Annotated in this window: 46 protein-coding genes, 1 tRNA gene and 1 pseudogene (1 of these 48 running past the window's edge); 26 read left to right on the forward strand and 22 right to left on the reverse strand. The window is 73.0% G+C overall.

Translation table 11 applies throughout. The annotated features are described in order from the left end of the window. On the reverse strand, window positions 1–1,751 hold a 1,751-nt coding region (locus ACYVPE_RS12855), incomplete at its 3' end, for a PEP/pyruvate-binding domain-containing protein (protein WP_461033654.1). A gap of 173 nt (window positions 1,752–1,924) precedes the next feature. Between ACYVPE_RS12855 and recD2 the strand changes: the two genes are divergently transcribed. The 3 genes from recD2 (at window position 1,925) to ACYVPE_RS12870 (ending at window position 6,829) form a co-directional block, all read left to right on the forward strand. After that, a complete protein-coding gene (gene recD2 / locus ACYVPE_RS12860; protein ID WP_461033655.1) occupies window positions 1,925–4,165 on the forward strand; it encodes an SF1B family DNA helicase RecD2 in 2,241 nt (746 codons plus the stop codon). A gap of 140 nt (window positions 4,166–4,305) precedes the next feature. Next, on the forward strand, window positions 4,306–5,628 hold the full coding sequence (locus ACYVPE_RS12865) for a citrate synthase (protein ID WP_461033656.1): 1,323 nt from the start codon (window positions 4,306–4,308) through the stop codon (window positions 5,626–5,628). Window positions 5,629–6,262: 634 nt separating this feature from the next. Continuing rightward, window positions 6,263–6,829 (forward strand): DedA family protein, encoded by a 567-nt coding sequence (locus ACYVPE_RS12870; RefSeq protein ID WP_461033657.1) that lies wholly within the window; start codon window positions 6,263–6,265, stop codon window positions 6,827–6,829. Here ACYVPE_RS12870 and ACYVPE_RS12875 read toward each other — a convergent pair. The 6 genes from ACYVPE_RS12875 to iolC form a co-directional block, all read right to left on the reverse strand. Then, window positions 6,786–6,977 carry a MerR family transcriptional regulator gene (locus ACYVPE_RS12875; RefSeq protein WP_461033658.1) on the reverse strand — a complete coding sequence of 64 codons (192 nt, stop codon included), beginning with the start codon at window positions 6,975–6,977 and terminating at the stop codon, window positions 6,786–6,788. The two genes, ACYVPE_RS12870 and ACYVPE_RS12875, sit on opposite strands and share 44 nt — an antisense overlap. Window positions 6,978–7,129: 152 nt before the next feature. Continuing rightward, window positions 7,130–8,626: a CoA-acylating methylmalonate-semialdehyde dehydrogenase gene (locus tag ACYVPE_RS12880; RefSeq protein WP_461033659.1), complete on the reverse strand. Its 1,497-nt coding sequence runs from the start codon at window positions 8,624–8,626 to the stop codon at window positions 7,130–7,132. A 28-nt stretch (window positions 8,627–8,654) separates the two neighbouring features. Continuing rightward, a complete protein-coding gene (gene iolD / locus ACYVPE_RS12885) occupies window positions 8,655–10,535 on the reverse strand; it encodes a 3D-(3,5/4)-trihydroxycyclohexane-1,2-dione acylhydrolase (decyclizing) (RefSeq protein ID WP_461033660.1) in 1,881 nt (626 codons plus the stop codon). After that, window positions 10,532–11,575 (reverse strand): 5-deoxy-glucuronate isomerase, encoded by a 1,044-nt coding sequence (iolB, locus tag ACYVPE_RS12890; protein WP_461033661.1) that lies wholly within the window; start codon window positions 11,573–11,575, stop codon window positions 10,532–10,534. The genes iolD and iolB overlap by 4 nt, the downstream gene beginning before the upstream one ends. A gap of 50 nt (window positions 11,576–11,625) precedes the next feature. Then, entirely contained in the window at window positions 11,626–12,504 is an 879-nt protein-coding gene (locus ACYVPE_RS12895) for a Cgl0159 family (beta/alpha)8-fold protein (RefSeq protein WP_461033662.1), read from the reverse strand. Continuing rightward, complete coding sequence (gene iolC, locus ACYVPE_RS12900; protein WP_461033663.1) at window positions 12,501–13,565, reverse strand: 5-dehydro-2-deoxygluconokinase; 1,065 nt, start codon at window positions 13,563–13,565, stop codon at window positions 12,501–12,503. Before iolC ends, ACYVPE_RS12895 begins: the two co-directional genes overlap by 4 nt. A gap of 257 nt (window positions 13,566–13,822) precedes the next feature. On the opposite strand from iolC, the gene ACYVPE_RS12905 reads away from it, so the two are divergent. The 8 genes from ACYVPE_RS12905 to ACYVPE_RS12940 all read left to right on the forward strand — a co-directional run bounded on the left by ACYVPE_RS12905 (window position 13,823) and on the right by ACYVPE_RS12940 (window position 21,711). Then, window positions 13,823–14,824 carry a substrate-binding domain-containing protein gene (locus ACYVPE_RS12905; protein ID WP_461033664.1) on the forward strand — a complete coding sequence of 334 codons (1,002 nt, stop codon included), beginning with the start codon at window positions 13,823–13,825 and terminating at the stop codon, window positions 14,822–14,824. A 20-nt stretch (window positions 14,825–14,844) separates the two neighbouring features. After that, window positions 14,845–15,924, forward strand: coding sequence for an ABC transporter permease (locus ACYVPE_RS12910; protein ID WP_461033665.1), 1,080 nt, complete (start codon window positions 14,845–14,847; stop codon window positions 15,922–15,924). Continuing rightward, a complete protein-coding gene (locus ACYVPE_RS12915) occupies window positions 15,894–16,712 on the forward strand; it encodes an ATP-binding cassette domain-containing protein (RefSeq protein WP_461033666.1) in 819 nt (272 codons plus the stop codon). The genes ACYVPE_RS12910 and ACYVPE_RS12915 overlap by 31 nt, the downstream gene beginning before the upstream one ends. Beyond that, window positions 16,709–17,617: a sugar phosphate isomerase/epimerase family protein gene (locus tag ACYVPE_RS12920; RefSeq protein ID WP_461033667.1), complete on the forward strand. Its 909-nt coding sequence runs from the start codon at window positions 16,709–16,711 to the stop codon at window positions 17,615–17,617. Before ACYVPE_RS12915 ends, ACYVPE_RS12920 begins: the two co-directional genes overlap by 4 nt. 974 nt (window positions 17,618–18,591) lie before the next feature. After that, complete coding sequence (locus ACYVPE_RS12925) at window positions 18,592–19,614, forward strand: Gfo/Idh/MocA family protein (protein WP_461033668.1); 1,023 nt, start codon at window positions 18,592–18,594, stop codon at window positions 19,612–19,614. 41 nt (window positions 19,615–19,655) lie between these two features. Beyond that, window positions 19,656–20,393 carry a GntR family transcriptional regulator gene (locus tag ACYVPE_RS12930; protein WP_461033669.1) on the forward strand — a complete coding sequence of 246 codons (738 nt, stop codon included), beginning with the start codon at window positions 19,656–19,658 and terminating at the stop codon, window positions 20,391–20,393. Between the two features lie 115 nt (window positions 20,394–20,508). After that, window positions 20,509–20,583: transfer RNA gene (locus tag ACYVPE_RS12935), tRNA-Cys, on the forward strand. Between the two features lie 96 nt (window positions 20,584–20,679). Beyond that, on the forward strand, window positions 20,680–21,711 hold the full coding sequence (locus tag ACYVPE_RS12940) for a phage baseplate protein (RefSeq protein ID WP_461033670.1): 1,032 nt from the start codon (window positions 20,680–20,682) through the stop codon (window positions 21,709–21,711). 82 nt (window positions 21,712–21,793) lie between these two features. Here ACYVPE_RS12940 and ACYVPE_RS12945 read toward each other — a convergent pair whose 3' ends face one another. Continuing rightward, window positions 21,794–22,174 carry a MerR family transcriptional regulator gene (locus ACYVPE_RS12945; protein ID WP_461033725.1) on the reverse strand — a complete coding sequence of 127 codons (381 nt, stop codon included), beginning with the start codon at window positions 22,172–22,174 and terminating at the stop codon, window positions 21,794–21,796. A 58-nt stretch (window positions 22,175–22,232) separates the two neighbouring features. On the opposite strand from ACYVPE_RS12945, the gene ACYVPE_RS12950 reads away from it, so the two are divergent. Further along, window positions 22,233–23,336: an alkene reductase gene (locus tag ACYVPE_RS12950; RefSeq protein WP_461033671.1), complete on the forward strand. Its 1,104-nt coding sequence runs from the start codon at window positions 22,233–22,235 to the stop codon at window positions 23,334–23,336. Between the two features lie 73 nt (window positions 23,337–23,409). Continuing rightward, the gene (locus ACYVPE_RS12955) at window positions 23,410–24,189 is read left to right on the forward strand and encodes a phytanoyl-CoA dioxygenase family protein (protein ID WP_461033672.1); all 780 of its coding nucleotides are present in this window, start codon (window positions 23,410–23,412) and stop codon (window positions 24,187–24,189) included. Between the two features lie 13 nt (window positions 24,190–24,202). Here ACYVPE_RS12955 and ACYVPE_RS12960 read toward each other — a convergent pair. Beyond that, a pseudogene (locus ACYVPE_RS12960) lies at window positions 24,203–24,298 on the reverse strand (IS481 family transposase); the annotation flags it as partial. A 247-nt stretch (window positions 24,299–24,545) separates the two neighbouring features. Between ACYVPE_RS12960 and ACYVPE_RS12965 the strand changes: the two are divergent. Further along, window positions 24,546–27,290, forward strand: a complete 2,745-nt coding sequence (locus ACYVPE_RS12965) for an AfsR/SARP family transcriptional regulator (RefSeq protein ID WP_461033726.1) — start codon at window positions 24,546–24,548, stop codon at window positions 27,288–27,290. 104 nt (window positions 27,291–27,394) lie between these two features. Here the strand turns inward: ACYVPE_RS12965 and ACYVPE_RS12970 are convergent, their stop codons facing one another. The 6 genes from ACYVPE_RS12970 to ACYVPE_RS12995 all read right to left on the reverse strand — a co-directional run bounded on the left by ACYVPE_RS12970 (window position 27,395) and on the right by ACYVPE_RS12995 (window position 33,100). Further along, a complete protein-coding gene (locus ACYVPE_RS12970; protein ID WP_461033673.1) occupies window positions 27,395–28,600 on the reverse strand; it encodes an FAD-dependent monooxygenase in 1,206 nt (401 codons plus the stop codon). A 210-nt stretch (window positions 28,601–28,810) separates the two neighbouring features. Beyond that, window positions 28,811–29,455 (reverse strand): PadR family transcriptional regulator, encoded by a 645-nt coding sequence (locus tag ACYVPE_RS12975; RefSeq protein ID WP_461033674.1) that lies wholly within the window; start codon window positions 29,453–29,455, stop codon window positions 28,811–28,813. Between the two features lie 77 nt (window positions 29,456–29,532). After that, window positions 29,533–29,700 (reverse strand): hypothetical protein, encoded by a 168-nt coding sequence (locus ACYVPE_RS12980; RefSeq protein ID WP_461033675.1) that lies wholly within the window; start codon window positions 29,698–29,700, stop codon window positions 29,533–29,535. A gap of 96 nt (window positions 29,701–29,796) precedes the next feature. After that, window positions 29,797–30,108 carry a hypothetical protein gene (locus ACYVPE_RS12985; RefSeq protein ID WP_461033676.1) on the reverse strand — a complete coding sequence of 104 codons (312 nt, stop codon included), beginning with the start codon at window positions 30,106–30,108 and terminating at the stop codon, window positions 29,797–29,799. 61 nt (window positions 30,109–30,169) lie between these two features. Further along, window positions 30,170–30,445 (reverse strand): hypothetical protein, encoded by a 276-nt coding sequence (locus tag ACYVPE_RS12990; RefSeq protein WP_461033677.1) that lies wholly within the window; start codon window positions 30,443–30,445, stop codon window positions 30,170–30,172. A 1,416-nt stretch (window positions 30,446–31,861) separates the two neighbouring features. Next, window positions 31,862–33,100 (reverse strand): XRE family transcriptional regulator, encoded by a 1,239-nt coding sequence (locus tag ACYVPE_RS12995; RefSeq protein WP_461033678.1) that lies wholly within the window; start codon window positions 33,098–33,100, stop codon window positions 31,862–31,864. A 163-nt stretch (window positions 33,101–33,263) separates the two neighbouring features. On the opposite strand from ACYVPE_RS12995, the gene ACYVPE_RS13000 reads away from it, so the two are divergent. Together ACYVPE_RS13000 and ACYVPE_RS13005 are read left to right on the forward strand one after the other, a co-directional pair. Then, window positions 33,264–33,689 carry an ATP-binding protein gene (locus ACYVPE_RS13000; RefSeq protein WP_461033679.1) on the forward strand — a complete coding sequence of 142 codons (426 nt, stop codon included), beginning with the start codon at window positions 33,264–33,266 and terminating at the stop codon, window positions 33,687–33,689. 189 nt (window positions 33,690–33,878) lie between these two features. Next, window positions 33,879–34,355, forward strand: a complete 477-nt coding sequence (locus tag ACYVPE_RS13005) for a hypothetical protein (RefSeq protein ID WP_461033680.1) — start codon at window positions 33,879–33,881, stop codon at window positions 34,353–34,355. Here the strand turns inward: ACYVPE_RS13005 and ACYVPE_RS13010 are convergent. Next, complete coding sequence (locus ACYVPE_RS13010) at window positions 34,337–34,837, reverse strand: GNAT family N-acetyltransferase (RefSeq protein WP_461033681.1); 501 nt, start codon at window positions 34,835–34,837, stop codon at window positions 34,337–34,339. The genes ACYVPE_RS13005 and ACYVPE_RS13010 overlap by 19 nt on opposite strands. 68 nt (window positions 34,838–34,905) lie before the next feature. On the opposite strand from ACYVPE_RS13010, the gene ACYVPE_RS13015 reads away from it, so the two are divergent. Further along, window positions 34,906–36,057 carry an endonuclease/exonuclease/phosphatase family protein gene (locus ACYVPE_RS13015; protein ID WP_461033682.1) on the forward strand — a complete coding sequence of 384 codons (1,152 nt, stop codon included), beginning with the start codon at window positions 34,906–34,908 and terminating at the stop codon, window positions 36,055–36,057. On the opposite strand, the gene ACYVPE_RS13020 is transcribed toward ACYVPE_RS13015, so the two are convergent. After that, on the reverse strand, window positions 36,054–37,292 hold the full coding sequence (locus ACYVPE_RS13020; protein WP_461033683.1) for an amidohydrolase family protein: 1,239 nt from the start codon (window positions 37,290–37,292) through the stop codon (window positions 36,054–36,056). The genes ACYVPE_RS13015 and ACYVPE_RS13020 overlap by 4 nt on opposite strands. A gap of 214 nt (window positions 37,293–37,506) precedes the next feature. Here ACYVPE_RS13020 and ACYVPE_RS13025 point away from each other — a divergent pair, with 214 nt between their 5' ends. Further along, the gene (locus ACYVPE_RS13025; protein ID WP_461033684.1) at window positions 37,507–39,054 is read left to right on the forward strand and encodes a protein kinase domain-containing protein; all 1,548 of its coding nucleotides are present in this window, start codon (window positions 37,507–37,509) and stop codon (window positions 39,052–39,054) included. A gap of 46 nt (window positions 39,055–39,100) precedes the next feature. Here the strand turns inward: ACYVPE_RS13025 and ACYVPE_RS13030 are convergent, their stop codons facing one another. The 4 genes from ACYVPE_RS13030 to ACYVPE_RS13045 all read right to left on the reverse strand — a co-directional run bounded on the left by ACYVPE_RS13030 (window position 39,101) and on the right by ACYVPE_RS13045 (window position 43,209). Further along, the gene (locus tag ACYVPE_RS13030) at window positions 39,101–40,210 is read right to left on the reverse strand and encodes an acyltransferase family protein (RefSeq protein ID WP_461033685.1); all 1,110 of its coding nucleotides are present in this window, start codon (window positions 40,208–40,210) and stop codon (window positions 39,101–39,103) included. 149 nt (window positions 40,211–40,359) lie between these two features. Continuing rightward, a complete protein-coding gene (locus ACYVPE_RS13035) occupies window positions 40,360–41,016 on the reverse strand; it encodes a response regulator (RefSeq protein WP_461033686.1) in 657 nt (218 codons plus the stop codon). Beyond that, the gene (locus ACYVPE_RS13040; RefSeq protein ID WP_461033687.1) at window positions 41,013–42,353 is read right to left on the reverse strand and encodes a sensor histidine kinase; all 1,341 of its coding nucleotides are present in this window, start codon (window positions 42,351–42,353) and stop codon (window positions 41,013–41,015) included. Before ACYVPE_RS13040 ends, ACYVPE_RS13035 begins: the two co-directional genes overlap by 4 nt. Window positions 42,354–42,483: 130 nt before the next feature. Next, on the reverse strand, window positions 42,484–43,209 hold the full coding sequence (locus ACYVPE_RS13045; RefSeq protein ID WP_461033688.1) for a winged helix-turn-helix transcriptional regulator: 726 nt from the start codon (window positions 43,207–43,209) through the stop codon (window positions 42,484–42,486). A gap of 88 nt (window positions 43,210–43,297) precedes the next feature. Here ACYVPE_RS13045 and ACYVPE_RS13050 point away from each other — a divergent pair, with 88 nt between their 5' ends. The 5 genes from ACYVPE_RS13050 (at window position 43,298) to ACYVPE_RS13070 (ending at window position 48,762) form a co-directional block, all read left to right on the forward strand. Then, entirely contained in the window at window positions 43,298–44,509 is a 1,212-nt protein-coding gene (locus tag ACYVPE_RS13050; protein WP_461033689.1) for a pyridoxal phosphate-dependent aminotransferase, read from the forward strand. Window positions 44,510–44,593: 84 nt separating this feature from the next. Then, window positions 44,594–45,967, forward strand: coding sequence for an extracellular solute-binding protein (locus ACYVPE_RS13055; protein WP_461033690.1), 1,374 nt, complete (start codon window positions 44,594–44,596; stop codon window positions 45,965–45,967). After that, on the forward strand, window positions 45,957–46,838 hold the full coding sequence (locus ACYVPE_RS13060) for a carbohydrate ABC transporter permease (RefSeq protein WP_461033691.1): 882 nt from the start codon (window positions 45,957–45,959) through the stop codon (window positions 46,836–46,838). Before ACYVPE_RS13055 ends, ACYVPE_RS13060 begins: the two co-directional genes overlap by 11 nt. Then, on the forward strand, window positions 46,835–47,656 hold the full coding sequence (locus tag ACYVPE_RS13065) for a carbohydrate ABC transporter permease (protein ID WP_461033692.1): 822 nt from the start codon (window positions 46,835–46,837) through the stop codon (window positions 47,654–47,656). The genes ACYVPE_RS13060 and ACYVPE_RS13065 overlap by 4 nt, the downstream gene beginning before the upstream one ends. Then, window positions 47,656–48,762: an ABC transporter ATP-binding protein gene (locus ACYVPE_RS13070; RefSeq protein WP_461033693.1), complete on the forward strand. Its 1,107-nt coding sequence runs from the start codon at window positions 47,656–47,658 to the stop codon at window positions 48,760–48,762. Before ACYVPE_RS13065 ends, ACYVPE_RS13070 begins: the two co-directional genes overlap by 1 nt. Here the strand turns inward: ACYVPE_RS13070 and nhaA are convergent. Beyond that, window positions 48,719–49,939 (reverse strand): Na+/H+ antiporter NhaA, encoded by a 1,221-nt coding sequence (nhaA, locus tag ACYVPE_RS13075; protein ID WP_461033694.1) that lies wholly within the window; start codon window positions 49,937–49,939, stop codon window positions 48,719–48,721. The genes ACYVPE_RS13070 and nhaA overlap by 44 nt on opposite strands. 226 nt (window positions 49,940–50,165) lie before the next feature. Here nhaA and ACYVPE_RS13080 point away from each other — a divergent pair, with 226 nt between their 5' ends. From ACYVPE_RS13080 to ACYVPE_RS13090, 3 genes are all read left to right on the forward strand, one after another. After that, window positions 50,166–50,798: a hypothetical protein gene (locus ACYVPE_RS13080; RefSeq protein ID WP_461033695.1), complete on the forward strand. Its 633-nt coding sequence runs from the start codon at window positions 50,166–50,168 to the stop codon at window positions 50,796–50,798. Window positions 50,799–50,930: 132 nt separating this feature from the next. Next, the gene (locus ACYVPE_RS13085) at window positions 50,931–53,009 is read left to right on the forward strand and encodes a flotillin family protein (protein ID WP_461033696.1); all 2,079 of its coding nucleotides are present in this window, start codon (window positions 50,931–50,933) and stop codon (window positions 53,007–53,009) included. Between the two features lie 110 nt (window positions 53,010–53,119). Further along, window positions 53,120–57,671, forward strand: partial view of a DNA repair ATPase gene (locus tag ACYVPE_RS13090; RefSeq protein ID WP_461033697.1) — the 5' portion only. It continues 290 nt past the right edge of the window; the window shows 4,552 of its 4,842 coding nt (coding positions 1–4,552); it begins with the start codon at window positions 53,120–53,122; its stop codon lies off the right edge, out of view.

A 57,671-nucleotide genomic window follows, 5' to 3' on the forward strand; every position in this document is an offset into this window, starting at 1 on the left:
CCCCGCGGGGCCACCGCGCCGGCGTCACGCGCCGGCGCCGCCTGATCGGCCGCCGCCGACCTCTCGCGTTCCGCGCGAGTGGCGGCTGGCACGGTCGGCGGCCAGGCCCCGCTTCGCTGGGGCGCCGCAGGGCCACCGGCCGTGGCCGTGGCCGTGGGTGGTCGGTCGGCCGCCGTCGACGTCGCGTGCTCCGCGCCAGCGGGCACCGGTGGCTGGATTCTTCTGCCCGCCTCCCTGACGAGCCGGGTCTGGAACTCCTGGATCCAGAGGATGCGGAGGCGGAGGGACTCGCGGAGGCCGAGCGGGGGCGCGGGAAGGGCGGCGGCCGGCGTGCGTTCGGGGAGCCGCGGGGCGCGGTCGAGGCCGGGGGCGGTCAGGGCCAGCACCTCCGGGTGGGCCGCGGTGAGTTCGGCGTCGTCCAGGCCGCGGTCGCGGCCCTCGAGCAGCGCCGCGAGCGCCGCGCCGCCCGCCGTCCCCGCCCCCGGGCCGGCGGGCGGCAACAGGGCGCCGGCCAGGGCCTCCTGCGCGTGCAGCGCCACCAACGCCGCCCTGCTCCAGCGCAGCGCCGCCAGCAGCTCGGCCGAGCTGAGCCGGGCCGGGGCCGCGGCCTCGGCGAGCGCCCGGTCCACGTCCGTCCGCAGCGCGACCGCCAGCCGCGGCAGCGCGGCCCGCAGCCGGCCCACCCGCCAGGCGGGTGCCAGCCGCCTCGCGCCTGGCAGCGGGTTCAGCGGCGCCAACAGCCGGTGCCTGGGCGGTTCGAGCCCGAGGAGCCGCAGGTCGGCGACGGCCCGCCCGCCGACCGTCGTCACCGCCGGCACCTCCCGAAGCCGGCGCCGGCCGGCCGCGCCCGCCAGGTCGAGCGCCGTCGCGATCCCGTGCGCCATCGGGGTGACCCACAGGTCCTCCTCGAGCGGCAGCAGCGGCTCGGGCAGCGTCTCCGCGACCGGCCCAGGGCCGAGCAGCCGGGCACCACGTGGCGGGCGCGGCGCCATCGCCGTGATCGGCCGGGACTGGAAGAGCCAGAGCCGGCCGGTGAGTTCGTCGAAGCCGAACTCGATGTCCTGCGCCCCGCCGAACACCGCCCCGGCGCGCCTGGCCAGCCCGGTCAGCCGGCGCAGCTCGGCCGCCGTCAGCAGCCCGGGCCGCGCCGCCCGGCCCTCCCGCACCGGCCGGCCGCGGCGGGTGAGCCGGAGGTCGGTGCCCGCCGCCTCGCCGCTCACCAGCCGGTCGGGGCCGCCGCGCACCGCGCTCAGCAGCATCCGGTCGGCGCGCCCGGCCACCGGATCGGCGCCGAACAGCACCCCGCCGATCCGCGAGCGGACCATCGGCTGCACCAGCACCGCCATCGCGTCGGCCGACGACTCCCGCACGGTGCGCAGCGCGTCCCGGAAGGCCGCCCAGCCGCGCACGTCCAGCACCGAGGCGAACTGGCCGGCCATGGACGACCGTTCGGTGTCCTCGGCGGCCGAGGAGGAGCGGACCACCAGCGGCCTGGCGCCGTCCTCGCTCAACTCCCGCCAGGCGGACCGGGGATCGCGGCCGCCACGGACGGCGGCGCCAGGCGGCAGGACGACGAAGCCGGGCAGCACCGGCAGCCGCGCCCGGGCGGCGCGGGCCAGCGCCGCCGCCTTGGAGCCGGTGAGGTCGACCCGGCCGGCGCGCGGGTCGCCGAGCGGGAGGGTCAGGTCGGTGCCGGTGGTCGGTGACGTGTCGTGCGTGCCGTCGTCGATCCCGATGTCCTTGATGTCCATCGCTCACCCCAAGACGTTCCAAGACGTTCCGGGCCGTCGTCCCGCCGGAGGAGACGCCGGGAAAACGTCAGGCACCTGACAGCAAAACGGGATGTGTCGGAAAATCGTCCAACTCTGTTCGCCTGTGGACGACCGGCGACGCCGTGTCGGTGCCGACGACTAACGTCGGACCCATGTCGAACGGTGCGGTGGTGCTCGAAGCGGTCCTCGAGCGCATCACGTACGCCAACGAGGAGAACGGCTACACGGTGGCCCGGGTGGACACCGGCCGCGGCGGCGGCGAGCTGCTGACCGTCGTCGGCTCGCTGCTCGGCGCCCAGGTGGGCGAGTCGCTGCGGATGACCGGCCGGTGGGGCTCGCACCCCAGCTACGGCCGGCAGTTCACCGTGGAGAACTACACCACGGTGCTGCCGGCCACCGTGCAGGGCATCCGCCGCTACCTGGGCTCAGGACTGATCAAGGGCATCGGCCCGAAGACCGCCGAGCGCATCGTCGACCACTTCGGCACGGCCACCCTCGACGTCATCGAGGCCGACCCCCGCAAGCTGATCGCCGTCCCAGGGCTCGGCCCCAAGCGCACCGCGCTGATCGCCACCGCCTGGGAGGAACAGAAGGCCATCAAGGAGGTGATGGTCTTCCTGCAGAGCGTGGAGGTCTCCACCTCCATCGCCGTCCGCATCTACAAGAAGTACGGCGACGCCTCCATCTCCGTCGTGAAGAACCAGCCCTACCGGCTCGCGGCCGACGTGTGGGGCATCGGCTTCCTCACCGCCGACCGGATCGCCCGCGCCGTCGGCATCCCGCAGGACAGCCCCGAGCGGGTCAAGGCCGGCCTCTCCTACGCCCTTTCGCAGGCCACCGACCAGGGCCACTGCTTCCTGCCCGAGGAGCGGCTGATCTCCGACGCGGTGAAGCTGCTCCAAGTCGACACCGGGCTGGTCATCGAGTGCCTCGGCGAGCTCGCCGAGGACCCGGAGGGCCTGGTGCGGGAGCGGGTGCCGCACCCGGACGGCGAAGGCGAGGACGGCACGCTCACCGCCGTCTACCTGGTGCCGTTCCACCGCGCCGAGCTGTCGCTCGCCGGGCAGCTGCGCCGGCTGCTCGGCGCCGACGAGGACCGGCTCGCCGCCTTCCAGGACGTCGAGTGGGAGAAGGCGCTCTCCTGGCTCGCCGGCCGCACCGGCTCCGAGCTCGCGCCCGAGCAGGAGGAGGCGGTCAGGCTCGCGCTCACCAGCCGGGTGGCCGTGCTGACCGGCGGCCCCGGCTGCGGCAAGTCCTTCACCGTCAGGTCGGTGGTCGAGCTGGCCCGCGCCAAGCGCGCCAAGGTGCTGCTCGCCGCCCCCACCGGCCGGGCCGCCAAGCGGCTCGCGGAGCTCACCGGCGCCGAGGCGTCCACCGTGCACCGGCTGCTCGAGCTCAAGCCCGGCGGGGACGCGGCCTACGACCGCGACCGGCCGCTCGACGCCGACCTGGTGGTGGTCGACGAGGCGTCGATGCTCGACCTGCTGCTCGCCAACAAGCTGGTCAAGGCCGTGGCCCCTGGCGCCCACCTGCTGCTGGTGGGAGACGTGGACCAACTGCCCTCGGTCGGCGCCGGCGAGGTGCTGCGCGACCTGCTCGCGCCGGACAGCCCGGTGCCCGCCGTGCGGCTGACCCGGATCTTCCGGCAGGCCCAGCAGTCGGGCGTGGTCACCAACGCCCACCGGATCAACTCCGGCATCCCGCCCGTCACCACGGGCCTCGCCGACTTCTTCCTGTTCGTCGAGGAGGAGACCGAGGACGCCGGCCGGCTCGCCGTCGACGTGGCGGCCCGCCGGGTGCCGGCGAAGTTCGGCCTCGACCCGCGCCGCGACATCCAGGTGCTCACCCCGATGCACCGCGGCCCGGCCGGCGCCGGCGTGCTCAACGGGCTGCTCCAGCAGTCCATCACGCCGGCCAGGCCCGGGCTCGCCGAGAAGCGGTTCGGCGGCCGGGTGTTCCGCGTCGGCGACAAGGTCACCCAGATCAGGAACAACTACGACAAGGGCCGGAACGGCGTCTTCAACGGCACCGTCGGCGTGGTCACCGCGCTCGACGTGGACGAGCAGCGGCTGACCGTGCTCACCGACGAGGACGAGGAGGTCCCCTACGACTTCGCCGAGCTCGACGAGCTCTCCCACGCCTACGCCGTCACCATCCACCGCTCGCAGGGCAGCGAGTACCCCTGCGTGATCATCCCCGTCACGATGAGTGCCTGGATGATGTTGGAGCGGAACCTGCTGTATACGGCCGTCACCCGCGCCAAGAAGCTCGTGGTGCTCGTCGGCTCCCGGCGGGCGTTGGGCCAGGCGGTGCGCTCCGTCTCGGCCGGCAGCCGCTGCACGGCGCTGGACGCGCGGCTCGCGGGCAAAATTCTTCGTCCGGAGCGCCCGTAAATATCCGCATTCACGCGGCACGGCGTGCCAGAAAGTGGCCACTTGGCCGACCCCGAGTGCACATTCTGCGCCCAGATGGGGGACAGTAGGAGGGAGTCAGGGCACCTCGAAGAAGAGGCACAACGTCGGTGAGGGATGACGTGAGCGAAAACCGCAACAGCGACAGCGCAGGCAACGCGGACGACGCAGTATTCGTGCGGTACGGCACCGAGGAGTACCGCTACCCGTTGGTCGAGAGCACGGTGGGTGACCGTGGCTTCGACATCGGCAAGCTGCGCGCACAGACCGGTCTGGTGACCCTGGACTCCGGTTTCGGCAACACTTCCACGTGTAAATCGGAGATCACCTACCTGGACGGCGAGCAGGGCATCCTTCGCTACCGTGGGTATCCGATCGAGCAGATCGCGGAGCGCGGCTCCTTCCTCGAGACGTCCTACCTGCTCATCAACGGCGAGCTCCCCACGGTGGACGAGCTGGCCGCCTTCCGGGGCGAGATCACCCGGCACACCATGCTCCACGAGGACGTCAAGCGCTTCTTCGACGGCTTCCCGACCGACGCCCACCCGATGGCCATGCTGACCTCGGTGGTCAGCGCGCTCTCCACCTTCTACCAGGACAGCCACAACCCGTTCGACGAGCGGCAGCGCCACCTCTCCACCATCCGGCTGCTCGCCAAGCTCCCGACGATCGCCGCCTACGCCTACAAGAAGGCGATGGGCCAGCCGGTGGTCTACCCGCGCAACGACCTCGGCTACGTCGAGAACTTCCTGCGGATGACCTTCTCGGTGCCGGCCGAGGGCTACGACCTCGACCCGGTGGTGGTCAACGCCCTCGACAAGCTGCTGATCCTGCACGCCGACCACGAGCAGAACTGCTCCGCCTCCACCGTCCGCATGGTCGGCTCCTCGCAGGCCAACCTGTTCGTCTCCATCTCCGCCGGCATCAACGCGCTCTGGGGCCCCCTGCACGGCGGCGCCAACGCGGCGGTGCTGGAGATGCTGGAGGCCATCCAGGCCGACGGCGGCGACGTGGACGCCTTCATCCGCAAGGTGAAGAACAAGGAGCAGGGCGTCCGCCTGATGGGCTTCGGGCACCGCGTCTACAAGAGCTTCGACCCCCGCGCGAAGATCATCAAGGCGGCGGCGCACGACGTGCTCTCGGCGCTCGGCAAGTCCGACGAGCTGCTGGACATCGCCCTCAAGCTCGAGGAGCACGCGCTCAGCGACGACTACTTCGTCTCCCGCAACCTGTACCCGAACGTCGACTTCTACACCGGCCTGATCTACCGGGCCATGGGCTTCCCGACCAGCATGTTCACCGTGCTGTTCGCGCTCGGCCGGCTGCCGGGCTGGATCGCCCAGTGGCACGAGATGATCAACGACCCCACCACCCGGATCGGCCGCCCGCGGCAGGTCTACACGGGCGTGGCCGAGCGGGACTACCTGCCGGTCGAGCAGCGCTGACGAAGATGTGACGCAGGTCACATATCCGCTGGCGCAACCTTCCACGCCGTCGTCGGTCTAACCGGTCAGCGTTGGCGCGGATTCGGCTGGATCCACGCCGGCGGCCGTCCAGCCGGGGTCCCGTGGGGGGACGCTCTGTGCGGACGGCAGGAAGCGCCCCGCGCCGGGCCCTGTGGGGGGACCCGTCGGCGGGGCGCTTTTCATTTTTCCGCCATGCGGTGACGCGGCGCTTGGCTTGGGCCGGCGCGAGCGTCGCCAGGGCTCGGCGCGATGTCGAAGCCGAGCGCAGCGCCCCGGGGGTGAGGGTCGCCAGACCCTCGCCGCTTCGCGGCGGAGTCGGCGCGGCGTGCCGGCGCAGCAAAACGGCCACCGTCGCGCCCCGCGCGGCGGACCCGCAGGGGGCCGGGCCCCCGCCGCCCGGGGCGCGCCCCGGGAAGCGGGCCCGCACGAGGGCCGCCAGGCCCTCGGTGCCCTGTGAAAGCCCAGCGCAGCGGTTTGGTGGGCCCCTAGGGGGAACCCGGCAAGGACCCGGGAATGGGCGAGGTGGCCTTCCTTACCGCCGTCGACACGTGTCAGCGTTGGCTTACAGGTTGCGCGACGGGGCAGCCGCGGGAGTGGGGAAACGGGCATCGGCATGGACGGCGCACTCTGGATGTACGCGCTACTGGTTCTCACCAGCGCACCGCCCTACCTCCCGAACAGCGCGCTGATCGCGGCCGCGGGCGTCATGGTGCACGCCGGCGAACTCAGCCTTCCGGCCGTGCTGTTGACGGTGGCCCTCGGGGCGCTCGCGGGTGACGGGCTGATCTATCTGGCCGGTCGGCTCGGCCGGCCGCGGGTCGTTCGGTGGCTGGACCGCTCGCCCCGGCGCCAGGCCGCGTTGGCCTGGACCGGGGAACGGATGCACGCCCACGGGCTGCCGTTCGTCGTCGGCGTGCGGTTCCTGCCGAGCGGCCGGGTCATCGGCGGGCTCACCGCCGCGCTGGTCGACTTCCCGGCCCGCCGCTACCTGTTGGGGATGGGCGTCGCCCAGACCGTCTGGGCCTCCTACAGCGTCGCCCTCGGCTACTGGGGAGCCGCGGCCCTGGAAGGGCCGCTCCCCTCCGTGCTCATCGCCTGCGGGATCTCGTTGGCGGTGGCCGGCGTCGCCCGGCTGGTCAGCGGCGCCGGTTCCCGGGGCGCCGCCGCACCCACTCCCTGATGGTGTCCGGATACCAGTACGGCCGGCCGCGCTCCACCACGTCAGGCACGGGCAGCAGGCCGTGCTTGCGGTAGGACCGTACGGTGTCCGGCTGCACCTGGATGTGGGCGGCGATCTCCCTGTACGACCAGAGTCCGCGGTCCGCCATCTTCTCGCACCTCCCGATAACCAGTGGGCCTGTCCCCCCGAGAACGACGCGTGACGCCGTGGGGCCGGGCTTGTTGATCATCTGTGACGGGCAGGGCGCGTAACGGTGACGGCTGTCGCGGACCGCGGCCAAACCGACAGGTTGTGCGGGCGTCAGGTGTGGCTGGGGAAGCCGAGGTTCACGGCGCTCTCCGCCGGTTCTGGCCAGCGGGTGGTGATGACCTTGCCCCGCGTGTAGAACCGTACTCCGTCGTTGCCGTAGATGTGATGATCACCGAAGAGGGACTCCTTCCAGCCACCGAAGGAGTGGTAGCCGACCGGCACCGGGATCGGCACGTTCACCCCGACCATCCCGCTCTCCACCTCCAGCTGGAACCGCCTTGCCGTCCCGCCGTCCCGGGTGAAGACGGCCGAACCGTTGCCCCAGGGTGAGGAGTTGATCAGCTCGATCGCCTCCTCGTAGTCGGCGGCCCGCACCACGCACAGCACCGGGCCGAAGATCTCGTCCCGGTAGGCGTCCATCCCCGGCGACACCCGGTCGAGCAGCGAGACGCCGAGGAAGAAGCCGTCCTCGTGCCCCGGCACCGTGAACTCCGTGCCGTCCACCACCACTTCGGCGCCCTGCGCGGCCGCGCCCCGCACGTAGGACGCCACGTTCGCGCGGTGCTCCGCGGTGATCAGCGGCCCCATCTCGGAGGCCGGGTCGTCGCCGGGGCCGATCACCAGGGCCCGCGCCCGCTCGGCGATCGCGGCCACCAGCGCGTCCGCCGTCTCGTCGCCCACCGCGACCACCACCGACACTGCCATGCAGCGCTCACCGGCCGAGCCGTAGGCCGCGCTGACCGCCGCGTCGGCCGCCACGGCCAGGTCGGCGTCCGGCAGCACCAGCATGTGGTTCTTGGCGCCGCCGAGCGCCTGCACCCGCTTGCCGTGCTCCACCGCGCCGCGCTGGATCGCCCGCGCCACCGGCGTCGAGCCGACGAAGCTGACGGCCGCCACGTCCGGGTGCGCCAACAGCCGCTCCACCGCCTCCCGGTCGCCGTTGACGACGTTCAACACGCCGTCCGGGAACCCGGCTTCGGCCGCCAGCTCCGCCAACCGCAGCCCCGCCGACGGGTCCTTCTCGCTCGGCTTCAGCACGAACGTGTTGCCGCAGGCGACCGCCACCGGGAACATCCACAGCGGCACCATCGCCGGGAAGTTGAACGGCGTGATGCCCGCGACCACGCCGAGCGGCTGCCGGATCGACGCCACGTCGACGCCCGTCGACACCTGGGTCGACAGCTCGCCCTTCAGCTTCTCGGGGATGGTGCAGGCCAGTTCGACGATCTCCAGGCCGCGCGCCACCTCGCCCAGCGCGTCCGCGTGCACCTTGCCGTGCTCCGCGGTGATCAGCCCGGCCAGCTCGTCGCGGTGCGCCACCAGCAGTTCGCGGTAGCGGAACAGCAGGCCGGTGCGCCTGGCCAGCGAGGTCCCGCCCCACGACCGGTGCGCCGCGCGGGCCGCCGCCACCGCCGCGTCGACCTCGGCGGCCGAGGCCAGCGCCACCCGGCCCGCCTCGGCGCCGGTCGCCGGGTCGAAGACCGGGCCGAAGCGGCCCGAGGCGCCCGGCACTGGCTTGTTGCCGACGAAGTGTCCCATGGTCTTCACGGTGGTGCCCTTCCTCGTCACGACTGGCCTACAGGTGGTGGCGGCGGCCCGCGGCGCCGCGCTCGTACTCCTCGCGGGCCCGGCGCGCCGCCGGCCGGGTGGCGGTGGCGGCCACCGGCACGTCCCACCACGCCTGCGCGGGCGGCGCCGTGTCCCTCGGGTCGGTCTCGACGTACACGCAGACCGGCCCCGCCGCCTCCCGCGCCTCGGCGAGGGCCGCCCGCAGCTCCGCCTGGCTGCCGGCCCGCAGCACGGTGAGACCGAGCGAGGCGGCGTTGGCCGCCAGGTCGACCGGCAGCGGGTCGCCGGTGAAGCCGCCGTCGGCCGCCCGGAACCGGTAGGCGGTGCCGAAGCGTTCTGCGCCGGTCAGCTCCGAGAGGCCGCCGATCGACGCGTAGCCCTGGTTCTGCACCAGCACGAGCACCACGTGCAGGCCCTCCTGCACGGCCGTCACCAGCTCGGTCGGCCCCATCAGATAGGTGCCGTCGCCGACCAGCGCCCACACCACGCGGTCCGGCGCGGCCAGTTTGACGCCGATGGCGGCCGGGATCTCGTAGCCCATGCAGGAGTAGCCGTACTCCACGTGGTACTGGCGCCGCGACCTGGCCCGCCACAGCTTGTGCAGGTCGCCCGGCATCGAGCCGGCCGCGTTGATCACCACGTCCTCGTCCCCGACGACCGCGTCGAGCGCGCCGAGCACCTGGCTCTGCGTCGGCCGGTCGTCCTCCTTCTCGGGGGTGAACGCGGCCGAGACGACCGCCTCCCAGCGCTCCTTGGCCGCCCGGTAGCCGGCCGCGTACCCGTCGGAGACCCGGTGCCCGGCCAGCGCCTCGGTCAGCGCGCCGAGACCGGCCCTGGCGTCCGCGACCAGCGGGAGGCCGGCCAGCTTGTGGGCGTCGTACGGCGCGACGGTGAGGTTGACGAAGCGGACGGCGGGGTCGGCGAACAGCGTGCCGGAGGCCGTGGTGAAGTCCGAGTAGCGGGTGCCGACGCCGATCACCAGGTCGGCGGCGCGGGCCAGTTCGTTGGCGACGGCGGTGCCGGTGTGGCCGACGGCGCCCACGTCGCAGGGGTGGTCGTGGCGGAGCGAGCCCTTGCCCGCCTGGGTGGACGCCACCGGGATGCCGGTCGCCTCGACCAGGGTCCGCAGCGCCTCCTCCGCCACGCTGTGGTGCACCCCGCCGCCGGCCACGATCAGCGGCCGGCGGGCCGCCCTGATCGCCCGCGCCGCCTCGGCCAGCGCCTCCGCGTCGGGCGCCGGCCGCGGCACCCGCCACACGCGCTCGCGGAAGAACCCCTCAGGCCAGTCGTGGGCCTCCGCCTGCACGTCCTGCGGCAGGGCGAGGGTCACCGCGCCCGTCTCCACCGGGTCGGCGAGCACCCGCATCGCCTGGAGCGCGGCCGGCACCAGCGCCTCGGGACGGTGCACCCGGTCGAACCAGCGGGAGACCGGCCGCAGCGCGTCGTTCACCGACACGTCGCCGGCGCCCGGGTGTTCGAGCTGTTGGAGCACCGGGTCGGCCGGCCGGGTGGCGAAGGCGTCGCCCGGCAGCAGCAGCACGGGCAGCCGGTTGACGGTGGCCAGCGCGGCGCCCGTCACCAGGTTGGTGGCGCCAGGACCGATGGAGGTGGTGACGGCGTGCGCCGAGAGCCGGTCGCGCTGGCGCGCGTAGCCGACCGCGGCGTGCACCATCGCCTGCTCGTTCCGGCCCTGGAGGAAGGGGAGTTCGGCGCCCGGGCCCTGGCCGCTCTCCAGCAGCGCCTGCCCGACGCCGGCCACGTTGCCGTGCCCGAAGATCCCCCAGCAGGCGGCGACCAGCCGCTCCCGGCGGCCGTCCCGCTCGGTGTACTGCCTGGCCAGGAAGCGCACCAGCGCCTGGGCGACCGTGAGGTGGTGTGTGTTGCTCATGACCGCTCCGGTGATGGGGGCGTGGGCTGCTGGGGGGAGTCGGCGGCCGAAGGCGCCTCGCCGGGGGCCGAAGGCCCCGGCTGGCGCCTGGCCGGCCTGCCAGGCCGTGCCGTGGCGGCGGCCTCGGCGGCCTCCTGGGAGCGATAGCGCGGCAGCCTGGGGTCCGGCCGCTGGTCGGCCCAACTGCCCCTGATCCAGGCGTGGTCGGGATGGTCACGGATCAGCCAGGCGCGGTCGGGATCCGGCCCCGCCATCACGTTCAGGTAGTACATGTCGTGCCCGGGCGCGGCGATCGACGGGCCGTGCCAGCCGTCCGGGATGACCACCGCGTCTCCGGTGCGGACCTCGGCCAGCACGTCCGTGCCGGTGCCGTGCCCCGAGGGGGTGACCCGCTGGTAACCGACGCCGTCCGCCGCCGGGTTGGCCTCGGCCGCGGCGATCTCGAAGTAGTAGATCTCCTCCAGCCTCGACTCCTCGCCAGGACGCGACTCGTCGTGCTTGTGCGGCGGGTACGACGACCAGTTGCCGCCCGGCGTCAGCACCTCGACGGCGATCAGCCGGTCGGCCTCGAACACCCCGGCCGCGGCGAAGTTGTTGACCTGCCGGGTGCAGGATCCCGCGCCACGCAGCTCGACCGGCACCCGGTCGGCCGCGACGTGCCTGGCCGGCAGCCGCCGCTCGCAGCGGGCGCCGGTCAACGCGAACCGGCCCCCGGCGGCCGAGGAGATCGTCACCTCGGCGTCCCGCGGCACGTACGCGAAGTCCGTCAGGCCGGCGAAGACGCCGGCGCGGCCGCGGAGTTCGAAGCGCTCGCCGGCCACCTCCACCACGCAGCCGCCGGCCAGCGGCAGCACGATCCACTCGCTGTCGCCGGTGGCGAGGCGGTGCGTACCACCGGGCGCCAGCGGCAGCACGCGCAGCGAGGAGTAGCCCCAACCGGCCGACTCGGGGCTGATGTCCAGGGTGTAGGGGCCGGCGGCGGCGCTGCCGGCCGGCAGATGGTGGCGGCCGGACGCCGCGCCCGGGCTCGGGGGTGTCACCGTCGACGACCTCTCCTTCGGGGGATGGCTTGGGGCGGATGAGCGGGGGGTTAGAGCAGGCTGACGGCGGTGCGTACGGCGCCCGCCACGTCGCCGTCCGGCGGGTAGAGCAGCGAGCGGCCCACCACCAGGCCCCGCACGGTGGGCAGCCGCAGCGCCGAGCGCCACTTCTCGTAGAGGCCGTCCTGGTCGCCGGTCACCTCGCCGCCGAGCAGCACCGCGGGCAGCGTCGAGGTCTCCATCACCCGGGCCATCTCGTCCGGGTCCGCGGTGACCGGCACCTTCAGCCAGGTGTAGGCGGAGGTGCCGCCGAGGCCCGAGGCGATGGCGATGGCGGTGGTGACGGCCTCGGCGCTCAGGTCGTTGGTCGGCTTGCCGGCTATTCGGCGGCTGAGGAACGGCTCGACGAAGACCGGCAGTCGGCGGCGCGCCATCTCGTCGATCACCCGGGCGGTGGACTCCAGGGTGGTGAGCGAGCCCGGGTCCGTGTAGTCGACGCGCAGCAGCAGCTTGCCGGCGTCGAAGCCGAGCCGCTCGATGTCCTCGGGACGGTGCCCGGTGAACCGGTCGTCGAGCTCGAACGAGGCGCCGGCCAGCCCGCCGCGGTTCATCGAGCCGAGCACCACCTTCTCGTCGAGCGCGCCGAGCAGCAGCAGGTCGTCCAGGATGTCGGCGGTGGCCAGCACCCCGTCGACGCCCGGCTGGGCGAGTGCCAGCGTCAACCGCTCGAGCAACTCCACCCGGTTGGCCATGGCGAGCGGCCGGCCGCCGACCTTGAGCGCGCCGCGCGCCGGGTGGTCGGCGGCGATGATCATCAGCCGGCCCCGGTCCCCGAGGAGCGGACGCCGGGCCCGCCGCGCCGCCGCCTCGGCGATCGCCTCGGGGTGCCGGCTGCGCACGGTGGCCAGCTCGGAGATGCTGATGGTCACGGAAGGCTCTCCTTCGGTTCGGTCAGGGCTGCCGGTTCGGTCGGGGCTGCCGGTTCGGTGCTCGCTTCCGGCACGGTGCCGCCGCCCAACAGGGCGTCGACCTCGTGGGCGTAGGGCATGGCCGACGAGCAGGCCAGCCGGCCGGCGACCAGCGCGCCGGCGGCGTTGGCGAAGCGCGTCAGCCGGTCGGGGGCCCAGCCGGCCAGCAGCCCGTGGCAGAGCGCGCCGCCGAACGCGTCCCCGGCGCCGAGGCCGTTCACCACCTCGACGGGGTGCGGCGGCGCCTGCGCCTCCGTGCCGTCCCGGTGCACCGCGAGCACCCCGGCCGGCCCCTGTTTGACGACCGCCAGCTCCACGCCGGCCGCCAGCAGCGCCTCGGCGCAGGCGCGCGGCTCGCGGACCCCAGTGGCGACCTCGCACTCGTCCAGGTTGCCGACGGCGACGGTCGCGTGGGACAGCGCCTCGCGGTAGAGCCCGCGGACGGCCGACGAACCGTCCTTCCAGGCGGCGTCTTTCCAAAACGTCGGCCGCCAATCGAGGTCGAAGACGGTGGCCACCTGGTCGCCGTGGTGCTCGGCGCGGGCGGCGAGCGCCGCGAGCGTGGCGCCGCGGCTCGGCTCCTCGCAGAGACCGGTGCCGCTCATCCAGAAGATCCTGGCCGCCCGGACGGCGGCCAGGTCGAGCTCGTCGGCGTGGATCACCAGATCGGGCGCCTTGGGCAGCCGGTAGAAGTAGAGCGGGAAGTCGTCGGGCGGGAAGATCTCGCAGAAGGTGACGGGCGTCGGGTACTCGGGAACCGCCGTCACCCAGCGGTCGTCCACCCCGAACTCCCGCAGCGCCTGGTGGCAGTAGTCGCCGAACGGGTCGCGGCCGGTGCGGCTGATCACCGCGGCCGACCGGCCGAGGCGGGCGGCGGCCACGGCCACGTTGGTGGGCGAGCCGCCGAGGAATTTGCCGAACGAATCGACCCTGGCCAGTGGCACACCGGTCTGCAGCGGGTAGATATCGACCCCGATGCGCCCCATGGTGATGACGTCGAATGCTGTCCCGGCCGTCGTCATCCGCGCTCTCCCTCCGCCGTCCCTGGCGTGCGTCGTCGCCCTGTCGCGCCGCCCCCCAGCGTCGGCCCACTCGGGACCCGCTGTCAATGCTTTGTCTTTACATATGGACATCTCGATGACGTAAGGATGAAGCGTTGTCCTGACGAAGCATTGTCCTGACAAACTATTGACAGTCGGGCCCACCCGGCGGTTTGCTCCCCACTGCGACCCGCTCCCACCCCAACCCTCCACTCTCACACCGAAGTGAGGTAGGAACGATGAACCGGATCAGTCGCCCCCTCTTCGCGGCGGGCTGCGCCGCCGCCCTGCTGCTCGTCACCGCATGCTCCAGCGACTCCGGCGGCCGGCGGGCCCAGGAGGAGGCGGACGACCTGGCGGCTGGCCAGGCCGACACCCCCCGAATCAGGGTCGCCATGATCACCCACGGCGGCCGCGGCGACACCTTCTGGGACATCGTCCGCAAGGGAGCCGAGGACGCCGCCAGCAAGGACAACGCCGAGCTCATCTACTCCAGCGACCCCAGCGCCGCCGGCCAGGCCAGCCTCATCGACAACGCCGTCGACCAGGGCGTGGACGGCATCGCCCTCACCATGGCCAACCCCGAGGCGCTGGCCGACTCGATAGCCGCCGCCCAGGAGGCGGGCATCCCCGTCGTCGGCCTCAACTCCGGGCTGCCCGCCTGGCAGGACGCCGGCCTGCTCTCCTACTTCGGCCAGGACGAGGGCGTCGCCGGCCGCGCCTTCGGCGAACGGCTCAACGAACTCGGCGCCCAACACACCGTCTGCGTCATCCACGAACAGGGCAACATCTCCCAGGAGCAGCGCTGCGGCGGCCTCGACGAGACCTTCGAGGGCGAGAGCGAGATCCTCTACGTCGACGGCGCCGACCTGCCGGCCGTCCGCTCCACCATCGAGGCCAAGCTCCGCCAGGACGGCTCCATCGACTACGTCGCCGCCCTCGGCGCCCCCTACGCGCTGGCCGCCGTCGACTCCGTCTCCGGCGCCGGCAGCGACGCCAGCATCGCCACCTTCGACCTCAACACCGAACTCGTCACCGCCATCGAGGAAGGCGACATCGCGTTCGCCGTCGACCAACAGCCCTACCTCCAGGGCTACCTGGCCATCGACGCGCTCTGGCTCCACACCTCCAACGGCAACGTCAGCGGCGGCGGCACCGCCCCCGTCCTCACCGGACCGGCCTTCGTCGACGCGGAGAACGTCGCCACCGTCGCCGAGTACGCCGCCAACGGCACCAGGTGAGCGGGGAGTTGAGCCACGACATGCCCGCAGACACCGCAGACACCGCAGACACCACCGTCGAACCCACGGCCGCGCCCCGCCCCGCGGGCGACGGCCGCACCACCCGCCGCTCCCCGCTCCGCCGGCTGCTCGGCCGCCCCGAGATGGGCGCGCTGGTCGGCGCCGCCGCCGTCTACGTCCTCTTCTCCGTCGTCGCGCCCACCTTCCGGCAGCTCGACTCGCTCTCCACCGTCCTCTACCAGGCGTCCACCCTTGGCATCTTGGGCATCGCCGTCGCCCTGCTGATGATCGGCGGCGAGTTCGACCTGTCGGCCGGCGTCGCCGTCACCGCCTCCGCGCTCACCGCCAGCATGTTCGCGTTCCAACTCACCCTCAACGTCTGGGCCGGGGTGCTGGTCGCGCTCGTCCTCTCGCTGGCCGTCGGCGCCCTCAACGGCGTCCTGCTGGTCCGCACCGGACTGCCGAGCTTCCTCATCACCCTGGCCACCTTCCTGATGCTCCAGGGCCTCAACCTCGCCGTCACCAAGGCGATCACCGGCAACGTCGCCACCGACTCCATCCGCGACATGGACGGCTTCGAGCAGGCCCGCGACGTCTTCGCCGCCACCCTCACCATCGGCGACACCCAACTGCGGATCACCGTGCTGTGGTGGCTCGGCTTCGCCGCCCTCGCCACCTGGGTGCTGCTGCGCACCCGCTACGGAAACTGGGTGTTCGCGGTCGGCGGCAACGCGGAGAGCGCCCGCGCCGTCGGCGTGCCGGTGGCATTCGTCCGGATCAGCCTCTTCATGACCGTCGGCTTCGCCGCCTGGTTCGTCGGCATGCACCAGCTGTTCGCGTTCAACACCGTGCAGTCCAACGGCGGCATCGGCAACGAACTCCTCTACATCGCCGCCGCCGTCATCGGCGGCTGCCTGCTCACCGGCGGCTACGGCTCCATCGCCGGCCCGGCGATCGGCGCCTTCCTCTTCGGCATGGCCAACCAGGGCATCGTCTACGCCAACTGGGACCCCGACTGGTTCATGTTCTTCCTCGGCGCGATGCTGCTGCTCGCCGTGCTGCTCAACCTGTGGGTCCGACGCCAGGCCACCCGGAGGTGACACCCGTGGCTCCCCTCATCGAACTCCGCGCCGTCGGCAAGTCCTACGGCAACATCCACGCCCTCCGCGGCGTCGACCTCACCGTGGCGCCCGGCCGGGTCGGTTGCGTGCTCGGCGACAACGGCGCCGGCAAGTCCACCCTGATCAAGATCATCTCCGGGCTGCACCGGCACACCGCGGGCGAGTTCCTGATCGACGGCCAGCCGGTCCGGCTCTCCTCGCCCCGCGAAGCCCTGGACCGCGGCATCGCCACCGTCTACCAGGACCTCGCCACCGTCACCCTGATGCCGGTCTGGCGCAACTTCTTCCTCGGCTCGGAACTCACCCGTGGCCGCTGGCCTTTCCAGTCCCTCGACATCCCCCGGATGCGGCGGATCGCCGACACCGAACTCCGCGCCATGGGCATCGTGCTCGACGACCTCGACCAGCCGGTCGGCTCGCTCTCGGGCGGCCAGCGGCAGTCCGTCGCCATCGCCCGCGCCGTCCACTTCGGCGCCCGCGTCCTCATCCTCGACGAGCCGACCGCCGCGCTCGGCGTCAAACAGTCAGGCGTCGTGCTCCGCTACGTCGCCGCCGCCCGCGAACGCGGCCTCGGCGTCGTCTTCATCACCCACAACCCCCACCACGCCTACCTGGTCGGCGACCACTTCACCGTGCTGCGGCTCGGCGCGGTCGAACTGAGCGCCGACCGGTCCGCGGTCGACCTCGACCAGCTCACCCACCAGATGGCCGGCGGCGCCGAGTTGGACGAGCTCCGCCACGAACTGACAGGAGAAAGCGCACCATGAGCGCCGTGCAGGCACTGGACCGGATCAGGGTCGGCTCGGCCCCGGACTCCTGGGGAGTCTGGTTCGCCGACGACCCCCAGCAGACCCCCTGGCACCGCTTCCTCGACGAGGTCGCCGAGGCCGGCTACCCCTGGATCGAACTCGGCCCCTACGGCTACCTGCCCACCGACCCCGCCGTGCTGCGCGACGAACTCGCCCGCCGCGAGCTGCGGGTCTCCGCCGGCACCGTCTTCACGGCCCTGCACCGCGGGCCTGCCGTCTGGGACGAGACCTGGGCGCACGTGGCGAAGGTCGCCGCGCTCACCCGGGCGGTGGACGCCACCCACCTGGTCGTCATCCCCGAGTTCTGGCGCGATCCGGTCACCGGCGAACGCACCGAGGACCCGACGCTGACGGCCGGCCGGTTCGCCGACCTGACGGCCGGCCTCGAACGCCTCGGCCGCGCCGTACGCGACGAGTTCGGCCTCGGCATCGTCGTCCACCCGCACGCCGACACCCACATCGACACCGAGGAGAACGTCACCCGCCTCCTCGACGCCACGGACCCGGCGGTGGTCGACCTCTGCCTCGACACCGGCCACTACGCCTACTGCGGCGGCGACAGCGTCAAGCTCATCGAGACCTACGGCGAGCGCATCGGCTACCTCCACCTGAAGCAGGTGGACCCGGCGATCCTCGCCGACGTCGTCGCCAACGAGGTCCCCTTCGGGCCGGCGGTGCGGCGCGGCGTGATGTGCGAACCGCCGACCGGCGTCCCCGAACTCCCGCCGGTCCTGGCGGCGGCGCAGGCCCTCGGCACGGACCTGTTCGCCATCGTCGAACAGGACATGTACCCGTGTCCGCCCGACCAGCCGCTGCCGATCGCCGAGCGGACGCGGCGCTTCCTGTCTTCTTGCGGAGCGTAGCCTCGGCGCGGCCCGCAACCCGACGATCCCGGCCTCGGGCCCCCTCCCGGGGTGCCGTCCGGCGGGCGCGGTTCGGGGCTCCGCCCCGGTGCCCGGCAGGTTTGGGCGCGTTGGCGAGCAGCGCGACCCGGGGGTTCCGGGGCTCCGCCCCGGTCCCCGGGGCCGGGGACGCCGTCCGGCGGTCCTGGCTCGGTGCTTCGCCCCGGGCCCCGGTGCCCGGTGGGCTTTCGAGACCTGCGGCCCCGGCTTTCTGGGGCTCCGCCCCGGTGCCCCGGGGGCTTGGGTGCGTTGGCGCGCCCCGGTTCCCGGGGCCGGGGTGCTGCCCGGCGGTCCCGGCTCGGTGCTTCGCCTCGGGCCCCGGTGCTCGGTGGGCTTTCGGAGCCTGCGGCCCCGGGCCTTCTGGGGCTTCGCCCCGGTGCCTCCGGCTGAGGGCTCCGGCCCCCTGGCCGGGGGCGGGTTCGGGGCCCGTCGGGTCCGGACCCCGTGCCGCCGGGGCCGTCGTCCAGCGGCGGGGCGCCGGTTCGGCGCCTGGTGGCCCTTCGGGCCGAGGTGCTGCCCGGCGGTCGCGGGTCGGGGCTTCGCTCCGGCTCCAGGCCGGAGTCGCCCCGCTACGCGGGGTCCCCGGTCGGCGGTCTCGGCTGGGGGGCTCCTGCCCCCGAGCCGCAGGCCGGTTCGGGACCCGTCGGGCCTGGACCCCGTGCCCGCTTGGGCTTGTCGTCCAGCGGCCCGATGCCGGTCCGGTGTCCGGCGGGCCTTCCGGGGCCTGCGGCCCCGGGGGGCTTCGCCCCGGTCCCCGGACCCCGGCGCCGGAGGCGCCGTCCGGCGGTCCCGGGTCTTCCGGGGCTACGCCCCGGCCCGCTACGCCCCGAACCCGTTCCGCCCCGTGCCGCAACGCGGCCCGTAGGCCGCGGCGCGTACGTTCGGCACCGAGGGACCGTTTCATCTCCACACCGCGAAAAAGAAGAAGGGCGCAGATGACCAACCGCACCACCCCCCTCGGCGTCGCCGTCATCGGTACCGGGACGATGGGGGCCGATCATGTTCGCCGGCTCGACCAGGTGGTCAGCGGCGCCCGCGTCGCGGCCGTCGCCGATCCGGACGAGGGTCGCGCCAAGGGCCTGGCCGACACCATCGACGGCTGCACCGCGCAAACCGACACCACGGCCGCCCTCGACGCCCCCGGCGTCGAGGCCGTGCTGATCGCCTCGCCCGGGCCGGCCCACGAGGAGACGCTGCTCGCCGCGCTCGACCGTGGCCTGCCGGTGCTGTGCGAGAAGCCGATGACCCCCGACACCGCCGGCGCGCTCCGCGTGCTCGAGGCCGAGCAGCGGCACGGTGCGCGCCGCATCCAGGTCGGCTACATGCGCCGCTACGACACCGAGTACGCCCAGCTCAAGGACGTGTTGACGGCCGGCGAGATCGGTCGGCCGCTGCTCCTGCACTGCCGGCACCGCAACGTGTCCGTGCACTCCTACTTCACCGAGCCCATGCTCATCAACGACTCGGTGGCGCACGAGTTCGACGCCGCCCGCTGGCTGCTCGGCCAGGAGATCGTCGCCGTCGCCGTGCTGCGGCCCGCCCCCAGCCGGCTCGCCGCGCCCGGCATCGGCGACCCGCAGCTCGTCGTCTTCGAGACCGACGCCGGGGTTCTCGTCGACGTGGAGATCTTCGCCACCGCCGGCTTCGGCTACCAGGTGCAGGCCGAGGCCGTCTGCGAACGCGGCACCGCCCGCATCGGGGACGCGCACGGCATGCTCACCAACACCGCGGGACGCTGGGGCGGCGGCATCGCGCAGGACTATCTGGCCCGGTTCGTCGACGCCTACGACCGCGAGGTGCAGGCGTGGGTCGACGCCACCAGGCGCGGCGAGGCCACCGGGCCGAGCGCCTGGGACGGCTACGCCGTCGCCGCCGCCTGCGAGGCCGGCGTCGAGGCCCAACGCACCGGCCAGCGCGTCGCCGTCGACATGATCACCCGCCCGGCCTTCTACCGCTGAGGCCGTATATTCGGCACCCGAGGACCGAGGAGGGAACCGCGGTGGACCTGAGGTTCAGCATCGACCGCAACAGCCCCGTGCCGCTCTACTTCCAGCTGTCGCAGCAGTTGGAGGCGGCGATCGAGCAGGGGAAGCTGCTGCCCGGCACCCGCCTCGGCAACGAGATCGATCTGGCGGGCCGGCTCGGGCTCTCCAGGCCCACTGTCCGCCAGGCCATCCAGGCCCTGGTCGACAAGGGCCTGCTGGTCAGGCGCCGTGGCGTCGGCACCCAGGTGGTGCACAGCCAGGTGCGGCGGCCGCTGGAGCTGAGCAGCCTGTACGAGGACCTGGAGGCGGCCGGCCAGCGGCCGGCCACCCGGGTCCTCGACGTGGCCACCGTGCCGGCCCCGGCCGAGGTCGCGGCCGCGCTCGGCATCGCCGAGGGCGCCGAGACCCAGCGCATCGAACGCCTCCGCCTCACGCACGGCGAGCCGATCGCCCACATGCGCAACTACCTGCCCCGCGAGCTGTACGACTTCGGCCGCGACGACCTGGAGGCCACCGGCCTCTACCGGCTGATGCGGGCCGCCGGCACGGCGCTGCACAGCGCCCGCCAGTCCATCGGCGCCCGGGTGGCCACGGCCGCCGAGGCCGGGCTGTTGGCCGAGCCGCCAGGCGCGCCGCTGCTGAGCATGCAGCGCACCGCGTTCGACGACACCGGCCGCGCCGTCGAGTACGGCTCCCACCTCTACCGGGCCTCCCGCTACACCTTCGAACTCCAGCTGCTGATCAGGCCGTGAACCGGGCTTCCGTGAACGCCGCATGTACCCCCGTGCCAGTCCCGTTGCGGATCACCTGAACCCGTTGACCGGGCCACGGCCGAGCGGCGAGAGTCGTGCTCACGCGAAAGCGCCCGGCCGTGTGCCCGAGTGGTTCAGGGGCTCGCCTGCAAAGCGAGTGACGTGGGTTCGAATCCCGCCACGGCCTCCACACCCGTGATCGACGACAACGTCAGGCTCGGTCAACTTCGTTGGATCGACTGCTAGATTCGCCGCTCGAACGTGCTATCGATCGAGAGGTGACGGCGTGACGGAATCCTTAGCGAGTTCGGCCGATCAGGCGCACAGCCGAAGAGGTCTGCTCACCGGTGGCATCAAGCTGGCAGCGGGGGCGGCGGTGCTCGGCGGCACCTCGCTGCTCACGGTGAGTCCGGCGCACGCGGACGTGGACGACACGCCGAAGTTCAAGCTGGAGGGGAACGGCGGCAACCCGGTCTGGCGCCGGACGCTCCATCAACCCTACTGGGCGATGCAGTCGTTCGCCTACGACAGTGTCAACAGCCAGATCTACTTCGCTCAGCACAAGGTGGGCGGTGACAACGGCGATCTGTGGCTGAGCAAGACGGACCTGTCCGGCACTGTGCTGAGCACGATGGCCATCCACGGTTTCGGCCACGGCTCGTCGATGGGCGTGGAGTCCGCCGGTGTGGGCACCCCACCGTTCATCTGGATCGAAAGCCACTCGGTCAACGACGCCGGTACCCGGATCGCCCGCTTCCGCTGGAGCGACGGGGGGGAACTGGATTCGACGTCCCCCACCATCCAGAACCGAACCCCCACGGTCTCCACCTTCGCCCACAGCCCGCGGCCGGCGTTCGACTCGCACTACGGCCGGATGCTCTTCCGCTACCACTCGGGCAGCGGATCCCGCCCCTGGCGCCTCGCCCTGTTCTCCCAAGCCGATGCCGTGGCCGGGCGGTTGGGCGACGGCACCCGCCTGACCGAGCGGGCGATCCCGACCAACCAGGAGCTGGGCCTGACCGGCGACGACCTGTTCCAGGGCATCACCGCCTGCGGCCGCTACGCCTATCTCCTCTTCGGCGGCACCAACCGCACCTCCTACCTCGTCACCCTCGACATGAACGCCACCGCGGACAGCTACGTCGAGAAGTACCCCACCAGCGCCGGCCAGTCGCTCCCCGGCCGCGAGGCCCAGGGCATCGCCATCTGGCGGGTGAACGGAGCGCCCAGGCTCGCCTTCGGCTACTCGTCGAGGGACACCTCGACCTCCCCTGACTCCTTCGAGGCAAGCGTCTTCTACAAGAGCGAGTTCATCTGACCGACGGGGCGAACGTCCGGCATCCGGCGGGATGCCGGGCGTCCTGTCCTCGCGTGGCGGGTGGTGCGCCGGCGGGCGGTGGTCAGCCGGCCGGCGGGGGCGTCAGCCCGGCCGTGGCCGACTCGATCGCCTCGTCGAGGATGTCGCGGGAGAGGAGCAGGTCGCGGATCATGCCGTCGAGCCGGCGGCGTTCGTGGGTGAGGTCGGCGACCAGCTTCTCGTTGCCGATCGCCGAGAGGCCGCCGTCCGCGTCCCGCATGCACGGCAGCAGCCGGGCGATCACCTCGCTGCACAGGCCGGCCGCGTAGAGCGCCTGGATCCGGATCACCCGGTCCACCGCCCAGTCGCCGAACTCCCGGTGGCCGCCGGGCGTACGCTCGGCCCGCAGCAGGTCCTGCTGCTCGTAGTAGCGGAGCGACCGCTCGCTCACCCCGGTGCGACGCGCGAGTTCCCCGATCCGCATGACGACCTCCGGATCCGCACTTGAATCTGACATTGATGTCAGGTTCTACCGTACCGGCATGACGCGCTCCCCGGAATCCTCCCGCCTCTTCGAGCCCACCCGCCTCGGCCCGCTGACCCTGCCGAACCGCCTGGTCATGGCGCCGCTCACCCGCAACCGCGCCTCCGCGGACGGGGTGCCAGGCGAGCTGATGACCGCCCACTACGCCCAGCGCGCCGCCGCCGGGCTGATCATCGCCGAGGCCACCACCCCGAACGCCGTCGGGCAGACGTACCCCAACATCCCCGGGCTGCACACCGCGGCGCAGGTCGCCGGCTGGCGCGGGGTCACCGACGCGGTGCGCGCCGCCGGCGGCCGGATGTTCGTGCAGCTCCAGCACGGCGGCCGGGTCGGCCACCCGGCCACCAGCGGACTGGTGCCCGTCGCGCCCTCCCCGATCCCGCTGCCGGAGACCATCCACACCCCGACCGGCCGCCAACCGTCCGTCACGCCACGGGAGATGACCGTGGACGACATCCGCGCCCACGTCGCCGACTTCGTCGCCGCCGCGCGCAACGCCCGCGCCGCCGGCTTCGAGGGCGTCGAGGTGCACGCCGCCAACGGCCATCTGCTGCACCAGTTCCTGGCCACCAACACCAACCGCCGCGTCGACGGGTACGGCTCCACCGTCGCCGGCCGCGTCCGGTTCGTCGTGGAGGTGGTCGAGGCGGTCGCCGACGCCGTCGGCCAGGACCGGGTCGGGCTGCGGATCTCCCCGCGGAACCCCGTCAACGGCATCGTCGAGAGCGACACCGATGTCGTCTACCCGGCCCTGGCCGACGCCCTGGCCGGCCTCGACCTCGGCTATCTGCACCTGGTCCGCACCGACGCCGAAGACCCGCTGTTCGGGGACCTCCGCGGGCGCTGGCCCGGCGTCCTGATGGCCAACCCCGACCTCGGCCCTGGCGGCGGACTCCCCGCCGACGGCGGCCGCGCGGCCGGCGAACGACTCCTCGCGGCCGGCGCCGACGCCATCGCCCTCGGCCGGGCCTTCATCGCCAACCCCGACCTCGTCGAACGCCTGCGCCGCGGCGCCCCGTTGAACCCGCTCCGGGAGGGCCCGCTGATGTACGTCGGCGGCGCGACCGGCTACAACGACTACCCGGTGCTGGCGGCCGCGTGAGGCCGTGCGGTGGGCCGGGCGCCGGTGCGAAATCCGATTGTCGCCCGGTGCGGCGGCGGTGAGACTGGGCGCCGTGCTGACGCGAGCGGAGATCGACGAGTTCGAGGCGAACGGCTTCGTCCGGGTGGCCGGCGCCGTGCCGGCCGAGGTCGTCGACCGGTGCCGGGCCGAGCTGTGGGAGGCGACCGGCTGCGACCCGCACGACCCCACGACCTGGACGGAGCCGGTGATCCGGCTCGGCGGCTTCGCCACCCCGCCCTTCCGCGCCGCCGCCAACGCCCCCGTGCTGCACGAGGCGTTCGACCAGCTGGTCGGCCCGGGGAAGTGGCGGGCGCCCGGGGGCCTCGGCACCTTTCCTGTCCGCTTCCCCAGCGACGAGGAGCCGGGCGACGACGGCTGGCACGTGGAGGCCAGTTTCGCCGGCGAGGCGGGCGAGTACCGGCTCAACCTGCGCTCCCGCGGCCGCGCCCTGCTGATGCTGTTCCTCTTCTCCGACGTGGGCCCGGACGACGCCCCGACGCGGATCAGGGCGGGCTCGCACCGGGACGTGCCGCCGCTGCTGGCGGACGCGGGCGACGCCGGACGCGAGTGGTTCGACCTCTGCCGTGACGCGGTGGCCGCCAGCGAGCGCCGCCCCGAGGTCACCGCGACCGGCCGGAGCGGCGACGTGTTCCTCTGCCACCCGTTCCTGGTGCACGCGGCCCAGCCGCACCGCGGCACTGTGCCGCGGTTCATGGCCCAGCCCCCGCTCGACCCGACAGGACCGCTCGACCTCGACGCAGCCTCCCCGAGCCCGGTGGCCCGCCCCGTCGTCGAGGCCCTGGGACGGGCCCGTGGCGGCCATCCCGGCTAGGTGTATTGACCCGCAGCGTTGTGCCGTTGAAGCGTTCGACCTTGCCGTCGGTCTGTGGCAGGTAGGGGCGAGTGAGCTTACCGACCGCCCCCGACCTGGCGGCCCGCTGCAACCTCGACGACCTGCCGTCCGTCGCCGAGGCGCCCCCATGTGGCTCGCCGCCGCCCTCGGCGGCCAGTGGACTCGACCCATGTCGGCCCGGACGGAGAACTGATGTGGCGCTATTGTCCGTTGGCGGCCCTCGGCCCTCCACCGAGTGACGGGGTACCCTCTGGCGATCCCGGGAAGTTCTCCTATCCTTCTGTCTGCGGTCTCCCGAGTCGCTCGACCTGCCGTAAGGGGTCCTGGGGGTGAGGATGTCGGTCGAGTTCCGGATGCTCGGGGACGTCGGAGTGCGCTCCGGCGGCGTGGAGTTGAACGTGGGGCCCGCGCGCCAGCGGTGCGTGTTGGTGGCGTTGCTGGTCGAACCGAACCGGCCGCAGCACGTGGACGTGCTCGTGGAGCGGGTCTGGGGTGGCCGGCCGCCTCGGCAGGCCCGCAACTCCCTGTACGCCTACCTCGCTCGGCTGCGGCAGGCGTTCACGGACGTGCCGGGCGTCGAGATCAGGCGAACGCCGGCCGGCTACCTGTTGCCCGTCGACGAGGACGCGGTGGACCTGCACAGCTTCCGACACCTGGTGCGAGGGGCGCGCGGACAGGACGACCGAACGGCCCTGGAGCGCGTGGAGCGGGCGCTGGGGCTGTGGCGCGGCCCGGCGCTTGGCGGACTCGACGGGTTATGGGTCGAGTCCGTGCAGCGGACGTTGGAGCAGGAGCGCTGGCAGGCCCTGCTGCGCCGCAACGACCTCGCGTTGCGCCTCGGGCACCACGCCGATCTGGTGGCGGAGTTGTCCGCGATGGCGGAGCGGAACCCGCTCGACGAGCGGCTGGCCGGCCACCTCATGCTCGCGTTGTTTCGATCGGGTCGGCAGGCCGACGCGCTGCGCCACTACCAGGACGTGCGGCACCGGCTGGCCGACGAACTGGGCACCGACCCCGGTCCGCGACTGCGCACCCTGCACCAGCGGATCCTGGTGGGGGAACAGGCGGAGCACCACACGACCACGCTCCGCCCCCGCCAACTTCCGGCCGAATCCCGGTTGTTCTGTGGCCGGTTGGACCAACTCGCCCAGCTCGACAAGGCGCTGGCTTCCGACGGCGCGTCGGCGGCGGTGGCGGTCGTCGGGGCCGCGGGCGTCGGCAAGACGACGCTGGCGCTGCACTGGGCGCACCGCGTGGCCGACCGGTTCCCCGAGGGGCAGTTGTACGCCGACCTCCGCGGCTTCGACCCGGCCGGGCCTCAGGTGTCCCCGTCGGTCGTGGTGGGGCGCTTCCTGGAGGCGTTGGGCGTTCCATCGGAGTCCGTCTCGGCCGACGCCGAAAGCCGCTTGGCACAGTATCGGAGCGCGGTGGCGGGCCGGCGGCTGCTGGTCGTCCTGGACAACGTCAGGGACACCGACCACGTTCTCCCGCTGCTGCCCGGCAGCGACACGTGCACCGTGCTCGTCACCAGCCGCGACCGCCTGACCGGACTGGCCGCCACGTACGGGATACCGACGGTGGAGCTGGACGTGATGTCCGAGACCGAGGCGCGCGACCTGCTGGCCGGCCACCTGTCCAGGCGGCGGGTGAACGACGAGTCGGAGGCCGCCGGGGCGCTGCTGCGGTGGTGCGCTGGCCTGCCGTTGGCGGTGGGGGTCATCGGGGCACGCGCCGCGGCCCGCCTGGACTTCCCGCTTGACGTGCTGGTCGAGGAGTTGCGCACGGCCGAGGGGCTCGACGTCGACGACCGCGGGCCGAGCTCCCATCTGCACGCGGTGTTCACCGCCTCGTACCGGACCCTGCCGGCCCCGGCCGCGCGGGCGTTCGCGTTGCTCGGCGCCGCGCCAGGACCGGACATCTCGCTGCCGGCGGCGGCCGAGCTCCTCGACCTGCCCGTGCCGCGGGCCAGGCGCCTGCTGGCGCATCTGGAGACCGTCCATCTGCTGCGTCAACCCACGCCCGGCCGTTACCAGATGCACCATCTGGTCCGGGTGTACGCCGGCGAGCGCGCGCACGGCGATCTGGCCGACGAACGGGAGCCGGCGTTGCGCCGGGTCATCGGGTACTACGTGCGGACGGGGCGTGCCGCGGAGAGCGTGCTGTATCCATACGAGGACCCGCCAGCGCTCGGCGAACCGGCGCGCCCCACCGACGCCGTCTCCGACGAGGCGCGGGCGTTGGGTTGGTTGGCGTCGGAGTATCCGTGTCTGATCGCGAGCCAGGAGGCCGCGCTGCGGCTGGGCTGGGACTCCGCCGTGTGGCAGTTGGCCTGGGCCCTGGACACGTTCCTGCGCCGGCAGGGTCCCCTCGACGATCAACTGGCCGTGTGGCGTGCGGCGATGGTCGCGGCCGACCGGGTGGGGGACCCCGACGTGCGCGCCCTGGCGTCGTGGCGGCTCGGCGCGGCGCTCGCGCGCGCGTCGGACCTCGACGCGGCGGCCGACCACCTCGACCTCGCCCTGGAGCTGAGCCGCGCCTCCGGCGACGCGCCCGGGCAGGCCAACGCGCACCAGGCCCTTGCCTGGTCGCACGAGCAACGCGGCGACGACGCCTCGGCCCTGCGGCACGCCACGAGCGCGTTGACGATTCTGCGGGCCCTCGGCGTGCCGATGCGCGAGGCGCACGCACTCAACCAGGCCGGGTGGTACGCCGCCAAGTGCCACGACCTTCCGCTGGCCCGCGCGCACTGTGCGGCGGCGCTCGACCTGGCGCGCCGCCACGGCGACCGCGACGCCGAGGCGCGCACGCTTGACAGCCTCGGCTATATCGCCCACCTGGCCGGTGACCACGACGAGGCCATGGCCCACTACGAGCAGGCGCTCGCCGGCTTCCACGAGGTGGGCGCGTTCTACGACTACGCCGACACCCTGGAACGCCTAGGCGAAGGACACGCCGTCGCTGGCCGCCGCGACCGGGCCGGCGCGGCCTGGCGGCGGGTGTTGGCCCTCTTCCTCGACCAGCGTCGCGACACCGACGCCGACCGCGTGGCCGCCCGCCTCGACGCCGTGCGCGGCGACTGATCCCACCGCGCCGACCCGGTCGACCGGCGGCGACCTCCTGGAACCGGCCGACCACCCAAAGTCCTCTCGTCATCTGGCTCCGCACACGAACACCCGGACAAGCCCTAGCCGACCCTGGCGGCCGACTCCTCCCAGTCGATGCGGTAGCGGTGCGTCGGGCCGAGGTTACGCTCCGGGTTCATCGCGAACCTCACGAGAACCCGCATCAGCAGCGGCATCACCACCCGAGCCAACGGGCCGGGCGCCTTCGCCTGGTTGATCCGCCGCGCCTCGGCGGCGATCTTCTCGACCCGCGGTCGACGGCTGCGCTCGTAGGCGGCGAACGCGGCGGCCGGGTTCGGCAGGTCCCGGAGGCAGCGGGCCAGTTCGATGCCGCTCTCCATGGCCAGCGACGCGCCCTGCCCCGAGCTGTTGGACGGCGCGTGCACCGCGTCGCCCACCAGGACCAGCCGGCCGCGGTACCAGTGCGGCACGCTCGGCATGATGTGGGTCGCGCCGGTGATGTGGAGCCGGTCGGCGTCGATGTGCCGGACCAGGTCGCCGGCCGGGTCGTCGCCGCCGTAGGTCTCGCGCAGCACCCGCAGCCACTCCTCGGCCGGCACGGCGCGGGCCTCCGTCAGCCGCAGCGGCTCGGCGTGCGGCAGGTTCGCCGCCCAACGGGTACGGCCGTCAAGGGTCTTCCAGTAGAGGTAGAAGGCGCGCCGGCCGAAGGCGAAGTGCATGACGCCCGCTTCGCCCGGCACCTGCCGGTCCACCAGGACCTCGAAGCCGAGGACCCCGGTGTACTCGGGGCCGGGCGCCGCCGGGTCGATCAGCCCGCGGACGGTGGAGTGGACGCCGTCGGCGCCGACGAGGATGTCGCCGGTGGCCGTCGTGCCGTCGGCGAACCGCGCCGTGACGCCGTCCGCGCTCTCCTCCATGCCGACCAGCCGCTTACCGCGCTCGACGCGGACGCCGTGGGCGGCGGCGGTCTCGTCGAGCACGCGGTGCAGGTCGTCGCGGAGGATCTGCCGCTGCGCCGGCAGGTCCTCGAGCTGGGGAAACCGGACCATGCGGCGGCCGAACGACATGGCCGTCCACGGGATCGGCTCGGAAACCGCCTCCACCGCTTCCCTGGCGCCGACCAGCTCCAGCGCGGCCAGCCCGTTCGGCGCCATCGAGAGGGTGCCGCCGATGCCTTCCGTCGGGTGCGGGTACGCCTCGTAGACGGTCGCGTCGATGCCCGCCCTGCGCAGCGCCAGCGCCGTCACGGGGCCGGCGACTCCGCCACCGACGACCAGCGCGGTCCTTGCTTTCTCCACTTTCTCCATGAATTTCCCCCTGTCGGGTTCGGGCCAGGCGCCGCCGGGTCGCGGCGCCGACCGGTTGATCCGCGCCGGAGGCGCGGTGAACCGTCCCCGCGGGGGAGTCCGACTATCGTTGCGCGTGTCCATCTCGCGGCCGGATTCGCCTCGCGCGGGTCCCGGTTCGGGATCGAAGGGCCCGGCGGCGGTGCTGCAACACCCCGCCGGGCCCGTTGGTCATTCCTCGTGCCCCCGTTCCGCCAACTCGGCCAGTGCGGGGGACATCTCGCCGGTGGCCTTCCAGCGCCGCCACTCGGCGAGGCCGGGAAAGGCGCCCGAGGCGAACTCGTCGAGGAGCGAGCGCACCCACGCCGCCTCCGCCTCCAGGGCCGCGAGCTCGTACTCGTCCTCGATCAGGAACAGCCGTGGCACGGCCAGGACATCGCGGGCCAGCGACTCGCGGCGGGCGGCGCACTCCCGCTCCAGCAGCCCCAGCCGCCGCCGCAACAGGTCGGCGGCCTCCTCGGGGCCGAGCGCCGCGAGCACCGAGAGGCCGGCCCTGAACCGCCGCGGCTCCGGCTGCGGCGTCGAGACCAGCTCCCGCACCCAGTCGACCATCTCCGCCTGCCCGGCCTCGGTGATCCGGTAGACCGTCCGCTCCGGACGGGCCCCCTCGCGGGTGGTGCCCACGACCTCGACGAACCCGTGCTTGGCCAGGTTCCGGATGACCGTGTAGAGGGAGCCCAGCTTGATCTCCATGTCGGCCTCCTTGCCCCGGGCCCTGAGCAGCGACATCACCTCGTACGGGTGCATCGGCCGCTGCGCGAGGGCGGAGAGCACCGCGAGCGCGAGCAGATTGCCCACCTTGCGCCGTTTGGCCACGGAGTCTCCACTCGTAGGCAAGTACTTGCAGACGAGTATATGCCCGCCAGGTCACGTGCCGCCCCTCACGACTTCCTTCACGACTTCCTCAGCCGGGCGAGCAGCGGCGGCGAGCGGTAGGCGCCCTGCTGTCCTGTGACCCAGGAGTCGAGGTCCGGCGGGTGGAGCCGTCGGGTCCCCAGCGCGAAGATCGAGCCGATCGCCGGGGCGGGCACCGAGAGACCGGCCAGGAACAGGCCGGGCATACCCCCGCGCCCGCGCGATCACGGACGCGTTCCCCGGCGAGACGGTCAGCAGCAGGATCGCGCCCGCGGCCACGCTGAGCAGGCCGGACAGCGCCATCACCGGCAGCCAGCGGGTCCGTAGCAGTCGCCTGACCAGCAGCGCGGCGACCGCGATGCCGACGACCTGCGCGGTGAGCAGCCCGCCGACCCAGACCGGCTGTACTGCGGCACCGCCAGCAGATACGCCTCGGTCAACTCGATCAGCGTCATGAACGTCGCGCCGGCGACCATGGCGGCGGCGATGCCGGTGACGGGCAGGGTGTCGCTGATCGGGCGGACCGGCATCAGCGGCTCCCGACGCCAGTACTGGCCGCCGACCAGCACGACACCGGTCAGTACCCCAATCGTCAGCGTCAGCCAGAACCACACCCTGGAGAACCCGCCCCTGGTCAGCCACGCGACGCCGAAGAACGCCCGATGCCGGGCGCGATCAGCGCCAGCGCGGCGGCCACCACGAAGCCGGCCTCGCACACGAAGTACACCCGGCGCCGCGGACGCGCTGGATGAGGTCGGCCGCCGCGACCGCGCCGAAGGCGTACCCGGCGGTGGAGAGCCCGACGGCGAGTTGCAGTTCGAACGGGGTGGCGCCCGACTGCTCAAGCAGGGGCTGCCGCATCAGCGAGGTGGCCGTGGTGAGCACGAGGAACGGGGTCAGCGCGAGCAGGGCGAGGGCTACCGCGGCGGGGTAGCTCGATGCCCAGGGCACCCGGTTCAGAAGGCGCGGCGACGAGCTGCTCGACCGCACGGGCGGCTCCGGGGTGGTGGCGCGGCGGCGCCGCCCGAACGGTCTGACCTGGCCGTTCCCGATCGTCGGCCCAGCGTACGACCGCCCGCGCGGACTGCCTTGACACTGACACGCCGCCTCCCGCCTGCCGGCGGGCCTGGCCGTATCCCGCCTTCCGCCGGCCCCACCAGTACCGCCTGCGGCGGCGGCTGCCCGGGCCTCACCGGCTTCCGGCCGGACCAGTTCGCTGGCGGAGCCGAAGACGCCAGCCGGGTTCGCCCCCGAACCGGCCGGGCATGGCGTTTATGGAGCCTCCCGAGTGAGGTGCGGGCGGGTGCGCTGGATGCGAAGGATCCTTGCGCGTCCTGCTAAAGACCGGGCGGCCCGACATAGGTGACAGTGGGGCCACTTCGGCACTGGTTTCCGCAGCTCCGTGCCGTCGACGGGATCGGCTTCCTGACCCAGCCTGAGTTCTGACTGGATCAGGAAGTGGAGTGTGTTTCAGTTATGCCTTGCAAGTGAAAGGTTCTGCCTCGACGTGGGGTCGGGGGATTGGGCGGCGAGAGTCAAGAGGGGGAGCCATCATGCCAGTTCTTTACGCGATCGTTCTCCTGTTGGGCGGGCTGGTCGCGCTGGTTCGGCTGATTGCGTACCGACGCAAGGCTTGATCACCGAGCCTCGTACGTCGTATCGCCGCCAGGCCCGTCCGTTTGCCGAACGGTTGACCGCAACCTTTGAAGGAGCGGCACATGCGCGGCAGGCGCCCGCTCCTTCAAAGGAGAAGACCGACGCGATGAAACTGGACAGTACAGAAGAACCCGAGGATCGACGCCCCTGGGAACGTTCGAGGGCCCGAGGCGAACCCCCGACAGGTGGCCCTGGCGGCCCAGCCCACGGGCCTAACCGCTACGCAGAGTACGGTGGCGGCAGATGGCACACGACGCTGAGCGTGCCGTCAATCATCGTAGTGGTCTTGATTGTCATCTGGACCGTCTTCGCCGTGCAGTGGGGAGAACAAGACTGCGCCCTTCCAACCTCGTATGCTCTCGTGATCACTCACGGAACTCCGAGTGTCTTCGAGGGGTGCGGCGACGATTACCCCGTTGATGTCACCGACGACTGAACGGCCTCAGCCGCAGCGCGAGGGGTGGAAAGGAACCCCCGGTCTACCCCCACGCTGCTACCCCCCATGGCCCGGGGCACCCCGGCGTCACCTACTGCCCCGACATCCACGACGCCCCGGCCCAGCTCGGCATGGAAGACCGGGCGCCGAACGTGGAACACCGACCAGCTCGGCCGTGCCCTCGCCGCGAAGGGGGGTTCGGTCACGCCCGTCCGCTGGTAGCCGCAGCCGCCCCGCGGCGTCCCCCAGGCGGGCTCGGGTAGCCGGCCGCGTGATCAGAAGCGGTACGGATCGTCGTCTATCACCAGACGAACCTGACGCAGCGTGTCACGGAGGGTGCTGGGCGCATCCCCCATGTGTTCCCCGTTCCGGCACACGTTGCTCAGTATCTTCAGCGTCACGGTCGAGGTGGTCTCCGTGACGGCCGGAATCAAGGACATCGCCTGTTCCTGGGCTTCCCGCCATGCGCGCACGCGCATCAGGCAGTCGAGCAGACGGACCGCGGCCACGTTGCGGTAACCGACCTGATCGGTGGACGTCTCGCTCATGGCCCGGCGGAGAACCGGGATCGCCGCGTGCCAATGCCCCAGCCTTTGCAGCACTCGCCCCTGCTGCCGGTCCAGTTCGGCTTCGGTGACCCACCAGGCCCAGTCGGGCGTGTCCGCCGGAGCGCTCTCAAGGAGCAGGTCCCGCGCCCGATCGAACGAGCGAGTGACCTCCCATTCGCGGGCCGAGCCCGCCAATCCCTGTGCCTCGCGCGCGCGGAACATGGCTTCGACTCGCGTTCCGAGCGTCGAATCGAGCGCACCCTGAGCGATGGCCAGTTCCTCTCGCCAGCGGCCGACCCAACCGGCGAGCATGGCCATGTTCTGCATGATCAGGCGCTCGATGGAGAGATCTCCCGAGAGCTTCGCGAGGAGCAACGCCTCATGGTTGAAACGCCGAGAAGCGTCGAAATGCCCGGCATTGAACAACGCCCAGCCCGCCACCTCGGCCAGCTCCGCCGCTGACGCGCGGATGTCCCGTTCATGGCGTGCTTCGTAATCACCCGAGCCCAGCCGTCTGTGCACTACCTTGAACGATCGCGCGGCCAGGTCTGCGATGGGCAGGCCGTTCAACGTGTTGTCCAGCACGATGAGCTTATGGGAAACATCTCGGATGGCCTGGGCGAATGCTTCTCCGTTGGAGTTGAGTGACAGTTCTTCTCTCGGCTTCGGTAGGAGATCCCCTGGACGTTCCCACGGCCTGGGCGCCAGCCGGAGGAGACGTCCGGGAATCCGAAGAACGTCGGCGATGTGTTCGATCTTCGGCAGGGTGGTGATCGCGCCTTTGCCTCTGGCGAGTTCACTGACGCGGGACGGCTTGATGTCGCACGCCTCGCCGATCCGGTTGTAACTGATTCCCGCGTATTTGCGGATCAGAAAGAACAGCCGTCCGAAGTCTTGTTCGGCCAGTGCGGCTCGGACGTCCTTTCGGTCAAGGACATCTGGGGGAAGGGCCGTTGGTGGTCGCATCGTCGCTCCATGGGACGGCCGAATGCTGACGTCCGAGTCTACGCCCGCCATTTACCCCTCCAGGCCCATCGTGGGCTTACCACGGTGGGCTAACGAATGCCGACGGTGATCGGAAGGCTGATCGCATGGCGACGCACTCGTTTCGTTCTGCGCTGGAGGTGCCATGGAGGCCGCCGTACGAGCCGCCCGGAACCAGCACGTCTACGGATGGTCGTTGGTGGCGCGCGCTCAGGAGATAGAGCTGTGGCGGCGGATGGTCGGTGACGTGTTCCGGGAGTGGGGTGCCTCGACGTCCGCCGTTGAGGTGGGGCGGCTCGGGGTTACCGAGTTGCTGTCGAACATCATCCGGCACGTCGAGCGACCGCAGTGCTACCTGCGGGTGATCCGGATCGGCGGGGAGGCCGTCGTTCAGGTCTTCGACCAGTCGCCGGAATTTCCGGTCATCGGTAGGCCGGAGTGGGACGCCGAGGCCGGTCGCGGGCTGTGGCTGCTGCGGGAGATGGCCGACCGCTTCGGCTGGGAGGCCACTCGACCGCGACGCGGCAAGATCGTGTGGTTTGCCTGCCGGCTGACGCCGGCGACCCCATGAACTCACCGATGTCCGTTCCGGGCGGATGGATTTGGCCGTCCCCGCCCGGAACGGCTGCACCACCGGCGTGGGGCAACAGGGCCTCGCGCCTCGGGATGAGAGGAACGGTAACCGACATGGCAGTTGATCCGGGAGACGACGAGCCCACCGAGGGTGGGCAGTCCGGCGGCTGCGGAGACGGCGACGGCTGTGGACGCCAGTAACCCGCACGACGGCAGGCCCCCTTCCTCGGAAGGGAGCCTGCCCCGGCCGCACTTCCACGCCTACCGCTGGCAGGGCGACCGCCGCACCCACGACCAGGAAGGTCCACGCCGGCCCGAGTCGCCGGCGTTCGCCGCCAACCCCTGCACACCCATCCTGATCGCCAACTGGTTGCTGCGACCGGCCGGCGCTATCGCCGCCACGTTCTATGACGTCGACGCGGCCGTCGCATGGTTCAGAGAACAGGCGGAACGGGCCGCGCCCGGGTTTATGTCTCCCCAGGAGCGAGAACCGGCGCGGGTCGGGGCGAAGGTGGCGCACGTCGCCGCTACCCTCCACCGGGGAGGCGACGCGCACGCCGCTTGGTATGTCCAAGCGACCGGCTACCGCACCCTCGACCTCATCACCTGCTCACCGAACGGCCGCGATCCGCGACTGCCCTGCCCTCAGCGAGGCGCCGCGTAGCAGTGGAGGGTGACGGTCTGCTCCGGGCTCCAGGCCCGCTCGACCGTGGCCAGCAGGCGCCAGCCGAGCCGCTCGTAGAGGGCCGCGGCCGCGGTGTCCGTGGCCACCACGTCGAGCACGGGGTGCAGGCCGCGGCGGCGGGCCTCGGCGTCGGCCCGGGTGATCAGCAGGGCGCCGAGGCGGTGGCCGCGGGCCCAGGGTGCGACGAACAGCCGGCTGACCACGGCGGTGGGGCCTTCCGGCCACCGGGTCGGAGCCACGTCGCCCTCGCCGGCCGGGGACAGCACGACGTGCCCGGCCACACGACCGTCGAGCTCGGCGACCCAGGCGCCGAGCTGGGCGCCGTGGGACAGCCAGTCGGCGGGCCGCTCCGGCCAGTTCACCGGGTAGCCGTCGCGCTGGTGGACCTCGGCGAGCACTCGCACGCACGCGTCGAGGTCGTCGTCGTCGGTTCTGGGGCGGGTCTCCGGGGCGCTGTTCATCTGCGGATTCAAACACGGTCGAACAGGCGGTCTTGACGCGCTACCCGCGTAGCGCGATCCTGGCGGCCGTGACTGGGCGACGGGGACTGATGGGCGCGCTGGCATTGGTGTTGCTTGCGGCGTCGGCGATGGTGGCGACGAGCCAGGCGCGGGCCGCGGAGGCCGCCGCGGTGTCGTTGCGGGTGCTGGACTGGAACGTGCAGGGCGGCCAGGGCACGGACGGCGTCACGGACTTCGGGCGGATCGTGTCCGTCATCCGGCAACAGAGCCCGGACGTCGTGACGTTGCAGGAGCTGCACGACAACCGGGCGATCGGCGGCGAGAACCAGTGGCAGCGGCTGCTGGACGAACTCCCCGGCTATCAGGCGCACTTCGCCCGCAGCGACGACAACGCGTTCGGCGGCTCGGCGGGCAACCTGATCCTCAGCCGCTACCCGATCGAGGAGCGGCTGACCACGCTGCTGCCGCAGTACCCGGCCGACACCACCGCCGTGCGGCGCAGTCTCGGCGGGGTCAGGATCGACGTCGGCGGCACGGACGTGCGGGTCTACACGACGCACCTGTCCGCCGGCGTGGGCGCGGAGGCGACGGAGCGGCGGGCCCGGCAGGCGCGGGCCGTGGTGGACCGGGTCTCGTCGGCGGCGACCATGCGGACGCCCGCGCTGCTGACCGGCGACCTCAACGTGCGGCCGGGCGACGCGATCCGCCCCTGGTTCGCGGAGCCCGGCTGGCTGGACGCCTGGACCCAGCTCAACCCGAACACTGGCGCCGCCACGGTCACCCTGCCCGGCAACGGCGACGACGCGCGGATCGACTACGTGTACGCCACCCCGGCCCTCGACGTGACGGCCGCCAGGACGGTCACCACGTCCGCCTCCGACCACCGCCCGGTGGTCGTCGACCTCGCCGTCCACGAGCCGGCCCTCGCGACCACCGGCACGGTGCTCGCGGGCGCCGACCGGAACGCCGGCTGGGCCAACGTCACGGCCTACGCGGACGCCGGCCTCCGGCTCCGGGTCTGTGACAACCGCGCGGACGGCTGGGGCGTCCGGGCCTACGTCGACGGCACCTCGGTGACCGTCGCCGACCCGGCCTTCGCCGACCGCTGCGCCGCGGTCGACGCCCCGGCCGGCACGGCGAGTTCGCCGGTGGTGCGGGTCTGCCTCTACCAGGCCGGGGTGGAGAGGGAGTGCCGGGAGGCACGGGCCACGGCCGGTTAGCCGGCCGTCACGTGGGCGGCCGAGGCCGCCAGGGCGGCGGGGAGGTCGGGCGGGGTGTCCAGGGGGACGCGCTGGCCGGCGATCAGGACGGCGTGGATGTTGCCGGGGTGGGCGGCCGTGACGACGGTGGCGACGGGGTCGTGGTGGCCGCCGAGCAGGTTGGTGTCGGTGGCGCGGAGGAGCACCAGGTCGGCGGCGGTGCCCAGGGCCAGCGAGCCGACGCGGTCGGCGAGGCCGAGCGCGGCGGCGCCGCCGGCCGTCGCGTGGTGGAGCACGTCGGCGGGGGAGAGGCCGCCGCTGGTGAGCATGGCGCGCATCAGCGAGAACATGTCGCCCGCGGTGGCGCTGACCACGTCGACGCCGAGCCCCGCGGTGACGCCGTGCCGGTGGAGCCGGTCGGCGAGCGGCGGGCCGAAGCCCATCCGGGCCTCCACGGCGGGGCAGACCGCCATGGCCGCGCCGGCCCCGGCGATCAGGGCGAGTTCGTCGTCGGGGAGCGAGTTGCCGTGCGCGAAGGTGATGCCGGGGCCGAGCAGCCCGGCCGATCGGAGTGCGGCGACGGGGAGTTCGGCGACCGGGCCGCTGGCGATGTGGCTGAAGACGCGGAGGCCGAGTTCGGCGGCGAGGGCGAAGGACTCGGCGACGTCCTCCATCGGGGAGTAGGAGGGGCCGAGCGGGCCGAGCGCCAGGGTGATCAGGTCGTCGGGCGCGTGCACGAAGTGGTCGCGGTGGACGCGGCGGATCTGGTCGGCGGTCAGCCCGTCGCCGAACACCGGCTGGCCCAGGGCGAGTACGGCCCGGATGCCGGAGCCGCGCAGGGCGAGGATGGCGGCCTCGGCGTGGTCGGGGGTGAACAGGATGTGGGAGTGGTCCTGCACGGTGGTGATCCCGGAGGCCAGGCACTCCAGGGCGCCGGCGAGGGTGCCGACGTGCACGTCGGACGGGCGGTAGCGCGGCGCGATCTCGCCGAGGACGAGCCCGAGGTAGCCGTCGAGGTCGACGTCGGTGGCGATGCCGCGGAGCGCGGCCTGCCAGACGTGCCGGTGGGCGTCGACGAAGCCGGGGAGGACGATCAGGTCGGTGCCGTCGATCACCTCGTCGGCGTCGTGGGCCGGCAGTTCGGGGCCGACGGCGGCGATGCGGCCGTCCTCGACCAGCAGGTCGTGGGAGGGGAGGGCGACGGCCGCCGGGTCGGTGTCGATCAGCAGCGCGCGGCGGATCAGCAGACGTTCCATGGCTGCCCGGTTTATCACGTTCCGCGGCCCGGCCGGGGGAGCGGTGGCGTAACGGGAGCCGGCTCCGTCGCCATACCGTGACGAAGCGGGGACGCGCCGCGTTACGGCGTGGAGGGAGAATGAGCGGCGTGACCGTCTCGGCCGTCGGGGCCGGGACCGCAAGGGGGACGAGACAGGTGGAGTTTTCCGTGGCGCGGTCGGTCGGGAGCGGCGGGTGAACCCGCTCGGCGCGGGAGACCCGCGGACGCTGGGCGAGTACCGCGTGTTGGGGCGGCTCGGCACCGGCGGGATGGGGCAGGTGTTCCTCGGCCGGACGCCGGACGGGCGGACGGTCGCCATCAAGCTGATCCATCCGCATCTGGCGCACGAGCCGGAGTTCCGGCGCCGCTTCCGGCAGGAGGTGGCGGCGGCGCGGCGGGTGTCGGGCGAGTGGACGATGCCGGTGCTCGACTCGGACACCGAGGGCGAACTGCCGTGGCTGGCCACCGGGTTCGTGCCGGGTCCCTCGCTGACCGGGGTGGTCGAGGAACTGCACGGGGCGCTGCCCGAGTTCTCCGTGTGGCGGCTCGCCGAGGGGCTGGCCAGCGCGCTCGGCGCGATCCACGGCGTGGGCGTGATGCACCGCGACCTCAAGCCGTCCAACGTGCTGATCACCCTCGAAGGGCCGCGGGTCATCGACTTCGGCATCGCGCGGGCCGCCGACGCGAGCATCGCCACCAGGACCGGGATCGCGGTGGGCTCGCCCGGCTACATGGCGCCCGAGCAGGTGCGCGGCGAGACGCTGACCGAGGCGAGCGACGTGTTCGGGCTCGGCGCGGTGCTCGCCTACGCGGCCAGCGGCAACGGCCCGTTCGGCGACCGGGACTCGGCGGCGCACACCCTGATGCACCGGGTGATCGCCGAGCCGCCGGACCTCAGCGGTCTCGCCGGTCCGATGCGCGACCTCGTCGAGCGCTGCCTCGACAAGGACCCGGCACGCCGGCCGACGCCGCGGGAGATCGCCGCGGAGGCGGCCAGGCACGTCGACCCGAACGGCGAGGAGGGCGTGTGGCTGCCGCCCGCGCTGACCGCGCGGCTCGGCAAGGAGGCGGCCGGGCTGCTCGCGCTCGGCGGGCCGGCGGCCGAGGACCCGAAGGCGGGGCCGGCCGAGCCGTCGAGCACGCCCTACAACATGCCGACCATGACGGCCTCCTCGGGGGAGCGGACCCCGGCACGGCCCGGCACCCCGCCGCCCGGCACGCCGCCTCCGCCGCCGCAGCCCGCGACGCCGGCGACGCCCCCGCCGGCACCGGTCGCGCCGGCGCCGGTCGCGCAGCCGGGCTCAGGGCCCTATCCGCACGTGACCCCGCCCATGGGCTACCCCCAGCCGCAGCCGCACCACCCGTCGTACCCGTACGGGACGCCGGCGCCCGGCTACACCCCGCCCGGCGGCTCGACGGGGCCGGTGGCGTACCCCGGCGTCGGCTACCCGCCGGTGGTGCACCACCCGGTGGCCCCGATGGCGGCCGTGTACGTGCCGGTCGCGCCGTTCGGGGTGGACGCGTACGGGCGGCCGCTCTCCAACAAGTCCCGGATCGCCGCCGGCCTGTTGCAGCTCTTCTTCGGCACCCTCGGCGTCGGCCGCTTCTACCTGGGCCACGTGGGCATCGGCATCGCCCAGCTGTTCACCTGCGGCGGCTTCGGGGTCTGGGCGCTGATCGACGCCATCGTGATCCTGGTGAGCCGGAACACCACGGACGGCCAGGGCCGGATCCTGCCCTGACGGACCGACGGACCGACGGACGGCCTGCCGCGCCGCCCGGGCTCGTCTAACGGAAGTGGGTGCCCGGCAACGAGGCGAGGATGGCTGCCCTGTGCCCGGTGCCGTCGGGCGCCGCGTCCGCGACCGGTCGCCACCCGGGCGAGGACTCGGGCGCGTCGCCCGACGGGGAAGGACCGGGCAGCCGCGGCTGCACGGCCGGCCGGGCCAGGCGGCGTACGGGCGGCGAGGCGAGGACGGACGAGGCGGCCACCGCGAACGCCACCACCGCCGCCTGGTCCAGCCAGCCGTCGACCCAGGCGAACGCGTCGGCGGCGTTCAGCGGGCGCAGCAGCAGGGCGTGCAGCAGGTAGACGTAGATGCCGCCTGAGCCGAGGTAGGTGATGACCGGCAGCGGACGGCGCGGCACGAGCCGCACGGCGGCCAGCACCATCGCCATGCCGCACAGCAGCACCGCGCAGCGGACCGCCGCCGCCACCTCGACGCCGCCCGGCACGCCCAGTTCGGCGTAGGTCAGCCGGAACTCCAGCAGCTCGCGGCCGACCAGGTCGCGTCCGAACCACGCGGCGGTGAACGCCACCGCCAGCAGTGCCACCGCCGGGGTCCGGGTGCGCGGCGCCCACAGCCACGCGTCGAGGTCGCCGCGCCGCAGCTTCCAGCCGAGCAGGAAGAAGGGGAGGAAGACCAGGGCGCGGGAGAACGCGAACGGCATCGGGTCCAGCGGCAGGAAGCCCGCGACCAGCGCGGCGGCGAACGAGGTCGCCAGCGGGTGGCGCAGCCGGGCCAGCCAGGGCAGCGCCAGCCGCCACAGGATCAGCGCCTGCAGGAACCACAGAGTCCAGGCGGCGTTGTGGATCTCCTTCGCCCAGAACGCGTCGGCCTGGGACATGGCCCATATCTCCAGCCACGCCAGGAGCTGGATGGTGAGGAGCGGGACGAGCAGCGTCACCGTCAGGCCCCGGCCGCGGCGGCCGGACAGCCGCGCGGAGCTGCTGAAGTACCCGGCGAGCAGGGCGAAGAGCGGCACGCGCAACGCCCAGGTGGCGACGTACAGCCAGTGCAGCCCGTCGTGCTCGCGCAGGGTCTCGGTGAGGTGGATGAGCAGGACGCCCGTCCCGGCGAAGTAGCGGAGGGTGTCCCAGCGGGCTTCACGCACCATCGCGTCGCGTGTCCTTTCAGGGCAGCGTAATACCGCATAAGTACGCGGTATGTTGGCGGTCGGGTGTGGGGTGAGTGGGTGGATGGGTGAGTGGGGTGGGTGTGCTCGCGTTACGGCGGTCTGCTCGCGTTACGGCGCGGCGGGCCCGGTCAGGCGGGCGTCACCAGCCGTGCCTCGTAGGCGAAGACCGCCGCCTGAGTGCGGTCGCGCAGCCGGAGCTTCACCAGGATGCGGCTGACGTGCGTCTTGATCGTGGACTCGGCCACCCGCAGGTGCTCGGCGATCTCGGCGTTCGACAGGCCCTGCGCGATGAGCGCGAGCACCTCGGTCTCCCGCTCGGTCAGCTCGCCGATCCGCTCCCGGGCCGGGGGTCTCGGCATGGCGCCCATCCGGGAGAACTCGCTGATCAGCCGCCGGGTGACGGTCGGCGCCAGCAGTGCCTCCCCGGCCGCGACCACCCGCACGCCCTCCGCCAGCTGCCGGGCGGAGGCGTCCTTCAGCAGGAAGCCGGAGGCGCCGGCACGCAGCGCCTGGTACACGTACTCGTCGAGGTCGAAGGTGGTCAGCACCAGCACCCGCGACGCCCCCGCGGCGATGATCGCCCGCGTCGCCTCGATGCCGTTGAGCACCGGCATGCGGATGTCCATCAGCACCACGTCCGGGCGTAGTTCCGCGGTCCGCTCGACGGCCTCCCGGCCGTTGACCGCCTCGCCGGCCACCTCCATGTCCGGCTGGGCGTTCAGCAGCACCGAGAACCCCTCGCGAACCATCATCTGATCGTCGGCGATCAGCACCCTGATCGTCATGCGCCGTCCTCTCGCTCGTCGTCGCCCTCCTCGGGTGCGTGCCGGGGCACGGGTATGAAGACGGCCGTCTCGTACCCGCCGCCGTCCGCCGGCCCTGCGGTCATCGCGCCGCCGAGCATCGCCACCCGTTCCCGCATCCCCGTGATCCCGTGCCCCGCCCCCGGCGAGGGTGGCGCCTGCTCCGTCGCGGGTCCGTTGACGATCCGCAGGCCGAAGCCCCCCAACACATAGCTGATCTCCACGCGGGCGCTCGCGCCCGGCGCGTGGCGCATGGCGTTGCTCAGCGCCTCCTGCACGATGCGGTACGCCGACAGCTCGATGCCCTGCGGCAGCTCGCGCACCGCGCCGGTGACGGCCTTCTCCACCGCCAGGCCGGCCTCGCGCACGTTGTCGAGCAGCCCGTCGAGCGCGGCCAACGTCGGCTGCGGCGCGTCGGGCGCCTCGTAGTCCTCCGCGCGGACCACGCCCAGCACCCGCCGCAGCTCGCTCAGCGCGAGGAGGGCGTTCTCCCGTATCGTCGCGAACGCCTTCGCCAGCTCCGGCGGTGGGTTCGCCACCCGGTAAGGCGCCGCCTCGGCCTGGATCGCGACCACCGACATGTGGTGGGCCACCACGTCGTGCAACTCCCGCGCGATGGTGGTGCGTTCCTCGAGCAGCGTCCGCTTGGAGCGCTCCCGCGCGGTGACCGCGACCTGTTCCACCACCTCCCGCCGCGTCTCCAGCCAGCCGCGCACGAGGAGCACCGTGAGCAGGGCCAGGAAGGAGACGATGACCATGGCACCGCTGGTCGAGCCGTACCAGCTGTTGCCGGTCAGCTCGAAGCCCAGGGCCAGGGCGGCCGTCAGCAGCCACATCTCGGCGGCCACCCGGGGCCGGGACCTCGCGGCGACCGTCATCATCACGGCGAGGTGGCAGACGAAGGTGCTCGGCGTCCACGGGACCGACTCGCCCCAGGTCGTGTTCGCCGCCTGGAGCCAGCTGACCACGAACGACAGCCACCAGGCGCCCATGTGCCACTGGAGGCAGCAGAGCAGCGTGAAGCTGACGACCAGGGCGTCGATGTTGTCGGGGCTCTGAGACGTCCCGAAGATGTCCCACCCGCCCGCCGTCGCCAGCCCCAGCGCGAAGGCGAGCACCACGATCACGCCGTGCGGCAGCCACCGCGCGGTCGCCCGCAGGTTCTCCGGCACCCGCTGGAGGGGTGGCAGCGGTGGCAGCGGCCGGGCGGTGAAGGCCCCGGCGAAGAGGTCTCTGCCCAGGCCCCGGAAGAACCCGATGGCGGTGCGGAGTTCGCCGCGGAGGCTTGCGTCGGCGGAGGGGCGCGTGCTGTCGGTCACGCTCAGTACCGTACAGACCGTCGCTTTCGGCGACGTCGGCCCAGACGGTGACTCGGCCGCGTACATCTCAAGGACTACCCGGGCCCTCCGCACGACGGGCCCGCGGCTGTCCGCCGCTCTTCCGGGCGGTTCACGGCATGGTCGCGACGCCCATCGGCGTGCCGCCGGCGCGCCCGCGGGCGTCGCCGTCCGGTAGGGAAGGGGACACCGGCACCCCGGCGCCGGCCTTGCCGCGGACGGCGTCGGCGAGCGGGGTGTCGCCGGTGACGCCGAGGCGGCCGGCGCGGACGGCGTCCTCGGTGGTCAGCTCGCCTTCGGCCAGCTCCTGGCAGGTGGCGGTGTCCAGTTCGAGGCGGGCGTCCGGGTGGTCCGCCGGGCCGTCGCGGTAGGCGAGCCGGCCCTCGTGCGGCACCAGGTGGAAGACGCCCTCCGGGAGCCGCACCTCGAGCACGCCAGGGTGTTCGGCGGCCAGCGGGCGCAGCCGGCGCATCAGCGGGATGGCGAACCAGTGGGCGCGCACCGCGTCGGTGGGCCGGCGCTCGCCGAGCGCCGGGCCGCCCCAGACGGCCAGCGCGGTCAGCGCCGGCAGCAGTTCGTGGCCCCGCGGCGTGAGGTCGTAGACATACGCCACGCCGGGCGGCGCGAGCCGGCGGCGGGTGACGAGCCCGTCCCGCTCCATGTCCTTGAGGCGGGAGGCCAGCATGTCGGTGCTGACGCCCGGCAGGTCGGCGTGCAGGTCCGTGTAGCGGCGCGGGCCGGCCAACAACTCCCGCACGATCAGCAGGGTCCAGCGGTCACCGACGGTGTCGAGGGCGCGCGCGATGGCGCAGTACTGGTCGTAGCTTCGGCGAGGCATGTGATCAGTCTAGAAAGATTTGGTTGGACTTTCCAAGTCGTAACTTGGTAGAACCAAGTGGACGCTACGCACAGGGAGGTCCATCCCCATGGAGTTTCGGCAGTCGAGCAAGCTGAGCGAGGTCCTGTACGAGATCCGCGGGCCGGTGATCGAGCACGCCAACGCGCTGGAGGAGGCCGGCCACAGCGTGCTGCGCCTCAACACCGGCAATCCGGCGCTCTTCGGCTTCGAGGCGCCGGAGGAGATCCTCCAGGACATCATCAGGACGCTGCCGCAGGCCCACGGCTACAGCGACTCCCGCGGCATCCTCTCCGCCCGCCGCGCCGTGGCCCAGCACTACCAGCAGCGCGGCCTGCCGGACGTCGGCGTCGACGACGTCTTCCTCGGCAACGGCGTCTCCGAACTGGTCTCGATGGCGGTGCAGGCGCTCGTCGAGGACGGCGACGAGATCCTGATCCCGGCCCCCGACTTCCCGCTGTGGACGGCCGTCACCACGCTGGCCGGCGGCAAGGCCGTGCACTACCTGTGCGACGAGTCGTCCGACTGGTACCCGGACCTGGCCGACATGGCCGCGAAGATCACCGACCGCACCCGGGCCGTCGTCATCATCAACCCCAACAACCCGACGGGCGCCGTCTATCCGCGCGAGATCGTCGAGGGCATCCTCGACCTCGCCCGCCGGCACCACCTGATGGTGTTCTCGGACGAGATCTACGACAAGATCCTCTACGACGACGCCGTCCACCACAGCGCCGCGCCGCTCGCGCCCGACGTGCTCTGCCTCACCTTCTCCGGCCTCTCCAAGGCGTACCGGGTGGCCGGTTTCCGCGGCGGCTGGGTGGTGGTCTCCGGGCCGCGCCAGCACGCCAGGAGCTACCTCGAGGGGCTCACCACCCTCGCCTCCATGCGGCTGTGCGCCAACACCCCGGCCCAGCACGCCATCCAGGCCGCGCTCGGCGGCCGGCAGTCCATCCAGGACCTGGTGCTGCCCGGCGGCCGGCTGCGCGAACAGCGCGACGTGGCCTGGGAGAAGCTCAACGAGATCCCCGGCGTCTCCTGCGTCAAGCCGCGCGGCGCGCTCTACGCCTTCCCCCGGATCGACCCCAAGGTCCACCCGATCGTCGACGACGAGCGGTTCGTGCTCGACCTGCTGCTCCGCGAGAAGATCCAGGTCGTCCAGGGCACCGGCTTCAACTGGCCGCGCCCCGACCACTTCCGGATCCTCACCCTGCCGCACGCCGACGTGCTGGAGTCCGCCATCAGCCGCATCGGCCGCTTCCTCGCCGGCTACCGGCAGTAAGTCCATGGCTGTGGGTCTTCACCACCATCTTGTCGGGTACTGATCAAGAGTCTCGACTGCTTCGTCTCGATGAGGAGATGGGTGATGGTGCGGACACTGACCAGACGTGCCGGGGCGACGATCGGGGTGGCCGCCCTCGCCACCGTGCTCGCCGCCTGCGGGGGATCCGACGCGGACGACGGGGGAGCCCTGCGGCTCACCATCTCCGCCAACGCGGTGCTCGACGGCAAGAACACCGAGGAGGCGGCCTGGATCGAGGACTGGGTGATCCCGGCCTTCGAGGAGGAACAGCGCGCCGCCGGGGTGGAGGTGGACGTCGAGTTCGAGCCAAGCGGCGTCGACGACGAGCAGTTCAAGACCAGGCTCGCGCTCGACCTCCAGGCCGGCTCGGGCCCCGACATCATGACGCTCGACGGCATCTGGGTCGGCGAGTTCGCCCAGGCCGGCTACCTGGAGCCGCTGCCCACGTCGACTCAACCGGGCGACTGGGACGGCTGGGCGCAGATCCCCGAGGCCGTCCAGCAACTCGCCGCCTACGACGACCAGTTGTACGGAATACCGTGGGGCACCGACGGCCGGGTGCTCTTCTACAACCGGGAACTGTTCGCCCAGGCCGGGCTGCCCGAGCAGTGGCAGCCCACCAGCTGGGCCGAACTCCTCGACGCCGCCGAGGCGTTGGGCGAACTCGACGGCGTCACCCCGATCCAGCTCAACGCCGGCACCGCGATGGGCGAGGCCACCACCATGCAGGGTCTGCTGCCGCTGCTCGCGGGGGCCGGCGAGCCGATCCACGACGGCGCCGGGTGGACCGGCGCCAGCCCAGGGCTGGTCGCCGCCCTCGGCCTCTACCAGGACGTCTACGGCGGCGGGCTCGGCGACCCCGTGCTCCAGCAGGAGACCCAGGGCCGCGACCGGTCCTTCCAGAAGTTCGCCGACGACGAGATCGGCATCCTCGTCGAGGGCGACTACTTCTGGCGCAGCGTGATCAACCCCGAGGGCGGCACGGCGCCGATGGACGACCGCGACGAGACCGTCGGCTGGGCCCTGATCCCCGCCGAGGCCCCCGGCGCCGGCGTCGAGGGACGCGACTTCGTCAGCATGTCGGGCGGCAGCGTGCGCGCCGTCAACCCGGCCAGCGACCAGCCGGAACTCGCCTACGAGCTACTGGAGTTCATGAACTCCGCCGAGGCCATCACCGCCGCCGCCCAGGACAGCGCGCGGATCACCGCCCGCGAGGACGTCAACGCCACGGTCCTCGCCGACGACCCGATGCTGTCCTTCATCGCCGACGAGGTGCTGCCGCTGACCACCTTCCGGCCGCCGCTCGCCGAGTACCCGCAGGTGTCGGTGCTGCTCCAGGAGGCCACCGGCGCGGTGGCGGCCGGCGACCGCGGTCCGGCGGAGGCCGCCGAGGAGTACGCCGCCGGCCTCGGGGAGGTCGTCGGCGGTGCCGGCTGACGCCGCCGGGCTCGGCCGGGCCCGGGCGGCCGCCTTCGTCGCGCCGGCCCTGCTGCTGATCGCCGGCTTCCTGGTCTTCCCGGCCCTGTGGACGATCTACCTCGGCATGACCGACTACCGGCTCACCGGTCTGGCCGCCGCCGAACCCGCCTTCACCGGCCTCGACAACGTGCGACGCGCCCTGGACGAGGACCAGTTCACCCACTCGCTCGGGCTGACCCTCCAGTTCGTCGTCGGCTCCGCGGTGCTCGGCCAGGCCGTGCTCGGCTTCGCGATCGCCTGGCTGCTGCGCGAGCGGCGCGGCGCGCTGCGCCGGCTGGTCGAGGCGCTGGTGCTGCTGGCGTGGATCCTGCCGGGATCGATCGTCGCGTTCCTGTGGATCGCGCTCCTCGACCGGGAGGACGGCACCCTCAACGCGCTGCTCGGCACCCCGGGCACCGCCTGGCTCGTCGAGCACCCGATGGCCGCCATCATCGTCTTCAACATCTGGCGCGGCACCGCCTTCTCGATGATGCTCTACGCCGCCGCGCTCGGCTCCGTGCCCCCGTCCCAGCTGGAGACGGCCAGGCTCGCCGGCGCCTCGTCCTGGCACCTGCTGCGCGACGTCGTGCTGCCCCGCATCCGCGGCCACGTCCTGACCAACCTGCTGCTGATCAGCCTCTGGACCTTCAACGACTTCACGCCCTTCCTGCTCACCAACGGCGGCCCAGGCGACGAGACCGAGATCATGCCGGTCTTCGTCTACAAGACCGCGCTGTTCAACGGCGAACTCGGCTACGGCGCCGCGCTCTCCGTGCTGATGCTGCTGGTCAACCTGGTGATCGCGCTGGTCTACGTGCGGCTGCTGCGGAGCCGGGAGGCGGCCTCATGAGCCCCCGGGAACTGCTCGGCCGCGTCGGCCGCTACACGCTGCTCAGCCTGGTGCTCGCGTTCTTCGCGCTGCCGCTGCTCTGGCTGGCCACCGCGCCCTTCGACCGCACCCCCGAGATCGCGGCCTCCTGGCCCGAGTTCACCCTGGACAACGTCCGCGAGCTGCTGAACAACGAGAACGCGCTGCGCTCGCTGCGCAACTCCGTGCTGCTCGCCGGCGGCACCGGTGCCCTGGTGGTGACGCTCAGCGCGCTGGCCGCCTACGCCCTCAGCCGGGTGCGGCTGCCGGGCCGGGACGGCCTGCTCTACGCGCTGCTGCTGCTCTCCTCGATCGTCACCGGCACCGCCGCCATGGTGCCGCTGTTCAACCTGGCCTACGAACTCGACCTGATCGACTCCCAGTTGGGCGTCATCCTGGTGCTGACCGGCGGGCTGCTGCCCAGCGCGATCTTCATCCTCAAGGACTTCACCGACGCCACCCCGGCCTCCTACGAGGAGTCGGCCCGGGTCTTCGGCGCCTCGCCGCTCCAGATCGTCAGGCACCTCGTCGTCCCGCTGATCCGGCCAGGGCTCGCCACCATCGGGGTCTGGTCGGTGGCCCAGGTCTGGGGCAACTTCCTCATCCCCTTCCTGCTGCTGCGCTCCCCCGAGAAGTCGCCGGCCGCGGTGGTGATGTACACGTTCTACACCGAGGGCGGGCAGCCGGACCTGGCCCTGATCTCCACCTTCTCCCTGCTCTACTCGCTGCCGGTGGTGCTGATGTTCCTGTTCGTCTCGTCCCGGTACGGGTTCCGCTTCCACGGAGGGATCAAGCGCTGATGGCGGCGATCGCACTCACCGGCCTCACCAAGGACTACCCGGGCGGCGTCCGCGCCCTGGACGACCTCGAACTGACCGTCGCGGACGGCGAGTTCTTCGCCCTCCTCGGCCCGTCAGGATGTGGCAAGACCACCATCCTGCGGACCATCGCGGGGCTGGAGGAGGCCACCGCGGGCACGGTCGAGATCGGCGGCGTCGACGTGACCAGGCTGCCGCCCGGCCGCCGGGACGTGGCCATGGTCTTCCAGGACTACGCGCTCTTCCCGCACATGACGGTCACCGACAACGTGGCCTACCCGCTGCGGATCAGGAAGGTGCCGACCGCCGAGCGGCGCAGCAGGGCCGCCGAGACGGCTGGGCAGCTCGGCCTCACCAAGCAACTCGACCGACGCCCCGCACAGTTGTCCGGCGGCCAGCAGCAACGGGTGGCACTGGCCCGGGCGATGGCCTGCCACCCGAGGGTCTTCCTCTTCGACGAGCCGCTGTCCAACCTGGACGCCCGGATGCGGCTCGAGGCGCGGACCTTCCTGAAGCGGCTGCAACGCGAGCTGGCCGTCACCACGGTCTTCGTCACCCACGACCAGTCGGAGGCGCTGGCGCTCGCCCACCGGATCGCCGTCCTCTCGGACGGCCGGGTCCGCCAGGTCGGCACCCCGACCGAGGTCTTCCGCCGCCCCGCCAACACCTTCGTGGCCTCCTTCATCGGCTCGACCCCGATGAACCTGCTCCCCGGCACGGTCACCGCCGACGGCCGGGTGCTGGTCGGCGACGCCACCCTGCCGGCCCCGGCCGCCGGCGCCGCGCCAGGCACGCCGGTGGTCTACGGCATCCGCCCCGAGTACCTGCGGCTCGCCCCGGCCGCCGGCGAGGGCACCATCACCGGCGAGATCACCGTCGTCGAGAACCTGGGCAGCACCCAACTCCTCACCCTGGAGGGCCCGGCCGGCACCGTCCAGGTCGTCGTCCCCGAGGACGCCGAGGCCGAACCCGGAACCCCGGCCCACGCCGTCCCCCGCCCCGACCGCGTCCTCCTCTACGCGCCGGACGGCGAGGGCGAACTGCTCACGACCGACCCGCGGCCAGATGGTGCCGGCCGCGGAGTGTGAGGACCAGCGAGGCGACGAGCGCGGAGAGCAGCGAGCCGACGAGGACGGCGGCCTTGGCGTGCTCCGCCAGGGCCGGCTGGTCGGCGAAGGCCAGCTCCGCGATCAGCAGCGAGACCGTGAACCCGATGCCCGCGAGCATCGCCCCGCCCGCCACGTCGGCCCAGCCGAGCGTCGGGTTGAGCCGGGCCCTGGTGAACCGCGCCGTCAGGTAGGTGGCGCCGAAGACGCCGAGCACCTTGCCCAGGAAGAGGCCGGCGACGACGCCCAGCGGCTCGGGCTCGGTGACCAGGTCGGCCAGCACGGCCCCGGAGATCGGCACCCCCGCCGCGAACAGCGCGAAAAGCGGCACGCACACGCCGGCCGAGAGCGGGTGCACCAGGTGCTCCACCCGCTCCGCGGGCGACTCCTTCTCGAACTCGCCGGCCGTCACCCGCAGCAGCATCCCGAGGGCCACGCCGGCGATCGTCGCGTGCACCCCGCTGTTCACCATCAGCACCCAGATCGCCACCGACAGCGGCACGTAGAGGTACCAGCCGCGCACGTTCCGCCGGTGCAGGAGGTGGAAGACCGCGAGCCCCGCCAGGGCGCCGGCCAGCGCCCACAGGTTCAGTGTCGAGGTGTAGAAGATCGCGATGACGAGGATGGCGATCAGGTCGTCCACGATGGCGAGGGTGAGCAGGAAGGTGCGCAGCGCCGACGGCAGGTGGCGGCCGACGACGGCCAGCACGCCGAGCGCGAAGGCGATGTCGGTGGCCATCGGAACGGCCCAGCCGTTCAGGTCGCCTCCGCCGCCGGTGGCGAACGCCGTGTAGATCAGCGCCGGCACCGCCATGCCGCCGACCGCCGCGGCCACCGGCAGCAGCGCGGCGGCCGGCCGGCGCAGCTCGCCGACCACCAGCTCCCGCTTGAGCTCGATGCCGGCGACGAAGAAGAACACCGCGAGCAGCCCGTCGGAGGCCCAGTGCCCCACGGAGAGTTCGAGGCCGAGCGGCGGGATGTCGAGGTGGTGGTCGCGGACCGCGAAGTAGCCGTCGCTGACGGGGGAGTTGGCCAGCACCAGCGCCACCGTGGCGGCGACGATCAGCAGCAGCCCGCCGGAGGTCTCCAACCGCAGGAACTCGGCCACGGTGCGGCGGTCACGGGTCGCCTCGGCGCTGGAACGGAACGATGGCAGCACGAAGGGCGCCTTTCGGGGTCGACGACAGGGACCGCCGACCAGACTTCCCGGCACACCTTCGACCTCGCGGGACCCGCGTCTTGACGTCGCCCTAACACCGTACCCCGAGTGGCGTGATCCTGCCCATACCGCCGGGAACCGCCCGCCGACCCGCGCCGTCTAGCAGAACGGGGCGTCGGGACTATCGCGTGATCGCGTTAATGTCGTATAAAGATCCTGGAGGGGGATGGGGGATCACATGGGGGACTTCTTCGACACGGCCACACACTTTCCGGCCGTCGTGTTCACGTTTCCCTTCGCCGTGGTCCTCGCCTTCTGGCTGTTCTCGCTGGCCTTCGGCGTCGGCGCCTCCGTCGCCGACTCGGCGGAGCCGGCCGCCGACGGGGCCGGTGGGGCGCTGTCCGCGCTCGGGCTCGGCGGGGTGCCGGCCGCGATCTCCGTCTCGCTGGTGATCGCCATCGGCTGGTTCGCCGCCATGGCCGGCACCGAGCTGGTCGAGCCCGCCGCCGGCCGCGCCCTGGTGGCGCCGGCCGCGTTACTGCTCGGCTGGCTGGGCGCCCGGCTGCTCGTGCTGCCGCTGCGCCGCGTCTTCGTCGGCGAACGCGGCGTCTACCACGAGGACTTCGTCGGCCGGGTCTGCCTGGTGCGGACCAGCAGCGTCACGGCGAGTTTCGGCCAGGCGGAGGTCACCGCCGACGACGGCGGCACCGCCATCATCCAGGTTCGCGCCGAGGGCCCGGAGGGCGAGGAGCTGACGGCCGGCGCCCGCGCGCTGATCTTCGGCTACGAGCCGGAACGCGCGTTCTTCTGGGTCGCCCCGTACGACGCGGGGCCGGCGCAGAACCAGCCGCGCGGCTGAGCCGTCTCAGCCCCGGGACCCGGAACTCCACCGAACCGCCACCACGACACCACACGACCATCACGCGTTCCGCCCCGACCACCGGTGCGGCGGAACCGACTTCGCAGAGAGACGAGGGGGGCCTCGCTCATCGTGGACACCATCGGAACCAGCTTCGGCGTGCTCGTCGCCGCCATCCTGATCATCGTCGTCGTCACCCTGTTCATGCTCAGCCGGCTGTTCCGCAAGGTCGAGCAGGGCAAGGCGCTCATCGTCTCCAAGGTGCGCAAGGTCGACGTCACCTTCACCGGCGCCGTGGTGCTGCCCGTGCTGCACCGGGCCGAGGTGATGGACATCTCCGTCAAGGCCATCGAGATCGGCAGGACCGGCAAGGAGGGCCTGATCTGCAAGGACAACATCAGGGCCGACATCCGGATCTCGTTCTTCGTGCGGGTCAACAAGACCGTCTCCGACGTCATCAAGGTGGCCCAGGCCATCGGCACCGAGCGGGCCAGCGACCGCGCCACCCTCCAGGAGCTGTTCAACGCCAAGTTCTCCGAGGCGCTGAAGACGGTCGGCAAGCAGCTGGAGTTCGCCGACCTCTACACCAAGCGCGACGAGTTCAGGGACCGGATCATCTCCGTGATCGGCACCGACCTCAACGGCTACAGCCTGGAGGACGCGGCGATCGACTACCTGGAGCAGACCCCGCTCGCCCAGCTCGACAAGGGCAACATCCTCGACGCCCAGGGCATCCGCAAGATCACCGAGCTCACCGCCGCGCAGAACGTCCTCACCAACGAGTTCCGGCGCAACGAGGAGAAGGAGATTACCCGGCAGAACGTCGAGGCCAAGGAGGCGGTGCTCGAACTGGAGCGGCGCCAGGCCGACGCCGAGATCCGGCAGACCCGCGAGGTCGCCACCTCCCGGGCCCGCGAGGAGGCGGAGACCGAGCTGGTGCGGGCCGAGGAGCGGCTGCGCTCCGAGACGGCGCGGATCAGGACCGACGAGCAGCTCGGCGTGCAGGAGGAGAACCGCGAGCGCGAGATCGTCGTGGCCCGCCTCAACCGGGACCGGGTCGTCGCGGTCGAGCAGGAGCGCATCGAGAAGGACCGCGTCCTGGAGGTGATCGTCCGCGAGCGGGAGACCGAACTCAGCCGGATCGCCAAGGACAAGGAGCTCGAGGGCGAGAAGCGGGAGATCGCCGACGTCGTCCGGGAGCGGATCGCCGTCGAGAAGACCGTGGCGCAGCAGGAGGAGGAGATCAAGCGGCTGCGCGCCGTCGAGGAGGCCGAGCGCACCCGGCAGGCGCTGGTCATCCAGGCCGAGGCCGAGGCCCAGGAGCAGCTGGTCAAGGACATCAAGGCCGCGGAGGCCGCGGAGCAGGCCGCCGAGCACCGCGCCAGGCAGGAGCTGACCATGGCGGAGGCCCGCCGGAAGGCCGCCGATCTGGACGCGCAGTCCGCGATCCGGCTCGCCGAGGGCCGGCGGGCCGAGGTGGCCGCCGAGGGCCTGGCCGAGGCCGAGGTGCAGGAGCGGATGGCGGACGCCGTCGCCCGCACCCGGCACGTCGAGGCGGAGGCCGCCAAGGAGCTGGGGCTCGCCGAGGCCGAGGCCAGCCGCGAACGGGGGATCGCCGAGGCGGTGGCGCTGCGCGAGCGGATGCAGGCCGAGGCCGAGGGGATCAAGGACAAGGCCGCCTCGATGGCCGCGCTGGACGCCGCGAGCCGCGACCACGAGGAGTACCGGCTCCGGCTCGAGGCCGAGAAGGAGGTCCGGATCGCCGGCATCGACGTGCAGCGGAAGATCGCCGAGGCACAGGCCAGCGTCGTGGCCGCCGGCCTGGAGAACGCCAGGATCGACATCGTCGGCGGCGACACGGTGTTCTTCGACCGGCTGGTCGGCGCCATCTCGGCCGGCAAGGGCCTGGACGGCTTCCTCGACCGCTCCGAGCACGCGCGGGCCATGGTCGGCCCGTGGCTCGACAAGGAGGACTCCACCTTCACCCGCGACCTCTCCGCCATGGTCGCCGGGCTCGGCCCCGCCGGCCTTCGCGACCTCACCCTGGCCGGGCTGCTCGGCCAACTGGCCACCGGCGGGGGCGAGCACGCCGGCCGGTTCGCCAAGCTGCTGAAGTCCGTGCAGGCGCAGGGCCTCGGCGACACGTCGCTCGCCGAGCTGGCGGGTTCGGTGCCCGCCCACGCCAACAACGCGGTGAAGCTGGCCAAGTGAGCGGCCGGCGCGGCGGCCCGCCCGGGCCGCCGCGCCCGCCGGCCCGTGTGCGAGACCGCCCGTGTGCGAGACCGACGAGAGACACTCAGGTCAACCAGGGGGAGCCGAACGTGACGACCGCCCACCAGCCGACCGGCGCGGCCGGGACCGCCACCGATCTGGACGCCGGCACCTACGAACTGCTGCGCGACCGGCTGCGGTCGGCCGCCGCCGACCTCGCCGAGCGCGCCGGCACGCTCAACGCGCGCCGCGTCGAGACCTTCGGCGGCCGGGACCTCGCGCTGCTCGCCACCGACCGGGTGCGCACCGGACAGCCGGCCGTACCCCGCGAGGTGGTGGCGGTCGGCGGGCTGCTGCTGGTCGGCTACCGGCCGCCCGCCGACCGGCCGGCCGCCGCCCCGGGCGACGTGCTGGCCCTGCACCGGGTCACCGACGAGGGGCTGACCCCGGCGCCCGAGGACGCCGTCCCCGGGCTGCTCGACGACCCCGCGTTCCGGCGGGACTTCGCCGACCTCTACCGCTACTACCGGCAGGCCAGGCTGCTGCGGCTGCGCGTCGCGGGCTCGCTGCTGCTCGCCGTCTTCCAGACCGGCGAACGCGCCACCGACGTCCGGGCGTTCCGCTGGCGGCTGCCCCCCGAAGGGCCGCCCAGCTACCTCGACGCCCAGGGCGAACGCGACCATGTGCCGCCCCCCGCCCACGACTTCGCCTGGCGGGAGGTCGACCGCGCCGACCACGTGCCGGGGCCGCCACCGCACGCGGTGGTCGACGGGGCGCTGCTGGTGTCCACCGTGGGCGGCGAGTTGAGCGTCAGGACCGCCGCGGACGCCGAGGCCGGCCGCGGCGGCTACCGCGAGCCGGTGGCCGAACCGCTCCAGTCGCTGGCCGACGCGCGGATCGCCTGGGCCAGGCTCGGCCCGCTGCTCCTGCTGCGGGTGCGGCCCTACAACGAGCCCGACCACCGACACCTGGTGCACAACACCCGCACCGGCGAGACCGTCAGGCTCGACGGCGTCGGGCAGGCGTGCCGGGCGCTCCCCGAGGACCAGGGCCTGGTCTTCCCCGGCGGCACCTACCTGGCCGCCGCCCCGGCGGGCGCCGCCGCCCGCACCTTCGACGTCGACGCCCGCGGGCTCGCCTTCGAACGCGTCGTCCGCTCGCCCAACGGCGAGGACGTCCTCTACGTCTTCCTCGCCCCCGACACCGGGCGCACCCTGCTGCTGCCCTACAACCTGATCGCCGGCGAGGTCGCCAACCCGCTGGTGGCCCGCGGCCACGCGCTGCTCGACGACGGCACCATGGCGCTGGTCCGCGAACCGGCCGACGGCGACCAGCCGGGCCTGGTGCACACCGTCCAGCTGTGGCGCACCCCGTTCGTCTCCGAGACCCACGCCGCCGCCACCCCGGCCGGCACCGGGCCGCTGGCCAGGATCGGCAACGCCGACCTGGTGCGCGGCGTCTCCGACGCCCTCACCGTCGCCCGGATGGCCACCGAACTCGCCCCGGGCACCGCCGTGTTCGAGGCCATCGTGGCCGCCTGCGACCGGCTCACCGACCAGTACCACTGGCTGCCGCTCGACGGCCTCGCCGCCCTCCACGAGCCGGTGGCCACGCTGCGGGAGACCGCCGAAGCCGTCGTCGCCGAGTACGCCAGGGTCACCGAGGCCCAGCGTGGGGCCGACGAGGCGCTGGCCACCGCCGACACCGAACTCACCGCGCTGCTGCGGCGGGCCCGCGGCGAGGCGCCGCGCGCCGCCGAGGAGTGGGTCGCGCTGCTCACCCGACTCCGCCGCGCCCAGGGCCGGTTGGAGACGCTGCGCGAGGTCCGCCGGATCGACCTCGCCGCGCTGACCGCGCTCGGCGAGCGGGTCGCCGACGGCCTCGCCGCCACCGGCCGGCGCGCCGTCGCCTTCCTGTCGCGCCCCGACGCCTTCGACGCGACCGGCGCCGCCATCGAGGCGCTGGCCGAGGAGGCCGCCGCCCTCACCACCGCCGCGGGCGCCGAACCCCTCGCCGCCCGGATCGCCGAACACGCCGAGGGCCTGGGCGCCGTCACCGACGTCGTCGGCGGCCTCGACATCGCGGACGCCGTCGTCCGCACCGCCCTGCTGGAGCGGATCGGCGCGGTGCTCGGCGCCGTCAACCGGGCCCGCGCCGTCCTCGACCGGCGCCGCGCCGAACTGGCCCACGCCGAGGGCCGCGCCGAGTTCGCCGCCGAGTACGCCCTGCTCGGCCAGGCCGTGGCCGGCGCCCTGGCCACCGCCGACACTCCGGAACAGTGCGAGGAACACCTCGGCCGGCTGCTGCTCCAGGTGGAGAACCTGGAGGCCAGGTTCGGCGCCTTCGACGACTTCCTGACCCAACTCACCGAGCGGCGCGAGGAGATCTACGAGACCTTCGCCGCCCGCAAACAGGCCGCGCTCGACGAGCGCGCCAGGCAAGGGCAGCGGCTCGCCGCCTCCGCCGACCGGATCCTCACCACCGTCACCCGCCGCGCCACCCGGCTCGGCACCCTGGACGAGGTCAACGCCTACTTCGCCACCGACCCCCTGGTGGCCCGCGTCCGCGCCACCGTCGACGAGCTGCGCGCCATCGACGACACCGTGCGCGCCGACGAGCTGGCCGGCCGCCTCAAGGCGGCGCGCCAGGAGGCCGGCCGGGCGCTCCGCGACCACGCGGAACTGCACGCGGCCGACGGCACCGTGCGGCTCGGCCGGCACCGGTTCTCCGTCACGCCGGGCACCATCGACCTGACGCTGCTGCCGCACGACGGCGGCCTCGCCGTCGCCGTCACCGGCACCGACTACCGGGCCCCGCTCGACCCCGCCTCCGAACTCCTCGGGGGAACCCGGGAGTTCTGGGACCAGCCGGTGGTCTCCGAGGCGCAGGACGTCTACCGCGCCGAGACGCTCGCCGCCCGGCTGCTCACCGAGCCAGGCCCCGCCGCGCTCGACCTGGCCGCCGCCGACGGCACCCTGCCCGAGCTGGTGCGGGCCGCCGCCGAGGCCGCCTACGACGAGGGCTACGACCGCGGCGTCCACGACCACGACGCCACCGCCATCCTCCGCCGGCTGCTCCCGCTGCGCGCCGCCGCCGGGCTGCTCCGCTTCCCGCCCGACGTCCGGGCCGCCGACCAGCTGTTCTGGGCGCACGGCGCCGCCGCGGCCTGCGCCGGCTGGGCGGTCCGCGCCCAGTCGCTGGCCAGGGCCCGCGCGGCCATCGGCGCCGCCGCCCCGGCCGCCGCCGGCCTCGCCGCCGGACTCGCCACCGCCGCCGGGGAGTTCCTGCCGGCCGGCCTGGCACCCACCGCGGCCGGGGACCCCTGGCGGCTGCTCGGCGACTACCTCTTCGAGGAACTCGCCGCCGGCGGCCCGGTGTTCGTCGCCGGCGCGCCGGCCCGCGCCCTGCTCGACGACTTCCGCGCCGCGCTCGGCTCCATCGGCGTCAAGGAACTCGCCCAGGACCTGCGGTCGCTGGACGACGACCTGGCCGCCCGCCACCAGCTGCTCACCGCCTGGCTCGCCGCGTTCGCCGCCGACGCCGGCCGCCCCACCGACGACCTGCCGGAGGCCGCCGCCCTCGACCTGTGCGCCGACCGGCTCGACCACCGCCCGCTCGACGCCCCGCTCACCGCCACCGCCACCGGCCTGCTCGGCGCGCACCCCCGGCTGTCCGGCGGCGAACTCCCGCTCCGCCTCGACGAGTTCCTCACCCGCACCGCCGAGTTCACCACCCGCAGGATGCCCGCGCACCGCGCCTGGACCCGCGCCCGTTCCGCGCTGCTCGACGCCGAACGCGAGCGGCTGCGACTGGCCGCCTACCGGCCGCGGGTGCTCACCACCTTCGTCCGCAACCGGCTGATCGACGAGGTGTACCTGCCGCTGATCGGCGACAGCCTCGCCAAGCAGCTCGGCGCCGCGGGCGACGAACGCCGCACCGACAGCCAGGGCCTGCTCCTGCTGCTCTCCCCGCCCGGCTACGGCAAGACCACGCTGCTCGAGTACGTCGCCGCCCGCCTCGGCCTCGCCCTGGTCCGCGCCGACGGCCCGGCGCTCGGGCACGGCACCACCTCCCTCGACCCGGCCGCCGCCCCCGACGCCGCCGCCCGCCGCGAGGTCGAGAAGATCAACTTCGCACTGGAGATGGGCAACAACGTGCTGCTGCACGTCGACGACATCCAGCACGTCTCACCCGAGCTGCTGCAACGCTTCATCCCGCTGACCGACGCGCAGCGCCGGGTGGACGGGGTGCGCACCGCGGACGGCCGTCCGGTCACCTACGACCTGCGCGGCAAGCGGTTCGCGATCTGCATGGCCGGCAACCCGTTCACCGAGTCCGGCACCAGGTTCCGCGTCCCCGACATGCTCGCCAACCGCGCCGACGTGTGGAACCTCGGCGACGTGCTCACCGGCCGCGAGGAGCTGTTCGAGCTCAGCCACCTGGAGAACGCGCTGGCCGCCAACCCGGTACTCGCGCCGCTCGCCACCCGCGACCTGGCCGACGTCGACCTGCTGGTGCGGCTCGCCCGCGGCGACCGCACCGCCTCGGCCGACCGGCTCGTCCACCCCTACGACGCCACCGAGCTCGAGCGGGTGCTCGCCGTGCTGCGGCTGCTGCTGCGCGTCCAACGCACCACGCTGCGGGTCAACGCCGCGTACATCG

The organism is Streptomyces mayteni (assembly GCF_054783955.1).

Coding starts and splice junctions, on each gene's coding strand:
- ACYVPE_RS12905 (WP_461033664.1), top strand. CDS start 13,823: ATGAACCGGATCAGTCGCCCCCTCTTCGCGGCGGGCTGCGCCGCCGCC.
- ACYVPE_RS12945 (WP_461033725.1), bottom strand. CDS start 22,174: ATGCGGATCGGGGAACTCGCGCGTCGCACCGGGGTGAGCGAGCGGTCG.
- ACYVPE_RS12965 (WP_461033726.1), top strand. CDS start 24,546: ATGTCGGTCGAGTTCCGGATGCTCGGGGACGTCGGAGTGCGCTCCGGC.
- ACYVPE_RS12980 (WP_461033675.1), bottom strand. CDS start 29,700: ATGCCCGGCCTGTTCCTGGCCGGTCTCTCGGTGCCCGCCCCGGCGATC.
- ACYVPE_RS12920 (WP_461033667.1), top strand. CDS start 16,709: ATGAGCGCCGTGCAGGCACTGGACCGGATCAGGGTCGGCTCGGCCCCG.
- ACYVPE_RS12875 (WP_461033658.1), bottom strand. CDS start 6,977: ATGGCGGACCGCGGACTCTGGTCGTACAGGGAGATCGCCGCCCACATC.
- recD2 (WP_461033655.1), top strand. CDS start 1,925: ATGTCGAACGGTGCGGTGGTGCTCGAAGCGGTCCTCGAGCGCATCACG.
- ACYVPE_RS13055 (WP_461033690.1), top strand. CDS start 44,594: ATGGTGCGGACACTGACCAGACGTGCCGGGGCGACGATCGGGGTGGCC.
- ACYVPE_RS13070 (WP_461033693.1), top strand. CDS start 47,656: ATGGCGGCGATCGCACTCACCGGCCTCACCAAGGACTACCCGGGCGGC.
- iolC (WP_461033663.1), bottom strand. CDS start 13,565: ATGACGACGGCCGGGACAGCATTCGACGTCATCACCATGGGGCGCATC.
- ACYVPE_RS13020 (WP_461033683.1), bottom strand. CDS start 37,292: ATGGAACGTCTGCTGATCCGCCGCGCGCTGCTGATCGACACCGACCCG.
- ACYVPE_RS12995 (WP_461033678.1), bottom strand. CDS start 33,100: ATGCGACCACCAACGGCCCTTCCCCCAGATGTCCTTGACCGAAAGGAC.
- ACYVPE_RS13010 (WP_461033681.1), bottom strand. CDS start 34,837: ATGAACAGCGCCCCGGAGACCCGCCCCAGAACCGACGACGACGACCTC.
- ACYVPE_RS13065 (WP_461033692.1), top strand. CDS start 46,835: ATGAGCCCCCGGGAACTGCTCGGCCGCGTCGGCCGCTACACGCTGCTC.
- ACYVPE_RS13045 (WP_461033688.1), bottom strand. CDS start 43,209: ATGCCTCGCCGAAGCTACGACCAGTACTGCGCCATCGCGCGCGCCCTC.
- ACYVPE_RS13000 (WP_461033679.1), top strand. CDS start 33,264: ATGGAGGCCGCCGTACGAGCCGCCCGGAACCAGCACGTCTACGGATGG.
- ACYVPE_RS12970 (WP_461033673.1), bottom strand. CDS start 28,600: ATGGAGAAAGTGGAGAAAGCAAGGACCGCGCTGGTCGTCGGTGGCGGA.
- ACYVPE_RS13080 (WP_461033695.1), top strand. CDS start 50,166: ATGGGGGATCACATGGGGGACTTCTTCGACACGGCCACACACTTTCCG.
- ACYVPE_RS13030 (WP_461033685.1), bottom strand. CDS start 40,210: ATGGTGCGTGAAGCCCGCTGGGACACCCTCCGCTACTTCGCCGGGACG.
- ACYVPE_RS12910 (WP_461033665.1), top strand. CDS start 14,845: ATGCCCGCAGACACCGCAGACACCGCAGACACCACCGTCGAACCCACG.
- ACYVPE_RS12950 (WP_461033671.1), top strand. CDS start 22,233: ATGACGCGCTCCCCGGAATCCTCCCGCCTCTTCGAGCCCACCCGCCTC.
- ACYVPE_RS13050 (WP_461033689.1), top strand. CDS start 43,298: ATGGAGTTTCGGCAGTCGAGCAAGCTGAGCGAGGTCCTGTACGAGATC.
- iolD (WP_461033660.1), bottom strand. CDS start 10,535: ATGAGCAACACACACCACCTCACGGTCGCCCAGGCGCTGGTGCGCTTC.
- ACYVPE_RS12925 (WP_461033668.1), top strand. CDS start 18,592: ATGACCAACCGCACCACCCCCCTCGGCGTCGCCGTCATCGGTACCGGG.
- ACYVPE_RS13035 (WP_461033686.1), bottom strand. CDS start 41,016: ATGACGATCAGGGTGCTGATCGCCGACGATCAGATGATGGTTCGCGAG.
- ACYVPE_RS12870 (WP_461033657.1), top strand. CDS start 6,263: ATGGACGGCGCACTCTGGATGTACGCGCTACTGGTTCTCACCAGCGCA.